At 64.8% G+C, this 54,410-nt stretch carries 53 protein-coding genes, 1 tRNA gene and 1 pseudogene (1 of these 55 running past the window's edge); 26 read left to right on the top strand and 29 right to left on the bottom strand.

Going from position 1 to position 54,410, the window contains the following annotated elements; genetic code table 11:
- The 3 genes from CAG31_RS13605 to CAG31_RS13595 form a co-directional block, all read right to left on the bottom strand.
- Positions 1-413, bottom strand: partial view of an ABC transporter permease gene (locus CAG31_RS13605; RefSeq protein ID WP_085581874.1) — the 5' portion only. The gene continues 283 nt to the left of window position 1, outside the view; only the first 413 of its 696 coding nucleotides appear in the window; the start codon lies at positions 411-413; its stop codon lies beyond the left edge, outside the window.
- A 78-nt stretch (positions 414-491) separates the two neighbouring features.
- Positions 492-1,238, bottom strand: a complete 747-nt coding sequence (locus CAG31_RS13600; RefSeq protein ID WP_085581872.1) for an ABC transporter substrate-binding protein — start codon at positions 1,236-1,238, stop codon at positions 492-494.
- A 13-nt stretch (positions 1,239-1,251) separates the two neighbouring features.
- Positions 1,252-2,025: an ABC transporter ATP-binding protein gene (locus CAG31_RS13595; protein WP_007939465.1), complete on the bottom strand. Its 774-nt coding sequence runs from the start codon at positions 2,023-2,025 to the stop codon at positions 1,252-1,254.
- A gap of 552 nt (positions 2,026-2,577) precedes the next feature.
- On the opposite strand from CAG31_RS13595, the gene gabP reads away from it, so the two are divergent.
- Positions 2,578-3,969 carry a GABA permease gene (gene gabP / locus CAG31_RS13590; RefSeq protein ID WP_085581870.1) on the top strand — a complete coding sequence of 464 codons (1,392 nt, stop codon included), beginning with the start codon at positions 2,578-2,580 and terminating at the stop codon, positions 3,967-3,969.
- Between the two features lie 73 nt (positions 3,970-4,042).
- Here the strand turns inward: gabP and vapC are convergent, their stop codons facing one another.
- From vapC to CAG31_RS13565, 5 genes are all read right to left on the bottom strand, one after another.
- Positions 4,043-4,450 carry a tRNA(fMet)-specific endonuclease VapC gene (vapC, locus tag CAG31_RS13585; protein WP_085581868.1) on the bottom strand — a complete coding sequence of 136 codons (408 nt, stop codon included), beginning with the start codon at positions 4,448-4,450 and terminating at the stop codon, positions 4,043-4,045.
- Positions 4,450-4,680: a type II toxin-antitoxin system VapB family antitoxin gene (gene vapB, locus CAG31_RS13580; protein ID WP_085582217.1), complete on the bottom strand. Its 231-nt coding sequence runs from the start codon at positions 4,678-4,680 to the stop codon at positions 4,450-4,452. Before vapB ends, vapC begins: the two co-directional genes overlap by 1 nt.
- A gap of 157 nt (positions 4,681-4,837) precedes the next feature.
- Positions 4,838-5,290, bottom strand: coding sequence for a hypothetical protein (locus CAG31_RS13575; protein ID WP_085581866.1), 453 nt, complete (start codon positions 5,288-5,290; stop codon positions 4,838-4,840).
- Positions 5,291-5,296: 6 nt separating this feature from the next.
- A complete protein-coding gene (locus CAG31_RS13570; protein ID WP_085581864.1) occupies positions 5,297-5,710 on the bottom strand; it encodes a hypothetical protein in 414 nt (137 codons plus the stop codon).
- A gap of 19 nt (positions 5,711-5,729) precedes the next feature.
- A complete protein-coding gene (locus CAG31_RS13565; RefSeq protein ID WP_139831356.1) occupies positions 5,730-6,695 on the bottom strand; it encodes an alpha/beta fold hydrolase in 966 nt (321 codons plus the stop codon).
- Positions 6,696-6,892: 197 nt separating this feature from the next.
- Between CAG31_RS13565 and CAG31_RS13560 the strand changes: the two genes are divergently transcribed.
- Both CAG31_RS13560 and CAG31_RS13555 read left to right on the top strand, forming a co-directional pair.
- Entirely contained in the window at positions 6,893-7,348 is a 456-nt protein-coding gene (locus tag CAG31_RS13560) for a hypothetical protein (protein ID WP_085581860.1), read from the top strand.
- 93 nt (positions 7,349-7,441) lie between these two features.
- Positions 7,442-7,717, top strand: a complete 276-nt coding sequence (locus CAG31_RS13555) for a YceK/YidQ family lipoprotein (RefSeq protein WP_170930019.1) — start codon at positions 7,442-7,444, stop codon at positions 7,715-7,717.
- Positions 7,718-7,719: 2 nt separating this feature from the next.
- Here CAG31_RS13555 and CAG31_RS13550 read toward each other — a convergent pair whose 3' ends face one another.
- The 6 genes from CAG31_RS13550 to CAG31_RS13525 all read right to left on the bottom strand — a co-directional run bounded on the left by CAG31_RS13550 (position 7,720) and on the right by CAG31_RS13525 (position 12,405).
- Positions 7,720-8,064, bottom strand: a complete 345-nt coding sequence (locus tag CAG31_RS13550; RefSeq protein WP_085581856.1) for a hypothetical protein — start codon at positions 8,062-8,064, stop codon at positions 7,720-7,722.
- A 125-nt stretch (positions 8,065-8,189) separates the two neighbouring features.
- A tRNA-Phe gene (locus tag CAG31_RS13545) sits at positions 8,190-8,265 on the bottom strand.
- 102 nt (positions 8,266-8,367) lie between these two features.
- Complete coding sequence (locus CAG31_RS13540) at positions 8,368-8,640, bottom strand: oxidative damage protection protein (protein ID WP_085581854.1); 273 nt, start codon at positions 8,638-8,640, stop codon at positions 8,368-8,370.
- Positions 8,637-9,704, bottom strand: a complete 1,068-nt coding sequence (gene mutY, locus CAG31_RS13535; protein WP_085581852.1) for an A/G-specific adenine glycosylase — start codon at positions 9,702-9,704, stop codon at positions 8,637-8,639. Before mutY ends, CAG31_RS13540 begins: the two co-directional genes overlap by 4 nt.
- On the bottom strand, positions 9,701-11,923 hold the full coding sequence (locus CAG31_RS13530; RefSeq protein WP_085581850.1) for an AsmA family protein: 2,223 nt from the start codon (positions 11,921-11,923) through the stop codon (positions 9,701-9,703). Before CAG31_RS13530 ends, mutY begins: the two co-directional genes overlap by 4 nt.
- Before the next feature lie 77 nt (positions 11,924-12,000).
- Positions 12,001-12,405 (bottom strand): acetyl-CoA sensor PanZ family protein, encoded by a 405-nt coding sequence (locus CAG31_RS13525; protein WP_085581849.1) that lies wholly within the window; start codon positions 12,403-12,405, stop codon positions 12,001-12,003.
- Between the two features lie 225 nt (positions 12,406-12,630).
- On the opposite strand from CAG31_RS13525, the gene CAG31_RS13520 reads away from it, so the two are divergent.
- The 7 genes from CAG31_RS13520 to CAG31_RS13490 all read left to right on the top strand — a co-directional run bounded on the left by CAG31_RS13520 (position 12,631) and on the right by CAG31_RS13490 (position 18,446).
- Complete coding sequence (locus CAG31_RS13520) at positions 12,631-14,295, top strand: OFA family MFS transporter (protein WP_085581848.1); 1,665 nt, start codon at positions 12,631-12,633, stop codon at positions 14,293-14,295.
- A 272-nt stretch (positions 14,296-14,567) separates the two neighbouring features.
- Positions 14,568-15,161, top strand: coding sequence for an imidazoleglycerol-phosphate dehydratase HisB (gene hisB, locus CAG31_RS13515; protein ID WP_085581847.1), 594 nt, complete (start codon positions 14,568-14,570; stop codon positions 15,159-15,161).
- Complete coding sequence (hisH, locus tag CAG31_RS13510; protein WP_085581846.1) at positions 15,161-15,799, top strand: imidazole glycerol phosphate synthase subunit HisH; 639 nt, start codon at positions 15,161-15,163, stop codon at positions 15,797-15,799. The genes hisB and hisH overlap by 1 nt, the downstream gene beginning before the upstream one ends.
- The gene (locus tag CAG31_RS13505; RefSeq protein ID WP_085581832.1) at positions 15,800-16,057 is read left to right on the top strand and encodes a DUF2164 domain-containing protein; all 258 of its coding nucleotides are present in this window, start codon (positions 15,800-15,802) and stop codon (positions 16,055-16,057) included.
- Between the two features lie 42 nt (positions 16,058-16,099).
- Positions 16,100-16,837 (top strand): 1-(5-phosphoribosyl)-5-[(5-phosphoribosylamino)methylideneamino]imidazole-4-carboxamide isomerase, encoded by a 738-nt coding sequence (gene hisA / locus CAG31_RS13500; RefSeq protein ID WP_085581830.1) that lies wholly within the window; start codon positions 16,100-16,102, stop codon positions 16,835-16,837.
- A gap of 9 nt (positions 16,838-16,846) precedes the next feature.
- Complete coding sequence (hisF, locus tag CAG31_RS13495; RefSeq protein WP_085581828.1) at positions 16,847-17,617, top strand: imidazole glycerol phosphate synthase subunit HisF; 771 nt, start codon at positions 16,847-16,849, stop codon at positions 17,615-17,617.
- A gap of 73 nt (positions 17,618-17,690) precedes the next feature.
- Positions 17,691-18,446, top strand: coding sequence for an ABC transporter substrate-binding protein (locus CAG31_RS13490; RefSeq protein ID WP_085581826.1), 756 nt, complete (start codon positions 17,691-17,693; stop codon positions 18,444-18,446).
- Here CAG31_RS13490 and CAG31_RS13485 read toward each other — a convergent pair.
- The 5 genes from CAG31_RS13485 to gpmI form a co-directional block, all read right to left on the bottom strand.
- Entirely contained in the window at positions 18,427-19,806 is a 1,380-nt protein-coding gene (locus tag CAG31_RS13485) for a Vps62-related protein (protein WP_085581824.1), read from the bottom strand. The genes CAG31_RS13490 and CAG31_RS13485 overlap by 20 nt on opposite strands.
- A 115-nt stretch (positions 19,807-19,921) precedes the next feature.
- On the bottom strand, positions 19,922-20,698 hold the full coding sequence (locus CAG31_RS13480) for a divergent polysaccharide deacetylase family protein (protein ID WP_085581822.1): 777 nt from the start codon (positions 20,696-20,698) through the stop codon (positions 19,922-19,924).
- 2 nt (positions 20,699-20,700) lie between these two features.
- Positions 20,701-22,020 (bottom strand): S41 family peptidase, encoded by a 1,320-nt coding sequence (locus CAG31_RS13475; protein WP_085581819.1) that lies wholly within the window; start codon positions 22,018-22,020, stop codon positions 20,701-20,703.
- 31 nt (positions 22,021-22,051) lie between these two features.
- Entirely contained in the window at positions 22,052-23,344 is a 1,293-nt protein-coding gene (locus CAG31_RS13470; protein ID WP_085581817.1) for a murein hydrolase activator EnvC, read from the bottom strand.
- Between the two features lie 252 nt (positions 23,345-23,596).
- Complete coding sequence (gene gpmI, locus CAG31_RS13465; protein WP_085581815.1) at positions 23,597-25,126, bottom strand: 2,3-bisphosphoglycerate-independent phosphoglycerate mutase; 1,530 nt, start codon at positions 25,124-25,126, stop codon at positions 23,597-23,599.
- Between the two features lie 152 nt (positions 25,127-25,278).
- On the opposite strand from gpmI, the gene CAG31_RS13460 reads away from it, so the two are divergent.
- From CAG31_RS13460 to secB, 3 genes are all read left to right on the top strand, one after another.
- Positions 25,279-25,692 carry a rhodanese-like domain-containing protein gene (locus tag CAG31_RS13460; RefSeq protein ID WP_085581813.1) on the top strand — a complete coding sequence of 138 codons (414 nt, stop codon included), beginning with the start codon at positions 25,279-25,281 and terminating at the stop codon, positions 25,690-25,692.
- A 1-nt stretch (position 25,693) separates the two neighbouring features.
- The gene (gene grxC, locus CAG31_RS13455) at positions 25,694-25,948 is read left to right on the top strand and encodes a glutaredoxin 3 (protein WP_085581811.1); all 255 of its coding nucleotides are present in this window, start codon (positions 25,694-25,696) and stop codon (positions 25,946-25,948) included.
- 61 nt (positions 25,949-26,009) lie between these two features.
- The gene (secB, locus tag CAG31_RS13450; RefSeq protein ID WP_085581809.1) at positions 26,010-26,495 is read left to right on the top strand and encodes a protein-export chaperone SecB; all 486 of its coding nucleotides are present in this window, start codon (positions 26,010-26,012) and stop codon (positions 26,493-26,495) included.
- A 185-nt stretch (positions 26,496-26,680) separates the two neighbouring features.
- Here the strand turns inward: secB and CAG31_RS13445 are convergent, their stop codons facing one another.
- A complete protein-coding gene (locus CAG31_RS13445; protein ID WP_085581807.1) occupies positions 26,681-27,136 on the bottom strand; it encodes a tRNA (cytidine(34)-2'-O)-methyltransferase in 456 nt (151 codons plus the stop codon).
- Between CAG31_RS13445 and CAG31_RS13440 the strand changes: the two genes are divergently transcribed.
- A complete protein-coding gene (locus CAG31_RS13440; protein WP_085581805.1) occupies positions 27,135-27,575 on the top strand; it encodes a hypothetical protein in 441 nt (146 codons plus the stop codon). The two genes, CAG31_RS13445 and CAG31_RS13440, sit on opposite strands and share 2 nt — an antisense overlap.
- A gap of 524 nt (positions 27,576-28,099) precedes the next feature.
- On the opposite strand, the gene ntrC is transcribed toward CAG31_RS13440, so the two are convergent.
- The 5 genes from ntrC to glnA form a co-directional block, all read right to left on the bottom strand.
- Positions 28,100-29,536: a nitrogen regulation protein NR(I) gene (ntrC, locus tag CAG31_RS13430; protein ID WP_085581804.1), complete on the bottom strand. Its 1,437-nt coding sequence runs from the start codon at positions 29,534-29,536 to the stop codon at positions 28,100-28,102.
- Positions 29,533-30,618, bottom strand: coding sequence for a nitrogen regulation protein NR(II) (glnL, locus tag CAG31_RS13425; protein ID WP_085581802.1), 1,086 nt, complete (start codon positions 30,616-30,618; stop codon positions 29,533-29,535). Before glnL ends, ntrC begins: the two co-directional genes overlap by 4 nt.
- A gap of 230 nt (positions 30,619-30,848) precedes the next feature.
- Complete coding sequence (locus CAG31_RS13420; protein ID WP_085581800.1) at positions 30,849-31,472, bottom strand: DUF4124 domain-containing protein; 624 nt, start codon at positions 31,470-31,472, stop codon at positions 30,849-30,851.
- Positions 31,469-31,978, bottom strand: a complete 510-nt coding sequence (locus CAG31_RS13415) for a DUF4124 domain-containing protein (RefSeq protein WP_085581798.1) — start codon at positions 31,976-31,978, stop codon at positions 31,469-31,471. The genes CAG31_RS13420 and CAG31_RS13415 overlap by 4 nt, the downstream gene beginning before the upstream one ends.
- A gap of 189 nt (positions 31,979-32,167) precedes the next feature.
- Positions 32,168-33,574 (bottom strand): glutamate--ammonia ligase, encoded by a 1,407-nt coding sequence (glnA, locus tag CAG31_RS13410; protein WP_085581796.1) that lies wholly within the window; start codon positions 33,572-33,574, stop codon positions 32,168-32,170.
- A gap of 328 nt (positions 33,575-33,902) precedes the next feature.
- Between glnA and thiI the strand changes: the two genes are divergently transcribed.
- Together thiI and typA are read left to right on the top strand one after the other, a co-directional pair.
- Positions 33,903-35,357, top strand: a complete 1,455-nt coding sequence (thiI, locus tag CAG31_RS13400) for a tRNA uracil 4-sulfurtransferase ThiI (protein ID WP_085581792.1) — start codon at positions 33,903-33,905, stop codon at positions 35,355-35,357.
- Positions 35,358-35,496: 139 nt separating this feature from the next.
- Positions 35,497-37,317, top strand: coding sequence for a translational GTPase TypA (gene typA / locus CAG31_RS13395; protein ID WP_085581790.1), 1,821 nt, complete (start codon positions 35,497-35,499; stop codon positions 37,315-37,317).
- 210 nt (positions 37,318-37,527) lie between these two features.
- Here typA and CAG31_RS13390 read toward each other — a convergent pair whose 3' ends face one another.
- Complete coding sequence (locus CAG31_RS13390) at positions 37,528-37,965, bottom strand: YkgJ family cysteine cluster protein (protein ID WP_085581788.1); 438 nt, start codon at positions 37,963-37,965, stop codon at positions 37,528-37,530.
- Positions 37,966-38,209: 244 nt separating this feature from the next.
- Here CAG31_RS13390 and CAG31_RS13385 point away from each other — a divergent pair, with 244 nt between their 5' ends.
- From CAG31_RS13385 to CAG31_RS13365, 5 genes are all read left to right on the top strand, one after another.
- Positions 38,210-40,660, top strand: a complete 2,451-nt coding sequence (locus tag CAG31_RS13385; RefSeq protein ID WP_085581786.1) for a glycogen/starch/alpha-glucan phosphorylase — start codon at positions 38,210-38,212, stop codon at positions 40,658-40,660.
- 175 nt (positions 40,661-40,835) lie between these two features.
- The gene (locus CAG31_RS13380) at positions 40,836-44,468 is read left to right on the top strand and encodes a DUF2339 domain-containing protein (protein ID WP_085581784.1); all 3,633 of its coding nucleotides are present in this window, start codon (positions 40,836-40,838) and stop codon (positions 44,466-44,468) included.
- Positions 44,465-45,829 (top strand): DUF3999 domain-containing protein, encoded by a 1,365-nt coding sequence (locus CAG31_RS13375; protein ID WP_085581782.1) that lies wholly within the window; start codon positions 44,465-44,467, stop codon positions 45,827-45,829. Before CAG31_RS13380 ends, CAG31_RS13375 begins: the two co-directional genes overlap by 4 nt.
- A gap of 342 nt (positions 45,830-46,171) precedes the next feature.
- A complete protein-coding gene (locus CAG31_RS13370) occupies positions 46,172-47,182 on the top strand; it encodes a class 1 fructose-bisphosphatase (RefSeq protein ID WP_085581780.1) in 1,011 nt (336 codons plus the stop codon).
- A 3-nt stretch (positions 47,183-47,185) separates the two neighbouring features.
- The gene (locus tag CAG31_RS13365; protein WP_085581778.1) at positions 47,186-47,788 is read left to right on the top strand and encodes a DUF924 family protein; all 603 of its coding nucleotides are present in this window, start codon (positions 47,186-47,188) and stop codon (positions 47,786-47,788) included.
- A 146-nt stretch (positions 47,789-47,934) separates the two neighbouring features.
- Here the strand turns inward: CAG31_RS13365 and CAG31_RS28995 are convergent, their stop codons facing one another.
- Positions 47,935-48,699 (bottom strand): methyl-accepting chemotaxis protein, encoded by a 765-nt coding sequence (locus tag CAG31_RS28995; protein WP_371856106.1) that lies wholly within the window; start codon positions 48,697-48,699, stop codon positions 47,935-47,937.
- Between the two features lie 93 nt (positions 48,700-48,792).
- Positions 48,793-49,815, bottom strand: a pseudogene (locus tag CAG31_RS28990) (cache domain-containing protein); the annotation flags it as partial.
- A gap of 292 nt (positions 49,816-50,107) precedes the next feature.
- Between CAG31_RS28990 and CAG31_RS13355 the strand changes: the two are divergent.
- Together CAG31_RS13355 and CAG31_RS13350 are read left to right on the top strand one after the other, a co-directional pair.
- The gene (locus tag CAG31_RS13355) at positions 50,108-50,362 is read left to right on the top strand and encodes a hypothetical protein (RefSeq protein WP_085581774.1); all 255 of its coding nucleotides are present in this window, start codon (positions 50,108-50,110) and stop codon (positions 50,360-50,362) included.
- A 31-nt stretch (positions 50,363-50,393) separates the two neighbouring features.
- Positions 50,394-50,963, top strand: coding sequence for a lipocalin family protein (locus tag CAG31_RS13350; protein ID WP_085581772.1), 570 nt, complete (start codon positions 50,394-50,396; stop codon positions 50,961-50,963).
- A 59-nt stretch (positions 50,964-51,022) separates the two neighbouring features.
- Here CAG31_RS13350 and CAG31_RS13345 read toward each other — a convergent pair whose 3' ends face one another.
- A complete protein-coding gene (locus CAG31_RS13345; RefSeq protein WP_085581770.1) occupies positions 51,023-52,387 on the bottom strand; it encodes a formimidoylglutamate deiminase in 1,365 nt (454 codons plus the stop codon).
- A gap of 146 nt (positions 52,388-52,533) precedes the next feature.
- Between CAG31_RS13345 and hutC the strand changes: the two genes are divergently transcribed.
- From hutC to CAG31_RS28435, 3 genes are all read left to right on the top strand, one after another.
- Positions 52,534-53,244, top strand: a complete 711-nt coding sequence (hutC, locus tag CAG31_RS13340) for a histidine utilization repressor (protein ID WP_170930015.1) — start codon at positions 52,534-52,536, stop codon at positions 53,242-53,244.
- Complete coding sequence (locus tag CAG31_RS13335) at positions 53,241-53,810, top strand: HutD family protein (RefSeq protein ID WP_085581766.1); 570 nt, start codon at positions 53,241-53,243, stop codon at positions 53,808-53,810. The genes hutC and CAG31_RS13335 overlap by 4 nt, the downstream gene beginning before the upstream one ends.
- 474 nt (positions 53,811-54,284) lie before the next feature.
- Positions 54,285-54,410 (top strand): hypothetical protein (locus CAG31_RS28435; protein WP_170930287.1); only part of this gene is annotated, 126 nt, incomplete at its 3' end.

The raw sequence follows: 54,410 nt of genomic DNA, 5'->3' as shown, positions 1-54,410 counted from the left end.
CATTTCGACAGGCCCAGGGCCACGCCGGCCTCACGGTGGCCCTTGGGGATGGCGAGGATCGCGCCGCGGAACACTTCCGTGGCGTAGGCGCCGAAGCACAGGCCCAGGGCGATGACGCCGGCGGCGAAGGCGCTGAGCTCAAGCTCCGGATTGCCGAAGTATTCGCCCAGGGCGCGCATGGCGTTGACGGTGCCGAAGTAGATCAGCAGCACCCAGAGCAGTTCCGGGACGCCGCGCACCAGGGTCGAGTAGGTGCTGCCCAGCCATTGCAGGGGCTTGTACGGGGACGTCTTGGCCAAGGCGCCGAGCAGGCCGAGCACCAGCCCCAGGCACAGGGCCGAGAGCGCCAGTTTGACGGTCATCAGCGCGCCGGCGGCAAGCGCCGGGCCGAATCCGTAGAGGTCGATAATCATGGAATTCTTTTCAAATCGCGGCAGGCAAGGCCGGGGACCGGCGCCGCTCGCAGGCGGCGCCGATCCGGCCGGTCAGGATCAGTAGATGCTGAACGGGAAGTACTTGTCGTTGATCTTCTTGTAGGTGCCGTCAGCGACGATTTCCTTCAGCGCGGCGTTCAGCTTCTCGCGGATCGGATCGTTCTTGCGCACGGCGATGCCGATCTTGTCGCTTTCTTCCACCGGGTCGCCCTTGAATTCGTAGGCTTTGCCGGCGTCGCTCTTGAGCCACTCGTAGTTGACGTACTTGTCGGCGAGGATGCCGTCCAGGCGACCGGAGGTCAGGTCCAGGTAGGCGTTTTCCTGGGTGTCGTACAGCTTGACCTCGACGCCCGGCATGTTGTCTTCCATGAAGGTACCGGCCAGGGTCGCGCGCTGGGCGCCGATCACTTTGCCTTTGAGGGAGTCCTTGTCGGTCTTGAACTCTTTGTCCTTCGGCGCGATGAACTGCAGCTTGTTGGAGTAGTACGGATCGGTGAAGTCCACCGCCTGCTTGCGTTCGTCGGTGATCGACATCGACGAGATCAGGAAGTCGAACTTCTTGGCGTTCAGGGCCGGGATGATGCCGTCCCAGTCGGAGGTGACCACGCTGCACTCGACCTTCATCTTGGCGCAGAGGGCGTCGCCGATGTCCTTGTCGAAGCCGACCACGTTACCGCTGGCGTCCTTGTTGTTGAACGGCGGGTAAGCCGCCTCGATGCCCATCTTCAGGGTCTCGGCCATGGCACCGGCGCTGAAGGCCAGGGTGACGGCGGCGGCCAGGAAGACCTTTTTGTAGTTCTGCATGCGGGTAGCTCCGTTAGCGGTTGCTGGACATGAATTGTTTGCAGCGCGCCGAAAGCGGGTTCTCGAACACCTGCTGCGGCGATCCTTGCTCCTCTACCAGGCCCTGGTGGAGGAACACCACTTCGCTGGAGACCTGACGGGCGAAGCCCATCTCATGGGTGACGAGCAGCATGGTGCGGCCTTCCTCGGCCAGTGCGCGGATGACATTAAGTACTTCCTGGACCATTTCCGGGTCAAGGGCGGAGGTGGGCTCGTCGAACAGGATCACCTTGGGCTGCATCGCCAGCGTGCGGGCGATGGCCGCGCGCTGTTGCTGGCCGCCGGACAGCTGCGCAGGGTAGGCGTGGCGCTTGTCGGCGATGCCGACCTTGGCCAGCAGGGCTTCGGCCACTTCGATGGCTTCGGCCTTGCTCTGGCCGAGCACGCGGCGCGGGGCTTCGATGATGTTGTCGAGCACGCTCATGTGCGGCCACAGATTAAAGTTTTGAAACACAAAACCAATCTCGGAGCGCAGGCGGTTGATCTGCTTGCCGTCGGCGGCAACCAGTTCGCCGTTCTTGGCGGGCTTGAGCTTGAGTTCTTCCCCGGCGACCAGGATCTGGCCCTGGTGCGGGTTTTCCAACAGGTTGATGCAGCGCAGGAACGTGGACTTGCCGGAACCGGAAGAACCCAGGATCGAGATCACGTCGCCGTCACGGGCGGTCAGCGAGATGCCTTTGAGCACCTCAAGCTGTCCGTAGCGTTTGTGCAAGTTGCGGATTTCAAGCGCGGGCGTGGCCTCAGCCATGTGCGTTCCTCATATGTGTTGCGCTCCAGCTGTCGGGTGGCCTTCCTGGCGAGGCGGCCAAGCTAGCATAGCGTTTCAATGGCAGCCAACAGCGCTTCGGGCGGTAAACGGATGGCGTGTGGCAGGTTGTCGCATCGGCGCAGCAGACTGTCGCCCCATCAACAACCGAACGGGTGTTTGAACGCGGATTCCCGTGGGTGTCGCGTAAAAAAAGGCGCGATGTTGCCACCTTTGGCGGGGTGTTGGAAGCGCTAACCGGCCGAACGTTGCGGATTCGCCCTTTTATTGTGCAACACACACTTTTTCAGTGTGTTTCTGGTGCGCCCGTTCGTTTGAAAAGTGAGTCGCAGGGTAACGCTCTGGCGAAAGGCCAGTAATCTCAAGGGGTTGCGATGACTGTCCGGTCAGGCTGAAAACCGCAGGCCAGAAGCTTTTGAAACATTTTGGCGCAATATTTGCGTGCAGAATCTGGAACGGCCCGTTGGATTCTTTTTACGAGAAGGAACGCCAGACGGGACGGACTGAATCGCTTTCCTCGCAAAGGTAGTTTCAATGAGCAGTACCCATAGCTCCAATGGCCTCGAACAGGGGCTCAAACCGCGTCATGTGACCATGCTGTCGATCGCCGGTGTAATCGGTGCAGGTCTGTTTGTCGGCTCCGGCCACGCCATCGCCGCCGCCGGTCCCGCCGTGCTGCTGGCCTACGCCGCCGCCGGCCTGCTGGTTGTGCTGGTGATGCGCATGCTCGGCGAAATGGCCGTGGCCTCGCCGGACACCGGTTCGTTCTCGACCTACGCCGACCGCGCCATCGGCCATTGGGCCGGTTTCACCATCGGCTGGCTGTACTGGTGGTTCTGGGTACTGGTGATCCCGCTGGAAGCCAACGCCGCCGCCACCATCCTGCACGCGTGGTTCCCGGGCGTCGAGATCTGGGCGTTCGCGCTGATCATCACCTTCCTGCTGACCGTGACCAACCTGTTCAGCGTGAAGAACTACGGTGAGTTCGAATTCTGGTTCGCCCTGCTCAAAGTGGTGGCGATCATCGGTTTCATCATTGTCGGCATCATGGCTATCTTCGGCTTGCTACCGAACAGCCAGGTCAGCGGCGTGTCGCACATCTTCGACACCCAGGGCTTCCTGCCCAACGGCATGGGCGCGGTGCTGGGCGCCATCCTGACCACCATGTTCTCCTTCATGGGCACCGAGATCGTGACCATCGCGGCCGCGGAATCGAAGAACCCGGGCAAGCAGATCTCCAAGGCCACCAACTCGGTGATCTGGCGGATCGGCCTGTTCTACCTCGTATCGATCTTCATCGTCGTGGCCCTGGTGCCGTGGAACGACCCGTCGCTGGCCAACCTGGGCTCCTACCAGACCGTGCTTGAGCGCATGGGCATCCCGAACGCGAAGATGATCGTCGACATCGTGGTGCTGGTCGCCGTGACCAGCTGCCTGAACTCGGCGCTGTACACCTCTTCGCGCATGCTGTTCTCCCTGGGCAAGCGCGGCGACGCCCCGGCCATGGCCACCCGCACCAACAACAGCGGCACGCCTTACTGGGCGGTGATGCTGTCCACCGGCGCGGCGTTCCTGTGCACCTTCGCCAACTACGTGGCCCCGGCTGCGGTGTTCGAGTTCCTGCTGGCCAGCTCCGGCGCCATCGCGCTGCTGGTGTACCTGGTGATCGCGTTCTCGCAACTGCGCATGCGCAAGCAGCGCATGGCCCGCGGCGAGAAGATCTCCTTCAGCATGTGGCTGTTCCCGGGCCTGACCTACGCGGTGATCGCCTTCATCATCGCGGCCCTGACCATCATGCTGTTCCAGGACGCCCACCGTGTGGAAATCCTCGCGACCGGCCTGCTGAGCCTGCTGGTGGTCGCCGCCGGCCTGCTGGTGGCCCGCCGCCGCAAGCTGGAGAAGGGCGGTGCGGCCGTCCTGAACTGATCCGCAGCGCCTGATGCAAAAACGGCCGCCCGTCAGTGATGACGGGCGGCCGTTTTCGTTGGCGGGCGTTGAATCAGCGAGGATTGACCCAGTCTTCCACGCGTAACCCCGGAACACGCTCAAACTCCCGGACGTTGTTGGTGATCACGATGTAACCCCGCGAGCGCGCATGCCCTGCAATCATGTGGTCGTAGGGGCCGATCGGCGTGCCTGCCTTGGCCAATTCGGATCGGATCATGCCGGTGTGGGCGGCGGCTTCCTCATCAAAGGGCAAGACCTCAAGGCGGGCGGCAAAGCCTTCGATGACCGCGAGATTCCTTTCTGGCGCTGCGGATTTTTCTGCGCCGTAAATCAGCTCCATCAAGGTGACCGTGCTGATGCACAGTTGGCCGTGGTGACGGGTGAAGGCCTCGCGCACGATCTGTGGTTTGTTTTTGATCGTGAAGATGCAGATGTTTGTATCGAGCATGAACTTGATCATCAGAACGATTCACGCTCCTGGTCGGCGGGTTGTCCGCGGTCGGTCATGAAGTCCGCGGTCACGTCGTCCCCGTCAAACCAACTGTCCCAGCTTTCGCCGGCAGGCGTGATGATGCGTGTCCTGCCGATGGCGACAACGTCCACCCGTTTGACGTCCACAGGCATCGCGACAGCCTTGGGAAGGCGAACGGCCTGGCTTCTGTTGTTCATGAAGATCGTTGTCTGCTCCATGATGTTCTCCTGTTCTTTGCGCATCTGTGGCTTCAGAGGATAGAGGCGGTAAGGGATATGTCAACGGGATATGCTTGTGCTCCGACCAAGGGATGCGCCAACGAAAACGGCCGCCCGTCAGTGATGACGGGCGGCCGTTTTCGTTGCGGGCGAGGGATTATTCGCTCTTTTCTTCCTGCGCTTGCTGCGACTGCCCGTAGGCGTCCAGCGCGATGCCGAAGTCGGTGATGAACTGCGGCTCGCTCAGCCAGGCCTGGGCGGCCTCGATGTCCATGCCGTCGGCCCACATGCGGTAGTCGATCAGCATGTCGGCGGCCAGGTGGGTGGCGGCCATGCCTTCGTCGTCGGCGTTTTCCATGTCCAGCAGTTCAGGGTGGTCGACGATGATGAACGCCAGCTCCCTGAGCAGCGTCAGCAGCATGTCGTTGCGGCTGACGGCTTCGGCTTCGCGCATTTTGCTGAACATCGCCAGGGTGTATTCCGGGATCGGCTCGGCCAGGTGGCCGAGGTCGTCGTCCTGGGCCAGCGGTTTGCGGCCGACCATGCGGATCTGCTTGGCTTTGGCCTTGGCGCGTTTGGCGCGTTTCTGTTGCTTGTTCAGGGATGCCATGGGAACTCAGTCTTTCTGTTGGGATTGCGCGGCGATCGCGTCGGACGCCGCCACATAGTCGGCCTGGAAGGCCGGGGATTCGATCCACGCCAGGGCGCCGGCCTCGTCGGTCTCGGTGGCCCACTGGCGGTACTCCAGCAGTGCCGCGAGGATGAAGTCCATCGCGCCTTCCTCGCCTTCCTGCTCGTACACGATCTCCAGCAGCGGGTCTTCGAGGAACGCCGTGCACATGGCCTGCTGGCTGATCTTTTCGGCGTCGATCATTTTCTTGAACAGTTCGGTCAGGTCCACCGACTCGAAGTCGATGCGGTCGTCGTTCGGATCCAGCTCGACCGGCGCCTCGGCGCGCTTGGTGCGGTTCTGCTTGGCCTTGGCTTTGGCCCGGGAGGCGCGTTTCTGCTGCTTGTTGGCGGAGGCCATGGGTGTGTTCCGTGATGCGTTAAAGGGGTTGGCTGCGCGGTATCTGCCGCCCCGGCGTGCCGGGGGCCAGTTCGCCGCTCTGCAGCCAGGTCAGGGCGATGGGCCATAGTGTGGCTTGGTATGCGCTGCGAAAAAAGGCGAAATGTCCGACTTCCTGTTCGCCGATGTCCTGCGGCTCGATGCGCAAGTGGGTTTTTTCGGCCTGGCTGAAGTAGCCGAGCAGGCGTTCGGTGGCCGCCACCGTGCCGTAGGGATCGTCGCCGATGCTGATCGCCAGCGCCTTCGCGCGTACGTCGGCGAAGGGCAGCCGGCCGTTTTCCCTCAGCAGCCTGCGGCCGCTCGGGCGCCCTTCGTAGCGGGGCGTAGGCGTGCTCCAGTCGCGCACCACGCCGGCGGGGGTGTCTTCCAGCCAGCCTAGTCGCTTGCCGGGGAAATAGCCGCAGAACAGCGTCAGCAGCGGCATCAGCACGTGCCATTTGCCGAACATCCTCAAGCGGTGCTCGGGTGCGTAATCGCGCCAGTATGCGAACTGCGCGCCGACGGTGACCAATCGTCGGATCGCCTGCCCGGAGGCGCCCAAGCCTGCCGCGCAGCCGCCGAAGCTGTGGCCGACCACGTCGATGGGCTGGCCGGGAAATTCCCGTTGCGCCCGCTTGAGCATCGCTTCGAAATCCAGCGCGCCCCAATCCGTCCAGGAGGCCTCAAGGCCCTTCATGGCGGACGGTCGCGATTCGCCGATGCCCCGGTAGTCGTAGGTCATCACATCGAAGCCGTTGGCGAACAGGTAGGCGGCGAAGCGCGAGTAGTGACGGCAGCGCACCGAAGTGGCGGCGTTGATGATTACCACCGGGCGCCGCGCATCGGGCAGCGCGTGGCGCCAGGTGAAGCCGCCCAAGGGATAGCCGTCGGCGGCGGGCTCATGGAACGGCACGCTTTCCTTGTCGGGCGTTTGGGCACGTGTCGGCGATGCGCTGGGTAGGGTCATGGCGGTCGTGACTGGCGTTGGATAGGCGAGCATGAACGTTCCCCGGAAGGTTTTGCAATGCGCTCGAACCGGTGGCCGGCAACGTCGTAGTCCGTTTAGTACCCGACCCAACTCCCAAACAATCTAAAACCCGACCCGCCCCGCAAAATCTAAAGAGATGTAACGAAGGGGTTCTGAACGAACCCGGGAGTCGCATCATGAAACGCGTGATTGCATGCATGCTGCCCGTCGCCGCCGTGGTTGCGCTGTTGTTTCCGGTGGTGGTGCAAGCCACCAGCCCGGAGCCGATCGACAGCGCCGGCGTGCAAGTCCAGCAACAGCAGCAGAACGGCATCAACTACCTGTCCGGCGGGATCGGCCTGGACGAATCGCGGGCCATTCAGCAGTCCGCCGGCTACAACCTGCACATGACCTTCGCCGTCGGCGTGCAGAACCTGTACACCTCGGATGTCGATGTGGTCATCCAGAAAGCGACCGGGCAACCGGTGCTCAGCCTCAACCAGATCGGGCCGCTGCTCTACGCGCAGTTGCCTCCGGGCAAATACACCGTGGTCGCCACCCGCAATGGCGAAGTGCGACGCGACATGGCTGACATCGGCAACGGGCCTGCACGCAACCTGGTGTTCCACTGGAACTGGGAGCCGACCCAATAGCGGCGTTCTGCGGGGCGGGAGTTTGCGCACCGATGCGGATAAAATCCCGCCCCTCCTGTTTTTGTGGATGCAAGGATGTCGGTTTTGAAAGGGATGTTGCGTGTGGGTTTGATGGCGGGTCTGGTGGTGTTGCAGACCGCGTGCGGCACCATGATCGGGCGGGTCAGTACAGGCATGTCCGACGTGGATTACTACAAGGGCGTCGACGGGGATCTGCAACTGCTCGGCGTGACCGGCAATGACGGCAAGCCGGCGGCGATCATTTGCTACTTCATGATCGTCTGTCCGCTGGTCACCGTCGTATCGATGCCGGTGGACGCTGCGCTGGACACCGTCCTGCTTCCCGTGGATTACGTGAACACCCTGTAGGGTCATCGCCTGGTGCGCTTGCTCCGCGCACCGCGCGGGCGCGTCTTGCGCCGTATCCAAAGCCCGAACGACACGATGCCCAGCAGCATCAACGTGAAGACGCCTTGCCACACGATCTCGAACCAGTACCTGCCGGGCTGCGACGCCAAGGTGTAGGTCTGGCGCGGGCCGGTGCGGTTCATCGTGGTGACCGAGCCGCTGATGAGGCTATCGGCGATCAGGTAGAGGGACGCGCCGATGGCGAAGGCCAGCATCACGCCGACGAGTACGGTCAGCCAGAACGAGACCCGGCTTTCGCGGTAGGGCGGCGGATGGGGCAGGGGGATGCGGGTGCGTTTCTGGTTCATCGGGCAGGCAACCCTCTTCCGTAAGGGGCGGCCAAAGTACCGCGATTGATGCGGCTTAAACCAGCCTTCAGCAAATCACGGGCATAAAAAAACCCTGAATCTTTCGATTCAGGGTTTTCGGTATGTGGTGCCCAGAGACGGAATCGAACCGCCGACACGGGGATTTTCAATCCCCTGCTCTACCGACTGAGCTATCTGGGCAACGGGGCGCATTAAACGGGTTTTTCAGGGGGGCGTCAAGCAAGTTTTCAAAAAAATTTTAAATTATTCCGTCGCTTACGTTCCGGCCCCCGTTGCGGCGGGTTATTCGGCAGGCGGAACGTAACCTTCGGCCTGGGCGTATTCCTCGCCGGAGAAGTACTTGTCCATTTCACCCTGGATGAATTTGCGGTCGTCGGCGTTCATCATGTTCAGGCGCTTTTCGTTGATCAGCAGGGTCTGGTGCTTCTGCCAGTCGGCCCAGGCCTTGGCCGAGACGTGCTCGAAGATGTCCTGGCCCTTGGGGCCCGGGTACGGAGGACGCTCCAGGCCTTCGAGCTGTTCTTTGTATTTGCGGCACATTACGGTACGGGTCATGGCGACACTCCTGCATTCAATACGGCGGCCGCGCGTTCGAGCAAGGTCTTGACCGGGGCGGCGAGGCCCAGGCGCGGCGGGGTGGCGAGGTTATACCAGAGCCAGTCGGCCTCGGCCACGTGATGGCCGGTCTCTTGGACCTGCACCAGCCAGGGTTCGATGGACAGCTGAAAGTGGCTGAAGGTGTGGACGAGGCCGGGCAGCGCCTGCTGTTCGCCGAGCGCCAGCGAATGCTGGTCGGCCAGGTGCTGCAGGTCGTCGAGGCCGTCGAGCTCCGGCAGGCTCCACAGGCCGCCCCACAGCCCGGTGGACGGACGGCGGTAAAGCAGAATCGCGCCCTCGCCGTTGCTCAGCATCGGCATCAGCGTGCGCTTCTGCGGGATCGCCTTGCGCGGCTTGGGGATCGGGTAGCGGGTCTCAAGGCCCAGCATGTGCGCTTCGCAGCCTTTCTCCAGCGGACACAGCAGGCAGCTCGGCTTGCTGCGGGTGCACAGGGTGGCGCCCAGGTCCATCATCGCCTGGGTGTAGGCGTTGACCCGATCCTGGGGCGTGAAGCGCTCGGCGGCGGCCCACAGCTGTTTGGCCACCTTCGGCTCGCCCGGATAGCCTTCCTGGGCGGTGAAGCGCGCCAGCACCCGTTTGACGTTGCCGTCGAGGATCGGCGCGCGCAGGCCCATGCTGATGCTGGCGATCGCCCCGGCGGTGGACAGGCCGATGCCCGGCAGCTCCGTGAGCTTTTCCACATCCCGCGGGAATTCGCCGCCGTACTGGCTGACGACGATCTTCGCGGTCTTCTGCAGGTTGCGGGCGCGGGTGTAGTAGCCCAGGCCCGTCCACAGGTGCAGCACTTCGTCCTCCGGCGCCTCGGCCAGCGCCTGCACCGTGGGCAGCGCGGCCATGAAGCGGTCGAAGTAGTTGAGCACGGTGCTGACCTGGGTCTGCTGCAGCATGATTTCCGACACCCATACCCGGTACGGGTTGATGCCCTGCTGCCAAGGCAGGTCGTGGCGGCCGTGGCGGTCGTACCAGTCCAGCACCGCCGTTGAAAACTGCTCCGCTCTCATCGCTTGAACAGCCCCTTCAATGCGTTCTTCAGTTCAGGGCTGACCTTGTCGCCCAGTTTTTCGTCGATCTTCTCGCTGATCCGGTCGCCGGCCAGTTTGCTGGCGACCTGGCCCAGCCGTTCGTTGTCCACCCGGCAAGCCTTGGCGCCCAGCTCCAGCGGCCCGCGGCAACGCAGCGGCCATTCGACGCCGACGAACTTCTCGCCGACCTGGCAGGCCGGATCCGGCATGGCGCTGGTGTCGCCCTCGACGATGATGCCCACGCGGTAGTCCATGCCCAGCACCCGCAGATCCACGTCGCCGTCACCGTTGACGGTCATGCCGGGGATGCGCACCTTCAGGTCCGGGTTGCTGGCCAGACCGTTACGGAAGGTCAGGTTGCCCTTGAGCTCCTGGAACGGGGTGTCCTTGCCCCGCGGCTCGCCGCTGAGGGTCTTGCGGTTGAGGGTGGCGATGCCCTTGCACAGTTGCTGTTCCAGGTTGGCGTTGAGCAGCACGCCGTTGTTGATCACGAACCCGGCGTTGCCGTTGAGGGTCTCGACCAGGGCCTGCTGACTGTTGCCGCTGGCGGTGAAATTGCCGGTGAGGTTGACCAGCCCTTTGACCGGCGGGTTCTTGCCCTGGCTTTCGAGGATCTTCTCCACCGGGACGCGGTTGATCCGGGTCTGCAGGTTCAGCACCGGCGCGCTCGGGCGCACGTCGAGGGTGCCCTTGGCTTCGAAGTCGCCGTTGAACAGCTCGCCGCGCAGGTTCTCCAGGGTGAGCAGGCCGCCCTGGCCGGTGGCCTTGAGCGCGGCGTTCTGGATCGGCAGCTTGTCCAGGGTCAGTTGGCCGAAGGTCAGGTCGGCGTCCACGTCAAGTTTGCCCAGGCGCTCCACCGGGAACAGGCGCTCGGCGCTCCAGGCGCTCTTGCTCGGTTTTTCCGGCAGCGGCGTGGAGCCGGCGCCGGCCATGGCGTCGGCCTCGGTGCTGGCGACTTCGGCCTGGCGCACTTGGGCGGCGCTGCTGGCCTGGGCGGACTTGGGCGGCAGGTAGCGGTCGACGTTGAATGTGTCGGCCTTGAGGATCGCCCGCAGCGATTGCTTGGCGAAATCCTCGACGGCGATGCGGCCGCTGAAGCTGCTGTCGTCGAGCTTCAGGTTGATGTTGTCGAACGCCGCGCTGGTCGGCGTGGCCGAGACGCGGCTGACCAGCTCGACCTTGCTCAGGCTGCCTTCGGCCATGGCCGGCAGGGTTTGGCCGATGCTGTCGACGAACTTCGCCAGGTCGAACTGGGCGATGGAGATGCCGCCGCTGATCTGCGGCGTCTTGTCGAGGTCGTTGGCTTTGAGCTCGCCCAAGGCGCGCAACTGGTTCACGGAGATCTTGATGCCGGTCCATTCGGCGACGTTCGCGGCCTTGTCCAGCAGCATCTGGCCTTGGGCGGCGAAGGTGACGGTCTTGCCCTGCAGCGGGTCGCCGGCCAGCTCACCGCTCAGCTTCAGGTCTTCGAACTTGTAGCGTTGCAGCGCGCGCTCGAAGCGCAGTTCGCCGTTGAGTTCGGTGCGCACGCGCAGCACCGGCTGGTTGGTGCCGAGGAACGCGGTGGCCTTCACCGGAATGTTGGTCGAATCGTGCACTGCGCCGGTGCTCAACTGGATGCTTTCGGCGCTGAACTGCTTGCCGGTCTGCTCGTCGTTGTATTCGACGCGGGCGTTGTTGACGGTGAGGCTGTCGATGTCGAGGCGGATCGGCTGCGCCGGCTTTTCCGGCTGGGCCGGCGCTTCGGCGGCGGTCGTGCCTGGCGCAGGCGGCGGGGTGCTGCCGGCGGGCGCCGGCACCTTACCGATGTCTTCCCAGTTGCCGTGGCCGGTCTTGTCGCGGCTCAGGCGCAGGTTCAGGCCTTCGACGCGCACGTCGCTCATCTGCACCTCGCGGCGCAGCAGCGGCAGCACGCGCACGGACAGGCCGAGCATCTGCAGGTCGGCGAACGGTTCGGCAGGCTTGGCCAGGGTCGCGACGCTGGCCTCGTGCAGTTCCAGGCCGAGCCACGGGAACAGGCTCCAGCCGATGTCGCCGTTGAGCGTCAGCTCGATGTGGGCCTTGTCGCGGGCAATCTGGCGGATTTCGTCCTTGTAGTCGTTGGGATCGAAGAAGTGGGTCAGGGCAAAGCCTGCCGCCACGATGATCAGCAACAGACCCAGAAGCACCAGACCCAGGATTTTGCCGAACGCTTTCATGGGCGAGTCCTTGTGTTAGTCGAATTCGTAATTTAGCCGGGGAGTATAGCGCCGCATGCCCTCCGGCTGGTGTGGCTTCACGCGGGCAGCACGTCCAGCGGCAGGTGCAGCTTGGCCGCCAGCGCCTGGGCCTCGAGATGGCCGGCCGGTGCCTGCAGGCGCAATTGGGCCCCCGCTTGCGACGCCATTTTCCGCGCTTCGTTCACCAACCGCTCGGCAACGCCACGACGGCGGGTGACTTTTCTGACGCACAAATGGGACAAGTACCAGACGCTGCCCTGGGGTCGCAGACGTGCCGCGCCCAGCAGGCGGTCATTGAAGCGCCCGGCGATGAGCGTGCCGTCGGCCAGGGCCTCTTCGGTCAATTGCAAAGCCCCGGAAAACGGCGCGAACAGCCACGGCGGCGCATCGCGGTAGATCTTCTCTAAATCCTCCCGATCGCGGGAATCGGCGGCGTTCAGCGCTTGGACAATGATCGGCATGGGGTTTTCCTGAGTGATACGAGATCAGATGACGTGAAAAAGGTGATGTCAGTTTGGTTTTTCTGTCACCTGCAAATGGTAACCTTCGCCCGTTCGTCCGTCCTTCTGCGACTTAACGTCGCGCCATCAAGGAGCTTCACCCCAAAACAACGGTCATGCCTGCGTGCATCAAGGCCGAGGGTGAGCAGTGGCTGGCGAACCATTCTAATAATTGGGGGATACACAATGAGCACGAGCATCACGGCGGACGGCCTTCGCGCCGCCGAGCCCGCGTTCCTGTCCAAGGAACGCATCATCGCCAAGCCCGGCTTCAACCGCTGGCTGGTTCCACCGGCCGCGCTGGCCATCCACCTGTGCATCGGCATGGCCTACGGTTTCTCGGTGTTCTGGCTGCCGCTGTCCAAGGCGCTGGGCATCACCGCGCCGGTGGCCTGCGCACCGGACATGAGCTTCATCGCACAGGTCTTCTCTTCGCAATGCGACTGGCCGATCTCCATGCTCGGCTGGATCTACACCCTGTTCTTCATCTTCCTCGGCTGCTCGGCGGCGATCTGGGGCGGCTGGCTCGAACACGCAGGCCCCCGCAAGGCCGGCGTGGTGTCGGCGCTGTGCTGGTGCGGCGGTCTGCTGATCTCTGCGCTGGGCATCTACACCCACCAGATCTGGCTGATGTGGATCGGTTCGGGCGTGATCGGCGGCATCGGTCTGGGCCTGGGCTACATCTCGCCCGTCTCGACCCTGATCAAGTGGTTCCCGGACAAGCGCGGCATGGCCACCGGCATGGCGATCATGGGCTTCGGCGGCGGCGCGATGGTCGGCGCTCCTCTGGCGACCGCGCTGATGAGCCACTTCGCTTCGCCGCAAGGCGTGGGCGTCTGGCAGAGCTTCGTGGCAATGGCCGCGATCTACTTCGTGTTCATGATCGGCGGTGCCCTGGCCTACCGCGTTCCGCCGACCGGCTGGAAGCCTGAAGGCTGGACCGCGCCGGCGAAGAAAGCGTCGAACGCGATGATCACCCACCGTCACGTGCACGTGAACGTGGCCTGGAAAACCCCGCAGTTCCGCCTGGTGTGGCTGGTGCTGTGCCTGAACGTCTCCGCCGGCATCGGCATCCTCGGCATGGCTTCGCCGCTGCTGCAGGAAGTGTTCGGCGGCAAGCTTTTGGGCAACGACCTGCCGTTCGGCCAGCTCGACGCCTCGCAACTGGCTTCGATCGCCGCGATCGCCGCCGGCTTCACCGGGCTGCTGAGCCTGTTCAACATCGGTGGCCGGTTCTTCTGGGCCTCGTTCTCGGACTACCTGGGCCGCAAGAATACCTATTTCGTGTTCTTCGCCCTGGGCTTTGCCCTGTACGCGCTGATCCCGAACCTCGGCCACTTGGGCAACGTCGCGCTGTTCGTGGCGGCGTTCTGCATCATCCTGTCGATGTACGGCGGCGGCTTCGCCACCGTTCCGGCCTACCTGGCCGACCTGTTCGGCACGCAGATGGTCGGCGCGATCCACGGTCGCCTGCTGACCGCCTGGGCCGCTGCCGGCGTGCTCGGCCCGGTGCTGGTGAACTATCTGCGCGAGTACCAGCTGAGCATCGGCGTCGAGCGCGCCGCCGCCTACGACATCACCCTGTACATCCTCGCCGGCCTGCTGGTGCTGGGCTTCCTGTGCAACCTGCTGGTGCGTCCGGTGGCCGACAAGTACTTCATGACCGACGCCGAACTGGCCGCCGAACAGGCGCTGGGCCACGACAAGGGCGCCGACGCCACCACCGTGCTTGAGTGGAAAGCCGCGCCGGGCAGCAAGCCGCTGGCGATCGCCGCGTGGCTGGCGGTGGGCATTCCGCTGGCGTGGGGCGTGTGGGTGACCCTGCAGAAGACGGCGGTGCTGTTCCACTAAGCGCCGTATCCACCGGGCGGGCGCGGGCTCTTGTGGCGAAGAGTCCGCGTCCGCTTCGGCCGCAGACCGTTTGGGGCCGCTGCGCACCCCGGCGGGAGCAAGCTCCCTCGCCACGCCGACCTGTCCCGCATCCGCAATGGCTTGTATGGACATGTCTACCCGCGACAGCCGGGCGTCCTGTCCGTCAGTCATCTCACCTCCTGTGTTTCTGTTTCCCGCCCGCGCCCCTATAATGGCTGCCTTTTTCGCCCAATGATTTTGCGGAGCTGGTGATGGCCGAACGTAAGGCGTCTGTCGAGCGCGACACTCTGGAAACCCAGATCAAAGCCTCGATCAACCTTGATGGCACCGGAAAGGCCCGATTCGATATCGGCGTGCCTTTTCTTGAGCACATGCTGGATCAGATCGCCCGTCACGGGTTGATCGACCTCGACATCGAGTGCAAGGGCGACCTGCATATCGACGACCACCACACCGTCGAAGACGTCGGCATCACCCTCGGCCAGGCGTTCACCCAGGCCATCGGCGACAAGAAAGGCATCCGCCGCTACGGCCACGCCTACGTGCCGCTCGACGAAGCGCTGTCGCGCGTGGTGATCGACTTCTCCGGCCGTCCGGGCCTGCAGATGCACGTGCCGTACACCCGCGCCACCGTCGGCGGCTTCGACGTCGACCTGTTCCAGGAATTCTTCCAGGGCTTCGTCAACCACGCCAACGTCACCCTGCACATCGACAACCTGCGCGGGCACAACACCCACCACCAGATCGAGACCGTGTTCAAGGCCTTCGGCCGCGCGCTGCGCATGGCCGTGGAACTGGACGACCGCATGGCCGGGCAGATGCCATCGACCAAGGGCGTGCTGTAATGCAGACAGTGGCGGTTATCGATTACGGCATGGGCAACCTGCACTCGGTGGCCAAGGCCCTCGAGCACGTCGGCGCCGGCAAGGTGCTGATCACCAGCGATGCGGACGTGATCCGCGAAGCCGACCGGGTGGTGTTTCCCGGCGTCGGCGCGATCCGCGACTGCATGGCGGAGATCCGTCGCCTGGGGTTCGATTCGCTGGTGCGCGAGGTCAGCCAGGACCGTCCGTTCCTCGGCATCTGCGTCGGCATGCAGGCCTTGCTCGACACCAGCGAAGAGAACGACGGCGTCGACTGCATCGGCCTGTTCCCGGGCGCGGTGAAGTTCTTCGGCAAGGACCTGCATGAGGACGGCGAGCACCTGAAGGTGCCGCACATGGGCTGGAACGAAGTGAAGCAGTCGGTGGACCACCCGCTGTGGCACAACATTCCGGACCTGGCGCGGTTCTACTTCGTGCACAGCTACTACATCGCCGCCGGCAACGCGCGGCAGGTGGTGGGCAGCGGCCATTACGGCGTCGATTTCGCGGCGGCGCTGGCCGAAGGCTCGCGCTTCGCCGTGCAGTTCCACCCGGAGAAGAGCCATACCCACGGCCTGCAATTGCTGCAGAACTTCGCGGCGTGGGACGGTCGCTGGTAAATGGCCGTCAAGAAGAAGCCGCCGATCCTCACCCTCACGCCCGAACAGGAGAGTGAGGCCAGCCGCAAGATCCAGCGGTTCATGGAGGACCGTTTCGAACTGGACCTGGGTTCGTTCGAGGCGGCGGAGATTCTTGACCTGTTTACCCGTGAAATCGCACCGCACTATTACAACAGGGCGATCTTCGATGTGCAGACCCACCTCAAGGAGCGGTTTGAAAGCATCGAAAGCGACCTGTGGGCGCTCGAGAAAAACTGATTCCCGAGCCAAGCTGAACATTCAAATCTGAAGGTTTGCCAGATGCTGATTATTCCCGCTATCGATCTTAAAGACGGTGCCTGCGTACGTCTGCGCCAGGGCCGCATGGAAGATTCCACGGTGTTCTCCGATGACCCGGTGAGCATGGCTGCCAAGTGGGTGGAGGGCGGCTGCCGCCGTCTGCATCTGGTCGACCTGAACGGCGCCTTCGAAGGCCAGCCGGTCAACGGCGAAGTGGTCACCGCCATCGCCAAACGCTACCCGAACCTGCCGATCCAGATCGGCGGCGGCATCCGCTCCCTGGAAACCATCGAGCACTACGTCAAGGCCGGCGTGAGCTACGTGATCATCGGCACCAAGGCCGTGAAGGAGCCTGAGTTCGTCGCCGAGGCCTGCCGTGCGTTTCCGGGCAAGGTGATCGTCGGCCTCGACGCCAAGGACGGCTTCGTCGCCACCGACGGCTGGGCCGAAGTCAGCAGCGTGCAGGTGATCGACCTGGCCAAGCGTTTCGAAGCCGACGGCGTGTCCGCCATCGTCTACACCGACATCGCCAAAGACGGCATGATGCAGGGCTGCAACGTGCCGTTCACCGCCGCCTTGGCAGCAGCCACGAAGATCCCGGTGATCGCCTCCGGCGGCATCCACAACCTGGGTGACATCAAGTCGCTGCTCGACGCGAAAGCGCCGGGCATCATCGGCGCCATCACCGGCCGGGCGATCTACGAAGGCACCCTCGACGTCGCAGAGGCCCAGGCCTTCTGCGATTCGTACAAAGGCTGAGGACTGACCATGGCGCTGGCCAAACGCATCATCCCTTGCCTGGACGTGGACAACGGCCGGGTGGTCAAGGGCGTGAAGTTCGAAAACATCCGTGACGCCGGCGACCCGGTGGAGATCGCCCGCCGCTACGACGAGCAGGGCGCGGACGAGATCACCTTCCTCGACATCACCGCCAGCGTCGACGGCCGTGACACCACGCTGCACACCGTCGAGCGCATGGCCAGCCAGGTGTTCATCCCGCTGACCGTGGGCGGCGGCGTGCGCACCGTGCAGGACATCCGCAACCTGCTCAACGCCGGCGCCGACAAGGTGTCGATCAACACCGCGGCGGTGTTCAACCCGGAATTCGTCGGCGAAGCGGCCGAGCACTTCGGCTCGCAGTGCATCGTCGTCGCCATCGACGCCAAGAAGGTGTCCGGCCCGGGCGAGGCCCCGCGCTGGGAGATCTTCACCCACGGCGGCCGCAAGCCGACCGGCCTCGACGCGGTCGAGTGGGCGAAGAAGATGGAAGGCCTGGGGGCCGGCGAGATCCTGCTGACCAGCATGGACCAGGACGGCATGAAGAACGGCTTCGACCTGGGCGTGACCCGTGCCATCAGCGATGCCCTGAACATCCCGGTGATCGCCTCCGGCGGCGTCGGCAACCTGCAGCACCTGGCCGACGGCATCCTCGAAGGCCACGCCAGCGCGGTGCTGGCGGCGAGCATCTTCCACTTCGGCGAATACACCGTGCAGGAAGCCAAGGCCTACATGGCCCATCGCGGCATCGTGATGCGCTAAGCCGTACAGGCCAGTGGACAGCATGGCGTGCTCAGGGCACTCTTGAACACGCCATGGATTCCGGTAGCCCGACATGATCAAACGCCTGCTTCTCGTCCTCGCCAGCGCTTCGGTGTTGCTGTTCAACACGGCCCGGGCCGAGGACAGTCCCGACACCGGTCTGGTGCTCCTCACCGAAAACTTCCCGCCGTACAACATGGCGAAGAACGGCAAGAACTTCGCCCAGGACGAGAACATCGACGGCATCGCCACGGACATCGTGCGCGAGATGTTCAAGCGGGCCGGCCTCACCTACAGCCTGACCCTGCGCTTCCCCTGGGAGCGGGTCTACAAGCTGGCGCTGGAGAATCCCGGTTACGGTGCGTTCGTGATGGCGCGGCTGCCTGACCGCGAACGGCTGTTCAAATGGGTCGGCCCCATCGGCCCGGACGACTGGATCATGCTGGCCCGGGCTGACAGCAAGATCACCCTCGAAACCCTGAACGACGCGCGCAAGTACAAGATCGGCGCCTACAAAGGCGATGCGATCGCGGAGACCCTGACCAAGCAAGGCCTGAAGCCGACCGTGGTGCTGCGCGATCAGGACAACGCGAAGAAACTGGTGAACGGCCAGATCGACCTGTGGGCCACCGGCGACCCTGCCGGGCGCTACCTGGCCCGCCAGGACGGCGTGACCGGCCTCAAGACCGTGCTGCGCTTCAACAGCGCCCAGCTGTACCTGGCGCTGAACAAGGAAGTGCCGGACGAAACGGTCGCCCGGCTCCAGGCCGCCCTGGATCAGATGCGCAAGGACGGCGTGGTCGACGAGATCATGGGACGGTATCTGTAACGTCCGTCACGTCCGTAACATCTGCCGGCGAGGGCTGTTCGGTGGCCGGCTTGTCCGCCGGAGCAGGAGCCGGCGTAGGAACCGGCGACGGGATCGGAGGGCAGACGAACACCGTCTCTTGCGGCGAGTGTTCGCAGAGGTGCAAGCGGTTGCCATCGGTGTAGCTGACGGTGTCGGTCACCGGCGTGCCGTCTTCGCGCAGCAGCGTGAAGTTGCTCTGCACCAGGTAGACCGCGATGGATTTCTGCCCGGCGGCGAGCGTGATGACATCAAGGGGACGGTCATTGGGCCACTCGTTCGCTTGCGCGCCGCACTGGACGAAGTCTTCGTCCAGCCTCGCCGAAAACCGCAAAGGTGCCGGCTCCGCCGTCGGCCATTGGCGGCCGAACTCAACCGTCGTCAGTTCCGCGAATGCTCGCAGGTGCTCGGCCCTTTGCGCGCGGGGCGCGGTCCATCTGAACGTCCTGCCTTGGCTTTCCGTGTTGTGGCCATAGCCGATGAGCATGTACTGGTCCGTCCTTTCCAGTCGGTAGCTTGGCGAGCGGCGCAGCTGTTCGAGGGGCGACAGCAAGGGATCCTTGACCGTGAACCAGGGCAGCCTGGCCGTGTGGGTGAGCTTGGCCGGCTCCACCGGCGGGGCCGGCGGCTCTCCGGTCAGTTGGGGCGCTGTCGGCTGGGGGCTGACCTGAAGCGGAACCGGCAGGCGCAACGAATAGGCCACGCTGCCCAGCTCCGGCCGGTCGTAGCTGCCGTCGGCGGCAAAGGTGCCGGGCGCCAGGTGGATCTCCCCGGACGGGGCATGGGGCGGCGTGATGCGCCAGGCGCTGAATTTGTGCCTGGAGCCGCTGCCCTTGTCGTTCCAGATCAGCTCGTCGACCCGCGATGCGATCACCAGGTCGGCCCGCACGCAGCGGACGGCGTTGAGCGAAGGCTTTTCGTGATCGTTGGTGCACACCGATCCCAGCGCGACGTAGCCTTGCGCAGGAATCGGGCGCCACAGCGCGCCGTCTATCTTCGATTTCGTGCCCTTGTCGTTCCAGATCAGCTCGTAGTCCACAGGCTGGCTCAGTGCGTTGGCTTGAGCCGGATCCTTGGTGTGCGCATTCGCTTCGCAGACCACGGCCACTACGCGTTTGCCGTTGATGTTGTCGAAGTCAGTGGCGACCACATCGCCCAGCGGAAAATAGCCGGGCAGCAGGTCCGGGGCCGGCGCAGGGCGCCAGAAGGCGGCGGGTTTGGCCCGTGAGCCCCGGGTGTCCCAGACCCGGTAGAACTCGGTCGCGAAGTTGATCAGCAGGTTGTCGAATCGCAGGGGTTGCATTGGCCGGGTCGGCAATGCGGTGTCTTCGTGTGTGTTCATGAAAGGTCCTGATGGTGAAAGGCGACCCAAGGGGGCCGCGGCCTGTTGCAGGCTTCACTATCGGGAATCGCGGGGGACGTCTGGCGGTAGCCGGGTATCGCGCGGGCAAGACGGTTCAGCGGTAGACGCCGTCCTTGCCGTGGGCCGCCGTGGCGCGGTTGCCGCGCACGCTGATCATCTGGCGGATGTCGATCCACTCGATGCCCTGGGCTTTGAGCTTGGGCAGTTCGCGCTCCAGCACGGCCAGGGTCTGGGGATACGGATGGCCGATCATCACCGCCGAGCCCTGTTTGCGCGCCAGGCTGATCGCCGTCTGCAACTGGGTGAAGATGGCGGCCTCGGTGCGTTCGTCATCGAGGAACACATCCCGCGAGACGCTGGCCAGGCCGATCTTCTGCGCCTGCTGCGCCGCCACGGTCTGGGCGCTGGTGCGGCTGTCGACGAAGAACTTGTGGCGGCGCTGCAATTCCTCCATCAGCCACGCCATGGCCGCCGGCTGCGCGGTCATGCGGCTGCCCATGTGGTTGTTGATGCCGGCGGTGTAGGGCACCTGCCGGAAGGCGGCGTCGAGGCGCCGGGCCAGTTCTTCGACAGGCAGTTCGGGGTGCCAGGCGAACGGCCCGGTGGCCGGATCCATGGGCATGTGCAGGATCACGGTCTTGCCGGCGCGGTGGGCTTCGCGGGCGAATTCGGTGGCGTGCGGGGTGTCCGGCATGATCGCCGCCGTCACGGGGCCGGGCAGGGCGAGGACGCGGCGATCCCGGGGCAGGCTCTGCCCCAGGTCGTCGATGATCAGGCTCAGGTAGGCCTTGTGGGGCACCGGTCCGGCAGACTCCGCGTGAGCGGCGCCCGCCAGGCAGCACAACAGGACGAGGATGAAGCGCAGACCCATCCTCAACGGCCGGAGGTGATGCTCAGCCCTTTGAGCAGGCTCAGGGCCTGGGCCAACTGGTAATCGTCATCCTGCGGCATCGCCTTGGCCTTGCCGCCGGAACCGCTCGGACGGTCGGCGCCGCCGTTGCCGTTGCCCAAGTGGCCCTGCAGGTCGGCTTCCTTGAAGTAGTCGCCGTCGGCCTCGTTGGTGATCTTGGCCTTGCGCACTTCGATGTCCGGCACGATGCCCTGGGCCTGGATCGAGCGGCCGTTGGGGGTGAAGTACAGCGCGGTGGTGATCTTCAGCGCCCGGTCGTTGTTCAGCGGCAGCACGGTCTGCACCGAGCCCTTGCCGAAACTGGTGGTGCCCATGACCACGGCGCGCTTCTGGTCCTGCAGGGCGCCGGCGACGATCTCCGAGGCCGAGGCGCTGCCGCCGTTGATCAGCACCACCATCGGCACCGCTTCGCTTTCGTCCTTGCCGGTGGCGGAGAAGCGCAGCTCGGAGTTGGCGATCCGACCCTTGGTGTAGACGATCAGGCCCTTGGTGATGAAGTGGTCGACCACTTCCACCGCCGCCTGCAGCACGCCGCCCGGGTTGTTGCGCAGGTCGAGGACGATGCCGTTGAGCTTCTTGCCGTTGTCCTTGCGCAGCTTGGCCAGGGCCTTGGAGACTTCCTCGCCGGTCTTGACCTGGAACTGGGTGATGCGGATGAGGCCGTAGCCGGATTCGAGCAGCTGCGCCTTGACGCTCTTGACCTGGATGACCGCGCGGGCCAGGGTCACGTCGAACGGCGTGCCGCCGTCGCGCACCAGGGTCAGGGTGATCTTCTGGCCGATCTTGCCGCGCATCTTGTCCACGGCTTCGGTCATGCTCTGGCCGCGGGTCGGCTGGCCGTTGATCTTGACGATGAAGTCGCCGGCCTGGATGCCGGCCTTGGACGCCGGGGTGTCGTCGATCGGCGACACGACCTTGATGAAGCCGTCTTCGGCGCCGACCTCGATGCCCAGGCCGCCGAATTCGCCGCTGGTGCTTTCCTGCAGTTCGGCGAAGTCTTCAGGCCCCAGATAGGCGGAATGCGGGTCGAGGTTGCTGAGCATGCCCTTGATCGCGTTCTCCAGCAGGGTCTTGTCGTCCACCGGCTCGACATAGGCGGCCTTGATCCGGTCCATGACCTCGGCGAAGGTGCGCAGCTCCTCCAGCGGCAGCGGTGCCTTGGCGGTGGCGGCGGTGCCTGCCGGAGCGACGGCCGGGGCCGGCTGGGCGGCGAACGCCAGGGGCGCGCCGATCACCAGGGCGATCGTCAGGGCCAGCGAGGTAAGGCGGGACAGATGCAGCATGTCGAACGGACTCCTGAATTAGGCGGCGCGCTTATCCTTGCGCGCGGCACCATTGCGCCGGATCACTGGGGTGACCCTGCTGACGAATTGCGAAATACAGCGCCGGCGTGTCCTGGCCGCCACTGTTGCCCACAGTGGAGATGGACTCGCCGGCCTTGACCACATCGCCCGCCGACTTGAGCAGCGTCTGGTTGTGGCCGTAAAGGCTCAGAAAACCGTTGCCGTGATCGAGGATCACCAGCAGGCCCGCACCCCGCAGCCAGTCGGCGAACACCACGCGTCCGCCGTGCACGGCATGCACCTGGCTGCCGGCGGAGGCGCTGATCATCACGCCGTCCCACTTGGTGCGGGCGTCGTCGCCGCGGGTTTCGCCGAAGCGCGCCAACAGTCGACCATCGACCGGCCACGGAAGTTTTCCCCGGGTGGCGGCAAACGGGCCGCCGAAAGTTTCGCCGCTGCTGGAGACCAACGCGCCGGGCGTCGGCCGGGCCGGCTTGCGCGGGGCATCGCTGTCGTCCGCCGCTGCCTGGGCCTCACGCAACCGCTTTTTTTCCGCTTCCTGCTGGGCGATCAGCGCTTTCTGCCGCGCTTCTTCTGCCTCTCGGGCCTGGCGGGCCAGGGTTTCCTCAATGGTTTTAAGGACTTTAGACAGGTCTGCCTGATCCTGCTCGCGGGCCGCGAGCTTCTGGTCCCGGGCCTTCACGTCGTCGTTGAGCTTGGCCAGGACCTGCTGGCGTTCCTTGCGCACCTTGTCGAGCTCGTCGCGCCGGGTGTCCAGGTCGCTCTTCTGCACCAGCAGCTGCGCTTGCTGCAGGCCGATGTCCTTTTCGACGTTGGCCAGCTGGCGCAGGGTTTCGTTGAAATTCTTCAGTTGCTCCAGGCGGGCCTGGCTCAGGTAGTCGTAATAGGTGAGGGTGCGGGCGAACTTCTCGGGGTTCTGCTGGTTGAGCAGCAGCTTGAGGTACTCCTGACGGCCGTTCTGGTAGGCCGCCCGGGCCTGGATGGCGATCAGTCGCTGCTGTTCAGTGCGCGCGCTCTGGAGTTTTTTTTTCTCCGCATCGAGCCGTTGCAGCTCGGATTCGCTTTTCTTCAGCTCTTTCTGCAGGGCGTCGACTTCTTTTTCGAGCTTGCCCATCTCGGTCTCGGTGCCCTTGAGCTCTTTCTGCACGCCGGACTTCTCTTCCTGGAGCTTGCCCAGCATTTTCTTCAGCTCGGCGATGTCCTGACGCGTGGCGTCCAACTGCTGTTGGGTTTGCGCGCGCTCGTCAGCGAAGGCCGGTTGGAGCAGGCAGGTCAGAGCGAGGGCGATCAGGAGGCGAAGCATAGGGGCGGGCGGCACCAGGGAAAGGGACGGCCTAGTATGCCCGCCCGACGCTGCAAAAAAAACGCCCAAATGGGGTTGTGTGATAACTGGAGCGGGCGTCCGGGCCGAATCCATTTCGAAAACTCCATGAACGGCTGTGGGAGCGGGCCGGCCCGCGATGGCGTCCGATCATTCAACATAGCTGTTGGCTGTCAGGTCGCCATTGCGGGCCAGCGCGCTCCCACAGGGTCTTGCGGTGTTCCGTGGCCGGGGTCAGACCAGGATCGAGGTGCCGGTCATTTCCGCCGGCTTCTCCAGGTTCAGCAGCTTGAGCATGGTCGGCGCCACGTCCGCCAGCACGCCGCCTTCGCGCACCTTGAGGTCACGCTTGCCGACATAGATGAACGGCACCGGCTCGGTGGTGTGGGCGGTGTGGGCCTGGCCGGTGGATTCGTCGGCCATCTGCTCGACGTTGCCGTGGTCGGCGGTGATCAGCGCCTCGCCGCCGACCTTCTCCAGGGCGTCGACGATGCGGCCGACGCAGGTGTCCAGGCATTCCACGGCCTTGACCGCCGCCTCGAACACGCCGCTGTGGCCGACCATGTCGCCGTTGGCGTAGTTGACCACGATCACGTCGTAGCGCTGCTGCTCGATGGCCTCGACGATGCGGTCGGTGACCTCCGGCGCGCTCATCTCAGGCTGCAGGTCGTAGGTGGCGACCTTCGGCGACGGGATCAGGATGCGTTCTTCGCCGGGGAACGGCTCTTCGCGGCCGCCGGAGAAGAAGAACGTCACGTGGGCGTACTTCTCGGTTTCGGCGATGCGCAGTTGGGTCTTGCCGTTTTTCGCCAGGTAGTCGCCCAGCACGTTGTCCAGGCTGCCGGGGGCGAAGGCCGACGGCGCAGGGATGCTGGCGGCGTATTGGGTCAACATCACGTAGCCGGCCAGTTTCGGCTGGCGGGCGCGGTCGAATTCCTTGAAGCCGTCTTCGACGAACACCCGGGACAGCTCGCGGGCGCGGTCGGCGCGGAAGTTCATGAACACCACAGCGTCGCCGTCCTCGACCTTCACCGGCTCGCCGATGGTGGTGGCCTTGACGAACTCGTCGCTCTCGCCGCGCTCGTAGGCGGCCTGCAGGCCTTCCTGGGCGGTGGCGGCGTGGAATTCGGCCTGGCCGTCGACGATCAGGTTGTAGGCGGCGGCCACGCGATCCCAGCGGTTGTCGCGGTCCATCGCGTAGTAGCGGCCGACGAGGCTGGCGATGCGGCCCTTGCCGAGGGCCTGGAAGGTCGCGTCGAGCAGTTCGATGGACGACTGGGCGCTCTTGGGCGGGGTGTCGCGGCCGTCGAGGAAGGCGTGCAGGTAGATCTTTTCGGCGCCGCGCTTGAAGGCAAGCTCAGCCATCGCCACCAGGTGGTCCTGATGGCTGTGCACGCCGCCGTCGGACAGCAGGCCCATGAAGTGCACGGCCTTGCCGGCGGCCACGGCCTTGTCCACGGCGGCGCAGATGACCGGGTTCTCGAAGAACTCGCCGTCGCGGATCGCCTTGGTCACACGGGTGAAGTCCTGGTACACCACGCGGCCGGCGCCCAGGTTCATGTGGCCGACTTCGGAGTTGCCCATCTGGCCGTCTGGCAGGCCGACGTCCATGCCGCTGCCCGAGATCAAGCCGTTCGGCACCGTGGCCCACAGGCGATCCAGCACAGGCTTCCTGGCCGCGTAGACGGCGTTGGACTCGGGGCTGTCGCTGTGACCGAAGCCGTCGAGAATCATCAGGACCAAAGGTTTGGGCGTGGTAGTCATGGAATCCACTCTGGCGAAAGTTAGAGGAAGCGATGAAAAAGGGAGTAGGAGTTTAAAGCCAAGTTCCGCCGGCGTCACCGCCGGACGGGGTTTGGCCCACCATACCGGCTGTGTATACTGGCCGACATTTTAATGCCCTGGAACCTCCTTCGATGGTTGCTCACCTGATTGAATTTGCCACTAACCACTACATTCTTGTCGGTATCTTCGTCGTACTGCTGGCATTGCTGGTCGCCCACACGATGCAGGGCGGCGGCAAGAGCCTGAGCACCGGCGAGCTGACCGCGCTGGTCAACAAGGAAGCGGGCGTGGTGGTGGATATCCGTCCGAGCAAGGAATACGCCGCCGGCCACATCGTCGGTGCCGTGAACATCCCCCAGGACAAGCTGGCCGCCCGCGTCGGCGAGCTGGAGAAGCACAAGGCCAAGACCATCATCCTGGTCGATGCCCTGGGCCAGACCGCCGGCACCCACGCCCGCGAACTGATGAAGGCCGGCTTCACCGCCGCCAAGCTGTCCGGCGGCATCTCCAGCTGGAAAGGCGACAACCTGCCGCTGGTGAAGTGACATGAGTGACGTCGTCGTCTATTCCAGCGATTACTGCCCCTACTGCTCGCGGGCCAAGCATTTGCTGGCGAGCAAAGGCGTGGCCTTCGATGAGATCAAGGTCGATGGCAAACCGCAGGTGCGCGCCGAGATGGCCCAGAAGGCGGGGCGCACGTCCGTGCCGCAGATCTGGATCGGCGGCAAGCACGTCGGCGGTTGCGACGATTTGTACGCCCTGGAGCGCGCCGGCAAGCTCGACGCGCTGCTCAAGGCCTGAACTGCTGCACGCTTCGCCGAAACAAGAACCCTAAAAGACCCGAGATCAGAAAGGATCTGAGATGACTGACCAACAGAACACTGCAGCCAGCGAAGAAGAAACCGCACCGCAATTCTCCCTGCAGCGCATCTATGTGCGCGACCTGTCCTTCGAGGCCCCGAAAAGCCCGGCGATCTTCCGCCAGCAGTGGGACCCGAGCGTCGCGCTGGATCTGAACACCCGCCAGAAGGCCCTGGAAGGCGACTTCTACGAAGTCGTGCTGACCCTGTCGGTGACCGTGAAGAACGGTGAGGAAGTGGCGTTCATCGCCGAAGTGCAGCAGGCCGGCATCTTCCTGATCAAGAACCTGGATGCGGGTTCGATGAGCCACACCCTGGGCGCGTTCTGCCCGAACATCCTGTTCCCGTACGCCCGCGAAGCCCTGGACAGCCTGGTGACCCGCGGTTCGTTCCCGGCCCTGATGCTGGCTCCGGTGAACTTCGACGCCCTGTACGCGCAGGAAGTGCAGCGCATGCAAGAAGCCGGCGAGGCTCCGACCGTTCAGTAAGCGGTCACGCAACACCCCTGTGGGAGCGGGCTTGCCTGCGAACGCGGTCTGTCAGAGGACATCGATGTCGCCTGACACGGCGCATTCGCGGGCAAGCCCGCTCCCACAATCGTTTTGAGGTGGACACAGAGGCTGTGTTCAGCCGAGCCCCTGTGGGAGCCAGCCTGCTGGCGATGGCGTCAGTGTCAGTTGAAGCCGTTCTGCCGCCACGCTTCGTAGACGGCCACCGCCACGGTGTTGGACAGGTTCAGGCTGCGGCAGCCTTCGCGCATCGGCAGGCGCAGGCGATGGCCGGCGGGCAGCGCGTCCAGCACTTCCGGCGGCAGGCCCCGGCTTTCCGGGCCGAACAGGAACGCGTCGCCCGGGGCGAACGCCACGTCGTGAAACGGCTGCGATCCCTTGGTGGTGAATGCGAACAGGCGGGGCTGGCCCAGGCTTTCCAGGCAACTGGCCAGGTCGGCATGGCGCTGCAGGGTGGCATACTCGTGGTAGTCGAGACCGGCGCGGCGCAGGCGCTTGTCGTCCATCTCGAAGCCCAGCGGTTCGATCAGATGCAGGTGGCAGCCGCTGTTGGCGCACAGCCTGATAACGTTGCCGGTGTTCGGCGGAATTTCCGGTTGGAAAAGGATGACGTGAAACATGCACGGCTCCGAAGGTAAAGATGACGCGCATTCTACGCCGCAAGCGGATCCGCGTTCGAAACTATTCCCGCGGGTGATGGGGTCGCTGGCGATCTTCGGCGTGATGGTCGGCCTGATGATCGGTCGCCTGACCACGCCGGACCCCAGCGTGCTGCAGCAGGTGGACGTGATCGACGGCGGTCTGGTGGTGTGGTTCAACAACGAGCCGAAACTGCACGGCGAAGTCGTCGATGGTTCGCTGGCGCTGCTGTTTGGCGCCGAGGGCAAACCGCAGAAGGGGCAACTCAAGCTCAACGGCAAGGACGTGAACTGGCGAACGCGCCTGAGCGACGGCGGCCTGCTGCTGACCTTGGTGGCGGCCCGGCCGCTGCAGGGCGACTGGGCCGCCAGCGAGGTCGATGACCGCTGGCGGCTGGAGATCCACTTGCGAGAGCAATAAAAGAGGGAATCCCCGGCCTGCCTGTACCAAGGTTCCCGAAAGGGGCGGGCCGGTCGCAAGGGCGACGGGCCCGGCGTAAAGAAGGAACCCCTGACCTGCCTGTATCAAGGGCCCCAAAGCGGCAGGATCCGACGCATGGGCGGTGCGGATCCGGATTAAAGAGGGGAATCCCCGGCCTGCCTGTACCAAGGTCCCCGAAACCGGGTGGGTGAATCGAATCACCTGAGAGGGTTAATGCAGGGCGCGTGCCAGGTTTTCTTCTCTTGAAACAAAATAATTGCGACAGAAGCTGAAAGCCCCGGAATCCGGGGCTTTTGCGTTTTCGGGGATGGAATTCCGGAGGTTGCCCGGCGCAAGGCAAGCGATTGGCCCTGCGCGGTTGCGGGTCAGGATGCATCGTTGCGGTGCACGCCGGGCTGAAAAGCATCGCGGGCAGTCTCGCTCCACAGGCGCATGCATTTCACCTGTGGGAGCGAGTCTGCCCGCGATTGGATTGATCGTGCAGCGAAGATCGTGAGGCTCGATCAGCCCTCATCCCCCTCGTCTTCATCCCCGCCGTCGACCTTCATCCCCAGCTCCTTGATCTTGCGCGTCAGGGTGTTGCGCCCCCAGCCCAGCAGGACGGCGGCATCGCGGCGGCGGCCGGCGGTGTGCTTGAGCGCGGTCTCGATCATGATCCGCTCGAACGCCGGCACGGCGCTGTCGAGCAGGCTCGACTGGCCCCGGGCCAGGGCCTGGTCCGCCCACTGGCGCAGGGCCTGCTCCCAGTTGGTCACCGGCGCCGAGTCCTGCGGCAGGCTCAGCAGTTCCGGCGGCAAGTCGCTGATGTGCACCTCGCGTCCGGAGGCCATCACGGTGATCCAGCGGCAGGTGTTCTCCAGTTGGCGCACGTTACCCGGCCACGGCAGGTTCTTGAGGTATTCCTCGGTTTCGTTCTTGAGCAGCTTCGGCTCCACCGCCAGTTCCTGCGCGGCGCGGCTGAGGAAGTGCCGGGCCAGGGTCGGGATGTCTTCGCGACGGTCCGACAGGCGCGGAATGTGGATGCGGATCACGTTGAGGCGGTGGAACAGGTCTTCGCGGAACTTGCCGGCGTGCACCAGGGTTTCCAGGTTCTGGTGGGTCGCGGCGATGATCCGCACGTCGACCTTGACCGGCACGTGGCCGCCGACGCGGTAGAACTCGCCGTCGGCCAGCACCCGCAGCAGGCGCGTCTGGGTGTCGGCCGGCATGTCACCGATCTCGTCGAGGAACAGCGTGCCGCCGTCGGCCTGCTCGAATCGCCCACGGCGCAGGTTGGCCGCGCCGGTGAACGCGCCTTTCTCGTGGCCGAACAGTTCGGACTCCATCAGGTCCTTGGGGATCGCCGCCATGTTCAGGGCGATGAACGGCGCGGTCGCGCGCGGGCTGTGGCGGTGCAGCGCGTGGGCCACCAGCTCCTTGCCGGTGCCGGATTCGCCGTTGATCAGCACGGTGATGTTGGAGTGGCTCAGGCGGCCGATGGCGCGGAACACCTCCTGCATCGCCGGCGCTTCGCCGATGATCTCCGGGGTGCGGGCCAGCGACGGCGCCGCTTCCAGGCCTTGCTGCTCCTGGGCGTGCTGGTTGGCGCGCTTGACCAGCGACACCGCTTCATCGACGTCGAACGGCTTGGGCAGGTATTCGAACGCGCCGCCCTGATAGGAGGCGACGGCGCTGTCCAGGTCCGAGTGGGCGGTCATGATGATGACCGGCAGGCGCGGGTGCTGCTCGCGGATCCGCGCCAGCAGGTCCAGGCCGCTGGCGCCGGGCATGCGGATGTCGGAAATGATCACGTCCGGCTGCTGGCGGGCCAGGCGGCTCATCACGCCGTCGGCGCTGTCGAAGCTCTGGGTGGTCATGCCTTCCTGTTGCAGGGCTTTTTCGAGGACCCAGCGGATAGAACGGTCGTCATCGACGATCCACACGGTTTCACTACGGCTCATGTCGATGTGGCTCCTTGTTCCAGTGGCAGAAAGATCGAGAACGTGGTGTGGCCGGGGTGGCTGTCGCACTCGATCAGGCCCTGGTGCTGGCTGATGATGTTCTGGGTGATGGCCAGGCCCAGCCCGGTGCCGTCCGGGCGGCCGCTGACCATGGGAAAGAAAAGGGTTTCCTGGAGTTCCGCCGGGATGCCGGGGCCGTTGTCGATGATCTCGATCTTGGTCACCAGGCGGTGGCGCACGTGGCCGATGGTGAACTGGCGCATGGTGCGGGTGCGCAGGGTGATGCGGCCCAGGCGCAGTTCGTTCTGGCTGCCGATGGCCTGCATGGCGTTGCGCACGATGTTCAGCACGGCCTGGATCATCTGTTCGCGGTCGATCAGGACGTCGGGAATGCTCGGGTCGTAGTCGCGCACCAGCGTGATGCAGCCCTGGCTTTCGGCCTCGACCAGCTGGCTGACCCGCTCCAGCACTTCGTGGACGTTGCACAGCGCCAGCGACGGCAGCTTGTTGGAGCCGAGCATGCGGTCCACCAGATTGCGCAGGCGGTCGGCCTCTTCGATGATCACGTTGGTGTAGTCGCGCAGGCTGTCTTCCGGCAGTTCGCGGGCCAGCAACTGGGCGGCGCCGCGGATGCCGCCGAGGGGGTTCTTGATCTCGTGGGCCAGGCCGCGCACCAGCATCTTGCTGGTTTCCTGCTTGGACAGCTGGGCCTCTTCCTTGGTGATCCGCAGCAGGCGGTCGCGGGGATGGACCTCCAGCAACAGCAGGGTCGTGCCGTTGCTCAGGATCGGCGTCACCGCGTAGTCCACCGTCAGGGTCTGGCCGGTGAGGGCGGTGAGCATCGCTTCGCGCTTGGTGAACGGATGCGCCTGCTCCACCGCCTGGCGCAGCGAGTTGAGCGCCTCGGTGGACTCGGTGAACAGCTCGCTGATGAACTGGCCATGGCTGCGCTGGCCGCTGGTGGCCAGCAGCATCTCCGCCGCCGGGTTCATGTACTCGAGGCGCAGTTCGTCGTCGAGCAGCAGCGTGGCGGTGGTCAGGTTGTCGAGCAACAAGCGATGCAGTGCGTCACTGATGGTCATGAGGACCTCTTTTGGAGCATGGCGCGCGCAGGGATAAAGCGCTGATGCGGGGAAAATGCAAAAACCAAACCAAGGCTCCGAAAAGAAGCGTCCGACGCCTGAAACGGGCGTTTGACGCTCGCTTGCGTGGCATTCCCTGCGCGTTGACGGGAAGAATCGAACCAAAATGGGTTGGAATGTGAGTAAGGTGCAGACTGTTGCACCAATATAGTGCGCAATGCGCGAGGGCGTTAGAAGAACCGCAGGAAAGGGTTTTTCGGTTCGGGGGGCTTGTCCTTGAGCGGGCACTCGGGGCGCACGCCGTAGTCGTCCTTCGCGCAGGGTTTGACCTGGCGCTTCTGCGCCAGGGATATCCGCTGCATGTGGAACGGCTGGTTGGCGGTGCGCTCGACGGTGCGTCCCTGGCCGTCGAGGATTTCCACCGACAGGTTGTGGCTGCCGCGGTCGATGTCGCTCAGCGGGAACACCGGACTGGGGCCGGGTTCGCCGGTGGCCTGGCCGTCCAGCAGCAGACGGTAGCGGTGGCCCGGTTGCAGGCCGGGTTCGCTGGTGACGCTGACGATCAGTTCGCCGGCGCTGCTGCGGATGGTCGCGTCCGGTTCGGGGATCAGCACCCGCAGCATGTCGTAGCGGAACGCCGGCGGCTCCGGCGCCGGGTTTTTCGTGCTGCTGGATGGGTTGCCGGCGGATGTGGCCGGCATGCGGTTGCTGGTGGTCAATTGAACCCGCTTGGCGTTGCCCCGCGGCTGATCGGTGTAGACCCGGTTGCCCTGGGCATCGGTGTAGGTGAACACCTCGGCCGATGCGCCGAACGCGATCAGCGTCAGGCAGAGGGCGAGCAGCGGGCGGATCATGGCTTGTGCACCCGCTGCACGGTGAAGGTCACCGGCGGGCTCTGCTGGATCACCGACTGGCCGTCGATCACCTGCACCGCGAGGCGGTGCTCGCCCCGATCCACGTTCACCAACTGCAGGGTCGGCAGGTTGCTGGGCTGGCCATAGGGTTCGTCATCGAGCAGCAGCCGCAACTGGTGCGCCGGCCTCAGGCGCGGCTTGATCAGCACGCCGACGGTGAAGGTGCCGTTGTTGGCGCGCAGGGCCTCTTCGTTGGGCAGGCCGGTCAGCTCCAGGGTTTCATACGCGCTGCGGGCGGGTTCGCGCGTGGCCGCATCCGCGGGCGGTGCGGCGGGCGGTTGGGCTCCGACCTGGTTGAGCGGCGGCAGCTCCACCGGCTGCGACGGCACGCCCTGCGGGGAATGGTCGCTGTAGACCGTGTGGCCGTTGGTGTCGGTGTACTTGTAGATCTGCGCGGCGGCGGGCAGGGCGATCAGCAGCAGGAGACAAAGGAAGGTACGACCCATGGCATCGACCGGATTCGAAAGCGATGGGGTGCAGCATAGGCCAGTCGCGGCGGTTGGCCCAATCCGGGACATGTCCTGGCGCAATTCCCTGTGGGAGCGAGCCTGCTGGAGGGTGTCGTCGGGGCAACAAAAAAGGCCTCCCGAAGGAGGCCTCTCTTGTGTCGCGCCGCGCGGGGCGGCGCCACCGGATCAGCAGCTGTAGTACAGCTCATATTCCAGTGGGTGCACGAAGGTGCGGACCTTGATTTCCTCTTCGGACTTCAGCGCGATGTAGGCGTCGATGAAGTCGTCGGAGAACACGCCGCCCTTGGTCAGGAACGCGCGGCCCTTGTCCAGCTCTTCCAGGGCTTCCTTCAGGCTGCCGCACACCTGCGGGATCTCTTTCGCCTCTTCAGGCGGCAGGTCGTACAGGTTCTTGTCGGCGGCGTCGCCTGGGTGGATCTTGTTCTGGATGCCGTCGAGGCCAGCCATCAGCAGCGCTGCGAAGGCCAGGTACGGGTTGGCGGCCGGATCCGGGAAACGGGCTTCGATACGACGGCCGCGAGGGCTGTTGACGTAAGGAATGCGGATCGAGGCGGAACGGTTGCGGGCCGAGTAGGCCAGCATCACCGGGGCTTCGAAGCCTGGCACCAGACGCTTGTAGGAGTTGGTGGCCGGGTTGGTGAAGCCGTTCAGGGCCTTACCGTGCTTGATGATGCCGCCGATGAAGTACAGGGCGGTGTCGGACAGGCCGGCATAGCCTTCGCCGGCGAAGGTGTTCTTGCCGTCTTTGGCGATGGACATGTGCACGTGCATGCCCGAGCCGTTGTCGCCGTACAGCGGCTTCGGCATGAAGGTCGCGGTGCGGCCGTAGGCGTCGGCAACGTTGTGCACGACGTATTTCAGGGTCTGAACTTCGTCAGCTTTTTTCACCAGGGTGTTGAACTTGACACCGATTTCGTTCTGGCCGGCGGTCGCCACTTCGTGGTGGTGGACTTCGACGGTCTGGCCCATTTCTTCCAGGGCGTTGCACATTGCGGTGCGGATTTCGTGGTCGTGGTCGAACGGCGGAACCGGGAAGTAGCCGCCCTTGATGCCTGGACGGTGGCCTTTGTTGCCGCCTTCCACGTCCTGGTCGGACATCCACGAGCCTTGCTCGGAGTAGATCTTGAACATCGAGCCGGAGATGTCGGACTTGAACTTCACTTCGTCGAAGATGAAGAACTCGGGCTCTGGACCTGCGAACACGGTGTCGCCGATGCCGGTGGACTTCAGGTATTCCTCGGCGCGGCGGGCGATGGCGCGCGGGTCGCGGTCGTAGCCCTGCATGGTCGAAGGTTCGATGATGTCGCACACCAGGATCAGGGTCGGCTCTTCGGTGAACGGATCCAGGACGGCGGTTTCGTCGTCCGGCATCAGGATCATGTCGGAGGCTTCGATGCCTTTCCAGCCAGCGATGGAGGAACCGTCGAACATCTTGCCGACTTCGAAGAAGTCATCTTCCAGCGCATCGCGAGCCGGCATGGTCACGTGGTGCTGAGTGCCTTTGGTGTCCGTGAAGCGCAGATCAATCCACTTGACGTCATGATCTTTGATGAGTTGAACCGACTTCGACATAGTGTCCTCCGGGTGGCTTAGGGCGGTAATGGATGCCCTTCTGTATTGGTGATGCCGGCGCGAATACTCTGCCAAGGCAACCTGCCTCACAAGGGAGCAAATTGCATGCCAGTGCCCCAGCATGGGTTTTTTGCCCCAAATTCACGCTTATAAAGGTGCAGGGCGCCGAAACGGCGAAAATCCCGCCCTCTAATGTAGCGTTGGAATCCGAAAACGACCCGTTTTGGTGCACGCAAAACCTTCTGCACATTAACTGGTTAAACCTTGAGCAATTTCCGCTATAATCCGCGCCCCACTTTTTCAGGCTGGCGTTGCGCGCGCAGTTTTCATGAAACTAATCGTAAAAGTCTTCCCCGAGATCACCATCAAGAGCCGCCCTGTCCGGATGCGTTTCATCCGCCAGCTGGCCAAGAACATCCGTGCCGTGCTCCGCGATCTGGATCCGGCCGTGGTGGTGAACGGCGTGTGGGACAACCTCGAGCTGGAAACCCGCGTCACCGATCCCAAGGCCCTGAAGGAGATGGGCGAGCGCCTGAGCTGCATGCCGGGCATCGCGCATTTCCTGCAGATCGACGAGTACCCGCTGGGCGACTTCGACGACATCGTCGAGAAGTGCAAGCAGCACTACGGCGACGCGCTGGCCGGCAAGATCTTTTCGGTGCGCTGCAAGCGCGCGGGCAAGCACCCGTTCAGCTCGATCGACGTCGAGAAGTACGTCGGCAGCCAGCTGCGCCGTCAGTGCGGCGCCGCCGGGATCGACCTGAAGAAGCCTGAAGTCGAAGTGCGCATCGAAGTGCGCGACCAACGGTTGTTCGTCATCCACGGCCAGCACAACGGCATCGGCGGCTACCCGCTCGGCGCCCTGGAGCAGACCCTGGTGCTGATGTCCGGCGGCTTCGACTCCACCGTGGCGGCCTACCAGATCATGCGCCGCGGCCTGATGGGGCACTTCTGCTTCTTCAACCTGGGCGGCCGTGCCCACGAATTGGGCGTGATGGAAGTCGCGCATTTCATCTGGAAGAAGTACGGCAGCTCGCAACGCGTGTTATTTGTCAGTGTGCCGTTCGAGGAAGTGCTGGGCGAGATCCTCGGCAAGGTCGACGACAGCCACATGGGCGTGGTGCTCAAGCGCATGATGGTGCGGGCCGCGTCGAGCATCGCCGACCGCCTGCACATCGACGCGCTGGTCACCGGCGAGGCGATCTCCCAGGTGTCGAGCCAGACCCTGCCGAACCTGTCGGTGATCGACTGCGTCACCGAGAAACTGATCCTGCGTCCGCTGATCGCCAGCCACAAGCAGGACATCATCGACACGGCCGACGCCATCGGCACCGGCGACTTCGCCCGGCACATGCCGGAGTACTGCGGGGTCATTTCGGTCAACCCGAAGACCGCCGCCAAGCGTTACCGGGTCGAGCACGAAGAGAAAGAATTCGACATGGCGGTGCTCGAGCGTGCGCTCGAGAACGCCAGGCTGGTGCCGATCGATCGGGTGATCGACGAATTGGGCCAGGACTTGCAGATCGAAGAAGTCGGCGAAGCGCTGGCCGGCCAGATCGTCCTCGACATCCGTCACCCGGATGCCGCCGAGGACGAGCCGCTGGAGCTTCCCGGCGTAGAGGTACAGACGATGCCGTTCTACGCGGTGAACGCTCGTTTCAAGGAACTGGACCCAACCCGCCAGTACCTGCTGTATTGCGACAAAGGCGTGATGAGTCGCCTGCATGCCCACCATCTGCTCAGTGAGGGGCATGCCAATGTGCGCGTTTATCGACCGAGCTAAGTGCCCGGGGCTGTTTGCCTGTGGCCTGCGTCACCGGCCCCCCGACACCGCCGTCAAGCTGTAACGGCCATGCCGGACACTACTGTCAATCGCTGCCATGACTTGTCAGCACACCGAATCCTCTGATCGAGATACACACGTGATCGAAAATCTACGCAACATCGCCATCATCGCCCACGTTGACCACGGTAAAACCACCCTGGTCGACAAACTGCTGCGCCAATCCGGCACCCTGGAGCGCAACGAGCTCAACGACGAGCGCGTGATGGACTCCAACGACCAGGAAAAAGAGCGCGGCATCACCATTCTGGCGAAGAACACCGCCATCAACTGGAACGGCTACCACATCAACATCGTGGACACCCCGGGCCACGCCGACTTCGGCGGCGAAGTAGAGCGCGTGATGTCCATGGTCGACTCCGTGCTGCTGCTGGTCGACGCCCAGGACGGCCCTATGCCGCAAACCCGCTTCGTGACCAAGAAGGCCTTCGAAGCCGGTCTGAAGCCGATCGTCGTGATCAACAAGGTCGACCGTCCGGGCGCGCGTCCTGACTGGGTCCTGGACCAGATCTTCGACCTGTTCGACAACCTCGGCGCCACCGACGAACAGCTGGACTTCAAAGTCGTCTACGCCTCGGCCCTGAACGGCATCGCCGGTCTGGACCACACCGAGATGGCCGAAGACATGACCCCGCTGTACCAGTCGATCGTCGACAACGTTCCGGCTCCGGCCGTTGACCGTGACGGTCCGTTCCAGATGCAGATCTCCGCTCTGGACTACAACAGCTTCCTGGGCGTGATCGGCGTGGGCCGCATCGCCCGTGGCCGCGTCAAGCCGAACACCCCGGTCGTCGCCATCGACACCGAAGGCAAGAAGCGCAACGGCCGCATCCTGAAGCTGATGGGTCACCACGGCCTGCACCGCGTTGACGTCGAAGAAGCCGCTGCCGGCGACATCGTCTGCATCAGCGGTTTCGACGAGCTGTTCATCTCCGACACCCTGTGCGACATGAACAACGTCGAAGCGATGAAGCCGCTGACGGTCGACGAGCCGACCGTTTCCATGACCTTCCAGGTGAACGACTCGCCGTTCTGCGGTAAAGAAGGCAAGTTCGTGACCTCCCGCAACATCAAGGAGCGTCTGGACAAAGAGCTGCTGTACAACGTTGCCCTGCGCGTTGAAGAAGGCGACTCGGCCGACAAGTTCAAGGTCTCCGGCCGTGGTGAGCTGCACCTGTCGGTTCTGATCGAAACCATGCGCCGCGAAGGCTTCGAGATGGCCGTGGGCCGTCCTGAAGTGATCATCCGCGAAGTCAACGGCACCAAGCAGGAGCCGTTCGAGAACGTGACCATCGACATCCCTGAGGAATCCCAGGGCAAGGTGATGGAAGAGATGGGCCTGCGTAAGGGCGACCTGACCAACATGGCGCCGGACGGCAAGGGCCGTGTGCGCCTGGAGTACAACATCCCGGCTCGCGGTCTGATCGGTTTCCGTAACCAGTTCCTGACCCTGACCAACGGTGCAGGCATCCTGACCTCGATCTTCGACCGCTACGACACCATGAAGTCCGGCCACATGTCCGGCCGTCTGAACGGTGTTCTGGTGTCGGTCGAGACCGGCAAGGCGCTGACCTACTCCCTGGAAACCCTGCAGGCGCGCGGCAAGCTGTTCGTCGAGCACGGCCAGGAGATCTACAACGGTCAGATCGTCGGCCTGAACAGCCGCGACAACGACCTGGGCGTCAACCCTACCAAGGGCAAGAAGCTCGACAACATGCGTGCTTCGGGCAAGGACGAAACCATCGCCCTGGTTCCGCCGGTCCGCTTCACCCTGGAACAGGCCCTGGAGTTCATCCAGGATGACGAGCTGTGCGAAGTCACGCCGAAGTCCATCCGTCTTCGCAAGAAGATCCTGGACGAAGGCGAGCGTACCCGCGCTGCCAAGAAAGCCAAGGCTTGATCATCTAGCCTGAGCTGAAACGAAAACGCCCCCGGTCGAAAGGCCGGGGGCGTTTTTGTTTGTTCGCAATTTGTGCGGTGTCTGTGTCGGCCCCATCGCTGGCAAGCCAGCTCCCACAGGGTTCGGCGGTGTTCGCGGAAATGGCAGGCCACCGCAAATCCTGTGGGAGCCAGCCTGCTGGCGATAGCGGCCGATCAGTCGCTACAGAAATCAGAACCGCTCGATGTTGCGCGACTGCCGCTCGCGCTCCACTTCCTTGGGCTTGTACGCGCAGTAGCCCGGGCGCGGGCCGATCTTGGGGTGGTTGCGGCAGGTGTCCGGGCGCTTGTCATAAATGGTGCACAGCCGGCTCTTACGATCCAGGTAATAGCAGTCGTTGTTGCTCATGCGCTGGAGAGTGAAGATCCCCGACTTCTGGTTGAAGCGCTCGACCAGCCCTTCCTTCTGCAGACGCTTGGCGATGTTCTTCGGCGGCTCGCCCAGCTCGAACTCGTCGACCACGCCGATGCGCACCAGATCCTTGATCTTGACCTCGACCGGCAGCGTGCAGCAGCTCGACACGCAGGAGCCGCACATCGGCGCCGAATATTTGGCCCAGGTCTCGAGACGGTCGATCTCGGCGGCGGCGATCAGGTTGGGCTTCATCATCGGTGTTTACCAGGCGTAGGCATCAGGGCGCGCGATCATACCGGGAGCGGTGGATTTTTGAACAACCTTTCGCCGGTTTTTTATCGGGCAGCGCCGTTGTCGCAGCGGTTCGGCACGGCCCCTGCATCGGATGCGTCGCGCGTTCGACGATTGCCAGCACCGGAAAAACAGCCGAACCAGAGCCGCCGCCGTCGGTCAGACCGACTAGGCTCTGACCATTCCCCGCTCGCCCGAGGTCCTATCGATGACTCAAGAACCGCTAGTTCGCGAAGCTGAAGTGGCCGCATTCCGCGACGCCGTCCTGACCAAGCTCACCTATGCGGTGGGCAAAGACCCGGATCACGCCTTCGACCACGACTGGTTCGAAGCCATCGCCCTGGCGGCGCGCGATCACATGGTCGAGCACTGGATGGACCACACCCGGCAGATCTACCGCAAGGGCCAGAAGCGGGTGTACTACCTCTCGCTGGAATTCCTCATCGGCCGCCTGCTGTACGACAGCCTGAGCAACCTCGGCCTGCTCGACGTGGCCCGCGAGGCGCTGACGGAACTGGGCGTGGACCTGGAGCGCATCCGTATCCTGGAGCCCGACGCGGCGCTGGGCAACGGCGGCCTCGGGCGGCTGGCGGCGTGCTTCATGGAGAGCATGTCGACCCTGGGCATCGCCGGCCACGGCTACGGCATCCGCTACGAGCACGGCCTGTTCCGCCAGGCCATCGTCGACGGCTGGCAGCAGGAGCAGACCGAGCATTGGCTGGACTTCGGCAACCCGTGGGAGTTCGAACGGCCGGAAGTCGTCTACTCCATCGGTTTCGGCGGCAGCGTGGCCACGGTCACCGACGCGAGCGGCAAGGCCAAGCAGGTCTGGTCGCCGTCGGAGACCGTGCGGGCCATCGCCTACGACACCCCGGTGGTCGGCTGGCGCGGGGCCAGCGTCAACACCCTGCGCCTGTGGCGGGCGCGAGCCATGGAAGACCTGCACCTGGAGCGCTTCAACGCCGGCGACCACCTGGGCGCGGTGGCCGAAGTGGCCCGGGCCGAAAGCATCTCCCGGGTGCTTTACCCGGCCGACAGCACCGAAGCGGGGCAGGAACTGCGCCTGCGCCAGGAATACTTTTTCGTCACCGCCTCGCTGCAGGACCTGCTGCGGCGTCACCGCAACATGCACACCTCGGTGCTGACGCTCGGCGATCACGCCTCGATCCAGCTCAACGACACCCACCCCTCGATCGCCGTCGCCGAACTGATGCGCCTGCTGGTGGACGTCTATGACGTGGCGTGGGACGCGGCGTGGCAAGTCACGGTCGAGACCCTGTCGTACACCAACCACACGCTGCTGCCCGAAGCGCTGGAGACCTGGCCGGTGGGCCTGATGGAGCGCATGCTGCCCCGGCATATGCAGATCATCTACCTGATCAACGCCCAGCACATCGATTCGATCCGGGCCAAGGGCATCCACGACTTCGACGTGCTGCGGGCGGTGTCGCTGATCGAGGAGGACAACGGCCGGCGGGTGCGCATGGGCAACCTGGCGTTCCTCGGCTCCCACAGCGTCAACGGCGTGTCCGGGCTGCACACCCAACTGATGCGCAAGACGGTGTTCGCCGAGCTGCACAAGCTGTATCCGCAACGGATCAACAACAAGACCAACGGCATCACCTTCCGCCGCTGGCTGTACCAGGCCAACCCGGAGCTGACCTCGATGCTGGTCGACGCCCTCGGCCCGCAGGTGCTGGACAACCCCGAGGAGCGCCTGCTCGACCTTGAGCCGTTCGCCGAGAAGGCTGCGTTCCGCAAGGCCTTCGCCGAGCAGCGGCTGCACAGCAAGAAAGCCCTGGCCTACCTGATTCACGAACGGCTGGGGGTCGCGGTGAACCCGGCGGCGATGTTCGACGTGCAGGTCAAGCGGATCCACGAGTACAAGCGCCAGTTGCTCAACCTGATGCACACCGTCGCGCTGTACCAGGCGATCCGCGCCGAACCTGAGGTCGACTGGGTGCCGCGGGTGAAGATCTTCGCCGGCAAGGCCGCGGCGAGCTACCACCAGGCCAAGCTGATCATCAAGCTGACCAACGACATCGCCCGGGTGGTGAACAACGACCCGACCGTGCGCGGCCTGCTGAAAGTGGTGTTCCTGCCCAACTACAACGTCAGCCTGGCGGAGAGCATCATCCCGGCGGCGGACCTGTCGGAGCAGATCTCCACCGCCGGCTTCGAGGCCTCGGGCACCAGCAACATGAAGTTCGGCCTCAACGGCGCGCTGACCATCGGCACCCTGGACGGCGCCAACGTGGAGATGTGCGAACGCATCGGCGCCGAGCACATGTTCATCTTCGGCCTGAGCGCCCAGCAGGTCGAGGCGCGCAAGCAGAACCACGAGTTCAGCGCCGTGCCGGACATCGCCGCGTCCCACCGCCTGAACGACGTGCTGCAGGCGATCCGCGGGGGGGTGTTCTCGCCGGACGACACCTCGCGCTACACCGGGCTGATCGACTCGCTGGTGGACTACGACCGTTTCCTGGTCTGCGCCGACTTCGATGCGTACTGGGAAGCGCAGCGGCGGGTCGAGGCGCTTTGGCACGACGCCGACAACTGGTGGCGCTCGGCGGTGCTGAACACGGCGCGGATGGGCTGGTTCTCGTCCGACCGCACCATCCGCGAATACGCCACGGACATCTGGAAAGCGCTGGAATAGCTTTTCGCGGGAATTGTGCGCAAGGCCCGGCGTTCGCCGGGCCGGGTCGATATACTGGGCGCCGTTTCAAAGGCAGTCCCGGGTCTTGCGGTTTCCCCTGCGGGGGTGAATTGCTGCCTAGACTGACTGGACTGCCGCATTCGCCCCGTGCCGGGGCCGCTTAGGGATATCGACCATGCAATGGATGTTCATGTTGATCGGGCTGGTGCTCGGCTGGCTGGCCGACGAGTCGTTCAGCGACGCGCTGCTGGGCGCGCTGCTGGGGCTGGGGATCGGCCAGGCGATCCGCATCGCCCGACTCGGCGCGCAGGCGGCGCAGCAGCAACGGCAACTTGAACAGGCCAACGCGGCGCTGCAGGCCGTGGAGCAGCGGCTGTTCCGGCTGGAGGGGGCTCCGGCCCAGGCCGTGCCCCCATTCAGCGAAGCCCCGGCCGATGAGGCCGCTGCGCAACCGGTCGCCGGGGCGCAGGCCGCGTCAGAACTTCAACCTGAGCCCCGACCTGAGCCTCGATTCGCGCCTCAGTCCGAACCCCGGCCGGTGCCCGAACTGGTCTGGGAACTGCCGCCTGAGCTTGAGCCCGTTCCTGTCGTCAGCCCAACGCTGGCGCAGGACGCCTGGCGCGCCGAAGCCGCCCCGTCCGAACCGCCAGCCCCTGCCGAGCCCCGTGGGCCGAACCTGATCGAGCGCGCCATCGGCGCCGCCCGCAACTGGCTGTTCGGCGGCAACACCGTGCTGCGGGTCGGCGTGGTGCTGCTGTTCTTCGGCCTGGCGTTCCTGTTGCGCTACGCCACCGAAGGCGTGGTGGTGCCGGTGGAGTTGCGTTACGCCGGGGTCGCGGCGTCCGCCTTGGGCCTGCTGGCGCTGGGCTGGTGGCTGCGGCGGCGCAACAGCGGCTATGCGCTGATGCTGCAAGGCACCGGGATCGCGGTGCTGTACCTGACGGTGTTCGCGGCGATGCGCCTGCATCCGTTGCTCGATCCGTCCGCGGCACTGGGCCTGCTGGTGGCGGTCACGGTGTTTTCCGCGATCCTGGCGATCACCCAGGATGCGCTGGCCCTGGCCGCCGTGGCGGCGCTCGGCGGTTTCGCCGCGCCGATCCTCACTTCCACCGGCGCCGGCAACCACGTCGCGCTGTTCAGCTATTTCGCCCTGCTCAACGCCGGCATCCTCGCCATCGCCTGGTTCAAGGCCTGGCGCCTGCTCAACCTGATCGGCTTCGTCGGCACCTTCGGCATTGGTTTCGCCTGGGGCGCCCGTTCATACACGCCGGAACTGCTGTGGAGCACCGAGCCGTTCCTGGTGCTGTTCTTCCTGATGTACCTGGCCATCGGCCTGCTGTTCGCCCGGCGCAAATTGCTGGACCTGCCGGACGCTCCGGCGGACGGCGACCGTGCGGCGCTGCTGCACTGGTCGGCGCGCAAGGGCGACTACGTCGACGGCACGATGCTGTTCGGCCCGCCCCTGGTGGGCTTCGGGCTGCAGCTGGCGCTGGTGCAGCACCTGGAGTTCGCCGCCGCGTTCAGCGCCCTGGCGCTGGGGCTGATCTACCTGCTGCTGGCCCGTGCACTGATGGGCGGCCGGGCGCTGCTGCTCGGGGAAACCTGCCTGGCGCTGGGCGTGATCTTCGCCAGCCTGGCGATTCCGCTGGGGCTGGATGCGCGCTGGACGTCCGCCGCCTGGGCGGTGGAAGGCGCGGGGATCTTCTGGCTGGGCCTGCGCCAGCAGCGGTTGCTGGCGCGGGGCTTTGCGCTGTTGCTGCAATTGGGTTCGGCGCTGGCGTTCCTCAGCGGGCTGCGCGCCGGTGAAGCCAGCCTGATCGACGGCGCGCCGCTGGGGGCGTTGATGCTCGGCCTGGCGCTGCTGTTCAGTTTCCATCAATTGCGCCAGGCCCCGGCGCCACAGACGCAGCCGTGGGAACGCTACGGCTTGCCGGTGCTGGCGTGCCTGGGCCTGACGTTCCTTTATCTGTTGGCGCCGCTGTTCTTCTTCGCCCACGGCACCGCGATCAGCTGGGCGCTGGCCGGGCTGGCGACGCTGTTCGTCGGCCTGCGCCTGCAATCGCGCACCTTCCTGTTCACCGCGTTCGCCGTGCAGCTGCTGGGCGGCGCACTGTTCCTGCTGCGCCTGCAAGGGGCCGGGGAAGACTCGGCGGCGGTGTTCAGCGCCGGCTGGAGCGGGCTGCTCGGCGCCTCGCTGATCGGGCTGGCGCTGATCGCCGGCATGCTGCTGGCGGCCCGGGACGACATGGTGCGCAGTGACGTGCGTCTGCTCCAGGGGCTGTCGGTGGTGCTGCTGGCGGGGCTGGTGCTGATCAACCTGGCGGTGCTGTTCGTCCTGCCGTGGCAGACGGCGAGCGCGGTGTGGGCGGCCAGCGGTCTGCTGATCATCTGGCTGAGCCTGTACCTGCGCCAGCCGGTGAGTTTCGTGTTCGGCCTGCTGTTGCAGGTGATCGGCGGGGCGGCGTTCCTGCTGGCCGGTCCCCAGTGGCTCGGGCCGCTGTCCGGCGAGGGCCTCAAGCCGCTGGCCCATGGCGGGTTCTGGACGCCGCTGGTGCTGGGCGTGGCCGCGCTGGTCGGCGCCTGGCGCCTGCAACTGGGCAATCACGCCTCGGCGTTCGACCGCTTGAGCCTGCATCGTCTGTCCGAGGTGTTGCTGGTGTGGGGCGCCGCCTGGTGGGCATTGGCTTGGGTCAGCGAAGTGCTGCGCTTTGCGCCGTTGCCTCTGCAGGCGACGCTGTTGCTGGCGGTGGCGGCGTTGAGCGTCGGTGTGTGGACGCTGCTGGCCGTGCGGTTGAAATGGCCGGCGCTGGGGTTGGTCTGCACCTTGCTGACGCCGGCGGCGGGTCTGGTGCTGCTCGCGGCCTGGCATTCGCGCTACCACCCGGCAGCGGAGTTCGGCTGGCTGGCCTGGGCGCTGGTGTTCGCCGTGCATTTCTTCAGCCTGCGGCGCCTGGCGCCGAGCCTGCCGGCCCGGGCCCTGAGCACGGCCCACGTGCTCGGTTGCTGGCTGTTGATCGGCGTGCTGGCGTTGGAGCTGCGCTACGGCCTGCTGCTGTTGTCCGAGCAGTACAACGCCTGGCGCTGGCTGGGCTGGGCGATCCTGCCGAGCCTGTACTTGCTGCTGATGGCGGCTCCGCGCGACTGGCCGTGGCCGGTGGCGGCGTTCCCCCGCGAGTACCGCGTGTACGCGGCGGCGCCGCTGGCGGCGCTGATGCTCGGCTGGTTCTGGCTGGCCAACGGGGTGAGCGACGGCAACGCCGAACCGCTGCCTTACGTGCCGCTGCTCAACCCGCTGGAGCTGGGCCTGCTGTTTGCGCTGTTCGGCGTCTACGTCTGGTCGCGCAGCGCCGTCGAGCGTCTGGCGATCCGCAAGGACTACGCCAGCCTCGCCGCGCAGGCGGTCGCCGGGGTGTCGCTGTTCGCCTTCGGCACGGCGCTGGTGACCCGCGCCGCCCACCATTGGGCCAGGATCCCTTTCGAGCTGGATCTGCTGCTCGAATCGATGCTGGTGCAGGCAGGCCTGTCCATCGTCTGGACGCTGATGGCGCTGGCTCTGATGATCGGCGGGCACCTGCGCCATCGCCGCGAGGTGTGGCTGATCGGCGCGGCGCTGATCGCGCTGGTGGTGGCCAAACTGATTTTCGTCGAATTGAGCAACCGTGGCGGACTGGCCCGGATCGTCTCGTTCATTGGCGTCGGCGTGTTGCTGCTGGTGGTGGGCTATTTCGCCCCGTTGCCGCCCAAGCGCGCCGAGGCCGCACCGGCGGCGGACAAGCCTGCGCCGGAAACCGAAGGAGTGTCGTCTTGAGTCGCAAGCTAAATCTGGGGTGGCTGATGCTGGGCGTGGCCATGACGGTCGGCGCCCAGGAAAAACCGGCGGACTTCGCCGTGCAGATCCCGTTGGCGGTCACCGGTGACGGACCGTGGTATCGCCTCGAGTTGCCGTTGAGCGCGCAATTGCAGGCGCGCCAGACCGACCTCAGCGATCTGCGGGTGTTCAACGCCGCCGGCGAGCCGCAGGCCTACGCCCTGGCCCGTGAATCGGCGCAGACCCGCGACGACGGCCAGTTGCACGACGTGAAGTGGTTCCCGCTGTACGACGCCGCCGACGCCCAGGAACGCGCGCCGAACGTGCGCATCCAGTCCACCACCAGCGGCACGCTGGTCGAGGTGCAGCCGTCCAGCCATCTGGAGGCGGGCGAAGAAACCCTGCGTGGCTGGTTGCTCGACGCCAGCGCGGTCAAGGCGCCGCTGCAGCAACTGATCCTCGACTGGAGCAGCGAGCGGGACGGCTTCCAGCGCTTTTCCATCGAAGCCAGCGACGATCTGCAGCATTGGCGCCCGTGGGGCGAGGGGCAGGTGGCGCGGTTGACCTTTGCCGACGAGCAGGTCGAACAGCACGAAGTGGCCCTGCCGGGCCAGAACGCCCGTTACCTGCGCCTGTTGTGGGATTCGCCGGCCTCGGCGCCGGCCCTCACGGCGGCCCAGCTCAAGAGCAGCGACCCGCGCCAGGTGCCGCTGCCGTTGGTCTGGTCGCAGGCGCTGGCCGGCACCCGCGGCAAGGCCGGCGAGTACACCTGGCAGTTGCCGATGGGGCTGAACGTCGAGCGGGTGCAGATCGAACTCAAACAGGCCAACAGCCTGGCGCCGGTGACGCTGGCCGGGCGCCGCGAAACCAGCCTGCCGTGGCAGACGCTGACCGGCGGTTTGCTCTACCGCCTGACCCAGAACGGCCAGGACGTGGTGCAGAACGAATTGCAGCTGTACGGGCAGACCGTCCAGCAACTCAGGCTGACGGTCGACGAGCGCGGCGGCGGTCTGGGTGAGCAGGCGCCGAGCCTCAAGTACGCGGTGCGCGCCACCCAAGTGATCTTCCTGGCCCGGGGCGAAGGCCCCTACAGCCTGGCGCTGGGCAATGCCGGCGTGAAGACCGCGAACCTGCCGCTGTCCACGCTGATCCCTGATTTCACTCCGGCGAAACTGGCGGCGCTGGGCAAGGCCACGGTGCAGGGCGAGGCGCTCGCGACCCGGACATCGACCGCCACCACCGCGGCGACGGCGGACACCAACTGGAAAAAGTTCGGGCTGTGGGCGGTGCTGCTGCTCAGCGTGCTGTTCCTGGGGGCGATGGCGTTCAGCCTGTTGCGCAAGCCGCCGGCCAAGTCCTGAGGTTGGCCGGTGCTGGGCGCCGGATCGCGGGCAAGCCCGCTCCCACAGGAAGCGGCGGTGTTCACTGGATTTGTGTCCACCGAAGATCCCTTGTGGGAGCGAGCCTGCTCGCGATGACGGCGGTATGGCCGACAGGAATCTCGGCCCGGTCGCGAAAACCGAGCCGCCGCCCGTCCCGTTTTCAATCTACGCTCAACCTCGTGCCTGAACTCTGTCCCGCCAATCCCGTCAGATGGCAGGAATTGCCCCGACGCACGTTTACGGGCGTCACCGCTCGCTAGGTTTCCAGACTCCCTGTAAACTGCGCGGGTTTTTCAGCCCCCCATTCCACCGGAGCCGTCCATGTCCCGCGTTACCCTGAGTCGCTATTTGATTGAGCAGACCCGCAGCAACAATACCCCTGCCGATCTGCGCTTCCTGATCGAAGTGGTGGCGCGTGCCTGCAAGGAAATCAGCCACGCCGTGTCCAAAGGCGCCCTCGGCGGCGTGCTGGGCAGCATGGGCACCGAGAACGTCCAGGGCGAAGTGCAGAAGAAGCTGGACGTGCTGTCCAACGAAATCCTGCTCGAAGCCAACGAGTGGGGCGGCCACCTGGCCGGCATGGCGTCCGAAGAGATGGACAATGCCTACCAGATCCCGGGCAAGTATCCTAAAGGCGCCTACCTGCTGGTGTTCGACCCGCTGGACGGTTCGTCGAACATCGACATCAACGCCCCGGTCGGCACCATCTTCTCGGTGCTGCGCTGCCCGAACGAATACCTGAGCCAGAACGAAAGCCTGAACGAGAAGGCCTTCCTGCAGCCGGGCACCCAACAGGTGGCTGCCGGCTACGCGATCTACGGCCCGCAGACCATGCTGGTGCTGACCCTGGGCGACGGCGTCAAGGGCTTTACCCTGGACCGTGAGATGGGCAGCTTCGTGCTGACCCACGAAAACATCACCATCCCTGAAAGCACTCAGGAATTTGCCATCAACATGTCCAACCAGCGTCACTGGGAAGCTCCGGTGCAGCGCTACGTTGAGGAACTGCTGGCCGGCGAAGAAGGCCCGCTGAAGAAGAACTACAACATGCGCTGGGTGGCAGCGATGGTCGCCGACGTGCACCGCATCCTGACCCGCGGCGGCCTGTTCATGTACCCGCGCGACAGCCGCGAGCCGTCCAAGCCGGGCAAGCTGCGCCTGATGTACGAAGCCAACCCGATGTCGTTCCTGGTGGAACAGGCGGGCGGCGCGTCCACCGACGGCCATCAGCGCATCCTCGACATTCAGCCTGAAGGCCTGCACCAGCGCGTGGCGGTGTTCCTCGGCTCGAAGGAAGAAGTCGAACGCGCCACGGCCTACCACAAGGCCTGACCCATGGACGCGCCCTGGCAGCCGTTGCTCGATTGGTGGTTCGGCCATGCCGGATCGGCGAGCGCAACATCGGCGCAAAAGGGCGCGTTGTGGTTCGGCAAACGCGACAGCCAAGACCTCGAAGCGCGAGAGCGTTTCGGGGTCTTTGTCGATCAGGCCCTGGCCGGCGGCTTGACCGGGTGGACGCAATGTCCCGAAGGTTGGCTGGCCGTGGTGCTGCTGCTCGATCAGTTGCCGCGCATGATCTATCGCGACACGCCCCAAGCGTTCTCCGGGGATGCCCGCGCTCAGAAGTTGGTTGCCCAGGGCATTACGGCGGATTTCGACCGGCAACTGAAGCCGATCCAGCGGGTGTTCATCTACCTGGTGTTCGAGCACTGCGAAAACCTTGCGGTGCAGAACGAGGCCGTCTCGAGGTTCATGGCGCTGACGGACGAACAGCCGCAGGCCGAGCGTGCGGTGTTTGCCGACAATCTGGACTATGCCGAACGGCACCGGAAGGTCATCGCCCGGTTCGGGCGGTTCCCGCACCGCAATGCGGTGTTGGGGCGGGAGTCGACGGCTGAGGAGTTGGCGTTTCTTTCGACGCCGGGTTCAAGCTTCTGAATCCGCTTCAAGGCCTCTGACGCCATCGTCGGATCGACGCCCGGAGCCAGGCCGCTCCCACAGGTTCCTGGGATGAACACTCATTGTGTATGCACCCGATAAACCGGTGGGAGCTGGCTTGCCGGCGATGGCGGTGGCGCCGCGCCTCAGATGCGGAAACTGCCCACCAGATGCTTCAAGCGCGCCGCCTGTTGCTCAAGATCGGAGCACGCGCGCAACGTCGCTTGCAGGTTCTCCACCCCTTCCTGGTTCAGCATGTTGATCTCGCTGATGTCGACGTTGATCGACTCCACCACGGCGGTCTGCTCTTCGGTGGCGGTGGCCACCGACTGGTTCATGCCGTCGATCTCGCCGATGCGCTGGGTCACGCTGCCCAGGCGCTCGCCGGCCTGGTTGGCGATGCCCACGCTGCTTTCGCTCTGGCGCTGGCTGTCGGTCATGATGGTGACCGCCTGACGGGCGCCGACCTGCAGCTCTTCGATCATCTTCTGCACTTGCTGCGCCGAGTCCTGGGTGCGGTGCGCCAGGTTGCGCACTTCGTCGGCCACCACGGCGAAACCGCGGCCCGCTTCGCCGGCCCGGGCGGCTTCGATGGCGGCGTTGAGGGCCAGCAGGTTGGTCTGCTGGGAGATGCTGGTGATCACCTCCAGGATCTGGCCGATGTTCACCGTGTGGCTGTTCAGGGTCTCGATGTTGCCGCAGGAATCGCTGATCTGCGCCGACAGCTGCTGCATCGCGTGGATGGTCTTGTCCACCACTTGCTGGCCGTCTTCGGCCTGGCTGCGCGCTTCGCTGGAGTGCTGCGAGGCGAGGGCGGCGTTCTGCGCGATCTCCTGGGCGGCGGCGCCCAGTTGGTTGATCGCCGCGGCCACGCTGTTGGTGCGCGAGGCCTGCTGGTCGGAGTTGTGCATCGACGAGTTGGAGGCCGCGACCACCCGCAGGGCGACTTCGTTGACTTGGCCGGTGGCCGAGGACACTTCACGGATCGAGGTGTGGATGCGCTCCACGAAACGGTTGAACGACAGGCCCAGGGCGCCGAACTCGTCGTGGCCGTGGATGGTCAGGCGCTTGGTCAGGTCGCCTTCGCCTTCGGCGATGTCGTGCATGGCGCGGCCCATGGTCAGCAGCGGCTGCATCAGGACGCGGATCAGCATGCCGAGCAGGGCGATGATGATCACCACCGCGATCACCATGGCGATCAGCGCCGAGGTGCGGAATTCGCTGAGCATCGAGAACGCGGTGTCCTTGTCCAGCACCAGCGCCACGTACCAGTCGGCCGACGGCACGCCGTTGACGTGGGTGAACGAGATCAGCTGGGTCTTGCCGTCGGCCTCGACTTCCTTCAGGCCGGGGCTGACGCTCGGCGCGCCGTCGGGATAGGCGTCGGACAGGCTCTTGAGCACCAGTTTGCTGTCCGGGTGGATCAGGATCTTGCCTTCGCGGCTGACGATGAACGCGTGGCCGTGGCCGCCGAAGTTCAGCGAGTTGATGATCGCGCTGATGCTGGACAGGTCGATGTCGGCGCCGGCCACACCGATCATCTGGCCCTGGCGCTGCACCGGGGTGGCGACGGTGATCACCAGCTTGCCCGACGAGGCGGCGATGTAGGGCTCGGTGACGATGGTCTGCTGGGCGGCGTTGGCCGCCTTGTACCAGCCGCGGGCGCGGGGGTCGTAGTCCGGTGCGCGGTTGCCGGCCGGCACCGAGAACATCACGCCGTCGGCGCCGCCGAAGTAGCTGAGCTGGAAATTGCCGGTGTAGGCGGGCAGGTCGATGATGCGCTTGAGGCTGGCCGGGGCGTTGCCGTCGGCGACGATCTGCTGGGACAGCGATTGCAGCAGCTGGATGCGGCTCTCCAGCCAGGTCTGGATGTTGCTGGTGGTCAGGCTGCCCAGTTCCTGCATCGACGCTTCGGTGCTGCTGCGCAGGGTTTCGCGCTGGCGATAGTCGTTGAACAAAATGAAACAGGCGAACGCAACGGCCACCACGAGGGCGGCAGCCAACAAGATCTTGTGGCTGAATTTCATGTTTCTGGTCATTAAATGAGCTACCGCGGAGGGCTGGTCAAGAAGGGGCGGCAATTTGCCACAGTCTCGGGCTTTGCGCTGCTCTTATTTCGACTGCTGCGCGTCAAAGATTAGGCCGTTTTGGCGAAAGGCGACGAAAGGCCCAATGGCCTTACAAAGTGTCTGATTTATCGGCAAAAGGCAGACGGGCGGGGCAACAAATAGCCTGTCCGGGAGGGAACCCGACAGGGGTTTTCTCTTCTAAGCTTCTGGTTGGCGCCAGGCCATCCCCCTTCCGCTCCAGGAGTTACACATGTCGCTGCGTTCTATCGCCTTGCTGTCGTTTTGCGTGCTGTTGGCCGCCTGCAGCAAGATCAATCAGGAAAACTACTCGAAGCTTTCGACCGGGATGGCCAAGGCCGAGGTGGAGACCCTGCTCGGCAAACCCACCGATTGCGCGGGTGCGCTCGGCATGTCCAGTTGCACCTGGGGCGACGAAAAGAGCTTTATCAGCGTGCAGTACGCCGGTGACAAAGTGTTGATGTTTTCCGGCCAAGGCCTGAAGTGAACCGGGGCCGCGCGCCCACGGGAGAAAAACAATGAAGCGGTTATTGCTTGTCCTTTTCGCCGGCCTGGTATTGGCCGGCTGCGCCACCACCGGTGAAGATCCGCTGGCGCCCAAGACAGTCCACAGCGTCAACCTCAAGCGCTACCAGGGCACCTGGTACGAGCTGGCGCGTCTGCCGATGTACTTCCAGCGCAACTGCGCGCAGTCCGAAGCCCGTTACACCCTCCAGCCCGACGGCAACCTCGCGGTGCTCAACCGCTGCCTGACGGAAGACTGGCAGTGGGAAGAGGCCAAGGGCACGGCCTATCCCCAGGTGCCGGGCAAGACCGACAAGCTGTGGGTCGAGTTCGATACGTGGTTCTCGCGGCTGATCCCGGGCACCGCCAAGGGCCAGTACTGGGTGCTGTACGTCAGCGATGACTACAAGACCGCCATCGTCGGCGACCCGAGCCGGCGTTACCTGTGGCTGCTGTCCCGCACGCCGACGGTCAACGGTGTGGTGCGCGAAGAGTTGCTGAGCAAGGCGCGCCAGCAGGGTTACGACACCACAAGGCTGATCTGGCGCACCTCGGACCGGCAGATGGCCAAGACTTCCAACTGACCGTCACCGCAAAACCGTTGTGGGAGCCAGCTTGCTGGCTCCCACAATTTTGATCGGCGTCAGCCCAGGAGCTCGCGCAGCACCTGGGTGAACGCCCGGGCGCTGTCCTCTTCTGCGGCATGCCGCCCGCCGCGTACCACCCACTGGCCGTTCACCATGACGTCGCACACCTGACGGTCGCCGCCGGCGAACAGCCAACGGTTGAGGATGCCGTCGCCCTGGGCGGTCGCCAGATACGGATCGTTGCCGTCGAGGGTGATCCAGTCGGCGCGCTTGCCGACCTCCAGCGCGCCGATCGGCTGGCCCAGCGCCTGGGCGCCGCCGTCCAGCGCCGCGTCGTACAGGGTGCGGCCGACCATCGGCTGATCCGCGCCGTACAGGCGGTTGCGCCGCTGGTCGCGCAGGCGCTGGCCGTATTCCAGCCAACGCAGCTCTTCCACCACGCTCAACGACACATGGCTGTCGGAACCGATGCCCATGCGCCCGCCCTGGGCGAGAAAATCCACTGCCGGGAAGATCCCGTCGCCGAGGTTGGCTTCGGTGGTCAGGCACAGGCCGGCGATGGCGCGGCTCTTGGCCATCAGCGTGACTTCGTCCGGATCGGCGTGGGTCGCATGCACCAGGCACCAGCGCGAGTCGACCTCGACGTTCTCGTACAGCCACTGCAACGGGCGGCGGCCGCTCCAGCTCAGGCAGTCGTCGACTTCCTTCTGCTGTTCGGCGATGTGGATGTGCACCGGACACTGTTTGTCGCTGGCCGCCAGCACGTCGCTGATCTGCTGCGGGGTGACCGCGCGCAACGAGTGGAAACACAGGCCCAGCGACTGCGCCTTCTGCTGGGCCAGCACCGGTTGCAGGCGCGCCTGCAGGTCGAGGTAGGCGTCGGTGCCGTTGATGAAGCGGCGCTGGCCGTCGTTCGGGGCCTGGCCGCCGAAGCCGGAATGGCTGTAGAGCACCGGCAGCAGGGTCAGGCCGATGCCGGCGGCGCCGGCGGCCTGGCTGATGCGCAAGGCCAGTTCGGCCGGGTCGGCGTAAGGCCGGCCGCTGGTGTCGTGGTGCACGTAATGGAATTCGGCCACCGAGGTGTAGCCGGCCTTGAGCATTTCGATGTACAGCTGGCGGGCGATGACGCCGAGTTGCTCCGGCGTGATTTTTCCGACGAGCCGGTACATCAGGTCGCGCCAGGTCCAGAAACTGTCGTTCGGATTTCCGGCCACTTCCGCCAGGCCGGCCATCGCCCGCTGGAAGGCGTGGGAGTGCAGGTTCGGCATGCCCGGCAGCAGCGGACCGCCCAGCCGTTCGGCGCCGTCTGCGGTGGAATCGGCCTGGACACTGGTCAGCACGCCATCGGCGTTGACCTCAAGACGTACATTGTTGGCCCATCCACTAGGCAGCAGCGCGCGTTCGGCAAAGAAGGCGGACATGGTTCAGCACCCCATCGTGTGTTATTTGTATATACATATACAGACGTTTGCCTGCCCGGTAAACTCCGGCAAGCTAGCAACTTTCACCAGACGAACAGGGATCCACCGTGCCGACTCCGCCACCCGTCTCTCCGTTGGCCGCGAACATGGGCGACAGTCCGGCGCCCTTGTACGCCCGCGTCAAACAGATGATCACCCAGCAGATCGACAGCGGTAACTGGCCGCCGCACTACCGCGTGCCGTCGGAAAGCGAGCTGGTCAGCCAGCTGGGCTTCAGCCGCATGACCATCAACCGCGCCTTGCGCGAGATGACCGCCGACGGCCTGCTGGTGCGCATGCAAGGCGTCGGCACGTTCGTCGCCGAGCCCAAGAGTCAGTCCGCGCTGTTCGAAGTGCACAACATCGCCGACGAGATCGCGTCCCGCGGCCACCGCCACACGTGCCAGGTCATCGTCCTCGAAGAGGAGGCCGCCGGCTCCGAGCGGGCGCTGGCCCTGGACATGCGCGAAGGGCAGAAGGTGTTCCACTCGCTGATCGTGCATTACGAAAACGACATCCCGGTGCAGATCGAGGACCGTTTCGTCAACGCGCTGGTGGCGCCGGAGTACCTCAAGCAGGACTTCACCCAGCAGACGCCTTACGCCTACCTGAACCAGGTCGCGCCGCTGACCGAAGGCGAGCACGTGGTCGAGGCGATCCTGGCCGAGCCGTCCGAATGCAAGCTGCTGCAGATCGAGAAGGGCGAACCCTGCCTGCTGATCCGCCGCCGCACCTGGTCGGGCCGTCAGCCGGTGACTGCGGCGCGCCTGATCCATCCCGGTTCCCGTCACAGTCTGGAAGGTCGGTTCCACAAATGAGTCAGATCAAGGTTTTACGTGCCGAAGGCTACCCGCGCATGCCCTGGAAGAACGGCGGCGGCAGCACCGAGGAAATCACCCGCGACGCCGGCGCCGGCCTCGACGGCTTCGGCTGGCGCCTGTCGATCGCCGACATCGCCGAGTCGGGCGGATTCTCCACCTTCGCCGGCTACCAGCGGGTGATCACCGTGCTGCAGGGCGACGGCATGACCCTGTGCGTCGACGGTGACGACACCCGCCCGCTGCGGCCCCTCGATCCGTTCGCCTTCAGCGGCGAGAGCCAGGTGTCCTGCACCCTGCTCGGCGGGGCGATCCGCGACTTCAACCTGATCTATGCGCCGCAGCGCTACAGCGCACGCCTGCAATGGCTGGACGGCGAGCAACGCTTCTTCAGCTCGGCGGGCACGGTGCTGGTGTTCAGCGTCAGCGAGCTTTTGCAGGTGCAGGTCGATGGCCGCACCGAGCAACTGGGTCGGCACGATTGCCTGCAGCTGGACGGTAACGCCGGGCTGGCGGAAGTCAGCGTCAATGCCGCATGCTGCGTGATTGAACTGACCGCACGTTGATCCTTTAACAACGGTGGCGAGAGAGCTTGCTCCCGCTGGTCCGCGAAGCGTTTCCCGAATCGGTCGGGAACCCTTCGGCCTCCAGCGGGAGCCGGCTCCCTCGCCATTTTTGTTTCGGTGTTCCTGTTTCCTGCGGCGCACCCATTTGTTACCGAACGCCCCAGCGTGGCGCAATGCCCCGCTCACGTAACAGCCTCCGACCTGCACGCAAACCCCACTCCCGAAAAATTTCATTCACGCCGCAGCCCTTGATCCAGGCGCTCTCCAGCTCTGCGCGAAGGTTTTCTTGAACGTCCCTTCAACAAGTTGGCCGCTTGATTGCATATGCTTGTATGTACAAGTAAAGACGTATGCGTATGAGTTGAAGGAAACTCTCCGCAGCGTCCACTGATTCGCTTGTCGTGCAGTGAAGCGCACAGGCCCGCTTGCCCACCGCCAGGGTTGGTTTGAATTGAATGCTGAGGAGTGTTTTTCGTGACTGACAAAAAGCCTACCAAGTTCCGCGACGTCGAAATCCGCGCCCCCCGCGGCAACCAGCTGACCGCCAAGAGCTGGCTGACCGAAGCGCCGCTGCGCATGCTGATGAACAACCTCGACCCG

The organism is Pseudomonas sp. R25(2017) (assembly GCF_002112565.1).
GTDB classification, from domain to species: domain Bacteria; phylum Pseudomonadota; class Gammaproteobacteria; order Pseudomonadales; family Pseudomonadaceae; genus Aquipseudomonas; species Aquipseudomonas ekonensis.
Note: the sequence above shows the minus strand (reverse complement) of the source record. Positions and strands in the feature narration are given on the sequence as shown.

What these genes read in the sequence shown, in the direction of transcription:
- gabP (WP_085581870.1), top strand. Translation starts at nt 2,578, where the DNA reads ATGAGCAGTACCCATAGCTCCAATGGCCTCGAACAGGGGCTCAAACCG.
- CAG31_RS13485 (WP_085581824.1), bottom strand. Translation starts at nt 19,806, where the DNA reads ATGAACACACACGAAGACACCGCATTGCCGACCCGGCCAATGCAACCC.
- hisA (WP_085581830.1), top strand. Translation starts at nt 16,100, where the DNA reads ATGCTGATTATTCCCGCTATCGATCTTAAAGACGGTGCCTGCGTACGT.
- ntrC (WP_085581804.1), bottom strand. Translation starts at nt 29,536, where the DNA reads ATGAGCCGTAGTGAAACCGTGTGGATCGTCGATGACGACCGTTCTATC.
- CAG31_RS13505 (WP_085581832.1), top strand. Translation starts at nt 15,800, where the DNA reads ATGGCCGTCAAGAAGAAGCCGCCGATCCTCACCCTCACGCCCGAACAG.
- CAG31_RS13475 (WP_085581819.1), bottom strand. Translation starts at nt 22,020, where the DNA reads ATGCTGCATCTGTCCCGCCTTACCTCGCTGGCCCTGACGATCGCCCTG.
- CAG31_RS13595 (WP_007939465.1), bottom strand. Translation starts at nt 2,025, where the DNA reads ATGGCTGAGGCCACGCCCGCGCTTGAAATCCGCAACTTGCACAAACGC.
- CAG31_RS13530 (WP_085581850.1), bottom strand. Translation starts at nt 11,923, where the DNA reads ATGAAAGCGTTCGGCAAAATCCTGGGTCTGGTGCTTCTGGGTCTGTTG.
- CAG31_RS13365 (WP_085581778.1), top strand. Translation starts at nt 47,186, where the DNA reads ATGGACGCGCCCTGGCAGCCGTTGCTCGATTGGTGGTTCGGCCATGCC.
- CAG31_RS13570 (WP_085581864.1), bottom strand. Translation starts at nt 5,710, where the DNA reads ATGGCCTCCGCCAACAAGCAGCAGAAACGCGCCTCCCGGGCCAAAGCC.
- CAG31_RS28995 (WP_371856106.1), bottom strand. Translation starts at nt 48,699, where the DNA reads ATGCACAACTCCGACCAGCAGGCCTCGCGCACCAACAGCGTGGCCGCG.
- hisB (WP_085581847.1), top strand. Translation starts at nt 14,568, where the DNA reads ATGGCCGAACGTAAGGCGTCTGTCGAGCGCGACACTCTGGAAACCCAG.
- hutC (WP_170930015.1), top strand. Translation starts at nt 52,534, where the DNA reads ATGGGCGACAGTCCGGCGCCCTTGTACGCCCGCGTCAAACAGATGATC.
- CAG31_RS13565 (WP_139831356.1), bottom strand. Translation starts at nt 6,695, where the DNA reads ATGACCCTACCCAGCGCATCGCCGACACGTGCCCAAACGCCCGACAAG.
- mutY (WP_085581852.1), bottom strand. Translation starts at nt 9,704, where the DNA reads ATGAGAGCGGAGCAGTTTTCAACGGCGGTGCTGGACTGGTACGACCGC.
- CAG31_RS13335 (WP_085581766.1), top strand. Translation starts at nt 53,241, where the DNA reads ATGAGTCAGATCAAGGTTTTACGTGCCGAAGGCTACCCGCGCATGCCC.
- CAG31_RS13550 (WP_085581856.1), bottom strand. Translation starts at nt 8,064, where the DNA reads ATGAACCAGAAACGCACCCGCATCCCCCTGCCCCATCCGCCGCCCTAC.
- CAG31_RS13355 (WP_085581774.1), top strand. Translation starts at nt 50,108, where the DNA reads ATGTCGCTGCGTTCTATCGCCTTGCTGTCGTTTTGCGTGCTGTTGGCC.
- hisH (WP_085581846.1), top strand. Translation starts at nt 15,161, where the DNA reads ATGCAGACAGTGGCGGTTATCGATTACGGCATGGGCAACCTGCACTCG.
- vapC (WP_085581868.1), bottom strand. Translation starts at nt 4,450, where the DNA reads ATGATCAAGTTCATGCTCGATACAAACATCTGCATCTTCACGATCAAA.
- CAG31_RS13520 (WP_085581848.1), top strand. Translation starts at nt 12,631, where the DNA reads ATGAGCACGAGCATCACGGCGGACGGCCTTCGCGCCGCCGAGCCCGCG.
- CAG31_RS13415 (WP_085581798.1), bottom strand. Translation starts at nt 31,978, where the DNA reads ATGGGTCGTACCTTCCTTTGTCTCCTGCTGCTGATCGCCCTGCCCGCC.
- secB (WP_085581809.1), top strand. Translation starts at nt 26,010, where the DNA reads ATGACTGACCAACAGAACACTGCAGCCAGCGAAGAAGAAACCGCACCG.
- CAG31_RS13345 (WP_085581770.1), bottom strand. Translation starts at nt 52,387, where the DNA reads ATGTCCGCCTTCTTTGCCGAACGCGCGCTGCTGCCTAGTGGATGGGCC.
- CAG31_RS13390 (WP_085581788.1), bottom strand. Translation starts at nt 37,965, where the DNA reads ATGATGAAGCCCAACCTGATCGCCGCCGCCGAGATCGACCGTCTCGAG.
- CAG31_RS13380 (WP_085581784.1), top strand. Translation starts at nt 40,836, where the DNA reads ATGCAATGGATGTTCATGTTGATCGGGCTGGTGCTCGGCTGGCTGGCC.
- CAG31_RS13350 (WP_085581772.1), top strand. Translation starts at nt 50,394, where the DNA reads ATGAAGCGGTTATTGCTTGTCCTTTTCGCCGGCCTGGTATTGGCCGGC.
- gpmI (WP_085581815.1), bottom strand. Translation starts at nt 25,126, where the DNA reads ATGACTACCACGCCCAAACCTTTGGTCCTGATGATTCTCGACGGCTTC.
- CAG31_RS13470 (WP_085581817.1), bottom strand. Translation starts at nt 23,344, where the DNA reads ATGCTTCGCCTCCTGATCGCCCTCGCTCTGACCTGCCTGCTCCAACCG.
- CAG31_RS13420 (WP_085581800.1), bottom strand. Translation starts at nt 31,472, where the DNA reads ATGATCCGCCCGCTGCTCGCCCTCTGCCTGACGCTGATCGCGTTCGGC.
- CAG31_RS13480 (WP_085581822.1), bottom strand. Translation starts at nt 20,698, where the DNA reads ATGGGTCTGCGCTTCATCCTCGTCCTGTTGTGCTGCCTGGCGGGCGCC.
- CAG31_RS13540 (WP_085581854.1), bottom strand. Translation starts at nt 8,640, where the DNA reads ATGACCCGTACCGTAATGTGCCGCAAATACAAAGAACAGCTCGAAGGC.
- CAG31_RS13560 (WP_085581860.1), top strand. Translation starts at nt 6,893, where the DNA reads ATGAAACGCGTGATTGCATGCATGCTGCCCGTCGCCGCCGTGGTTGCG.
- glnA (WP_085581796.1), bottom strand. Translation starts at nt 33,574, where the DNA reads ATGTCGAAGTCGGTTCAACTCATCAAAGATCATGACGTCAAGTGGATT.
- CAG31_RS13370 (WP_085581780.1), top strand. Translation starts at nt 46,172, where the DNA reads ATGTCCCGCGTTACCCTGAGTCGCTATTTGATTGAGCAGACCCGCAGC.
- CAG31_RS13600 (WP_085581872.1), bottom strand. Translation starts at nt 1,238, where the DNA reads ATGCAGAACTACAAAAAGGTCTTCCTGGCCGCCGCCGTCACCCTGGCC.
- glnL (WP_085581802.1), bottom strand. Translation starts at nt 30,618, where the DNA reads ATGACCATCAGTGACGCACTGCATCGCTTGTTGCTCGACAACCTGACC.
- CAG31_RS13525 (WP_085581849.1), bottom strand. Translation starts at nt 12,405, where the DNA reads ATGCCGATCATTGTCCAAGCGCTGAACGCCGCCGATTCCCGCGATCGG.
- CAG31_RS13575 (WP_085581866.1), bottom strand. Translation starts at nt 5,290, where the DNA reads ATGGCATCCCTGAACAAGCAACAGAAACGCGCCAAACGCGCCAAGGCC.
- CAG31_RS13555 (WP_170930019.1), top strand. Translation starts at nt 7,442, where the DNA reads ATGTTGCGTGTGGGTTTGATGGCGGGTCTGGTGGTGTTGCAGACCGCG.
- CAG31_RS13440 (WP_085581805.1), top strand. Translation starts at nt 27,135, where the DNA reads ATGCACGGCTCCGAAGGTAAAGATGACGCGCATTCTACGCCGCAAGCG.
- vapB (WP_085582217.1), bottom strand. Translation starts at nt 4,680, where the DNA reads ATGGAGCAGACAACGATCTTCATGAACAACAGAAGCCAGGCCGTTCGC.
- grxC (WP_085581811.1), top strand. Translation starts at nt 25,694, where the DNA reads ATGAGTGACGTCGTCGTCTATTCCAGCGATTACTGCCCCTACTGCTCG.
- CAG31_RS13445 (WP_085581807.1), bottom strand. Translation starts at nt 27,136, where the DNA reads ATGTTTCACGTCATCCTTTTCCAACCGGAAATTCCGCCGAACACCGGC.
- hisF (WP_085581828.1), top strand. Translation starts at nt 16,847, where the DNA reads ATGGCGCTGGCCAAACGCATCATCCCTTGCCTGGACGTGGACAACGGC.
- CAG31_RS13490 (WP_085581826.1), top strand. Translation starts at nt 17,691, where the DNA reads ATGATCAAACGCCTGCTTCTCGTCCTCGCCAGCGCTTCGGTGTTGCTG.
- thiI (WP_085581792.1), top strand. Translation starts at nt 33,903, where the DNA reads ATGAAACTAATCGTAAAAGTCTTCCCCGAGATCACCATCAAGAGCCGC.
- CAG31_RS13385 (WP_085581786.1), top strand. Translation starts at nt 38,210, where the DNA reads ATGACTCAAGAACCGCTAGTTCGCGAAGCTGAAGTGGCCGCATTCCGC.
- CAG31_RS13460 (WP_085581813.1), top strand. Translation starts at nt 25,279, where the DNA reads ATGGTTGCTCACCTGATTGAATTTGCCACTAACCACTACATTCTTGTC.